Raw genomic sequence first — 56,686 nt, 5'->3', positions numbered from 1 at the left:
AACTCGTGCGGGTCCGTCGCGGCCGGCGGATGGCTCCGCAGCAGGTCGTCGACGAGGGTGGTCAGCCCCGCGGCGGTGACGGTTCGGGACATCTCACGCTCCTCTCGCCAGCCGGAACGTAACCGACACCGCCCGGTGCGGCAATGGGATGTCATCCGGCCGCTGAGCGGCACATCAGGCACAGCGGTGCGCGCGGCGACACGCGGCGGTCGTCCTCTCCATTTCTGTGACTACTCTGTGTAATCGTTGGTCTCGTCCGGGTTTCTAACACTCGCAATAATCGCCTTGGCGGCTCTGGCGCCGGCGATACCCGCGAGCGCGCAGGTGACGGCGGTCAATCCAGTCCTTACGGTGTCTCCCGGCAATCTGAACGCCGACCCCGGCCACGGCTGTCTCGTGCTCGCCGAAGGTGACAGCGGGCTGTTTTCGAACGAGACCGAGGGCCCGGTGGCCATCGGTGGAAACGTCCAGTTCCAGAACTGTCGCGTCGGGCTGAACAATCCCGGCACCTACACGCTGCCGGGTGACGGCGCACCTGCACGCGCTGGGGCTGCCCGTCCTCGGTGTCGACCTGTCGCCGCGCATGGTCGACGTGGCGCGGCGCAACCACCCCCACACCTGCGCTTCTCCGTGGGCACGATGACCGCGCTCGACCTGGCGGACGCCGCGGTCGCCGGCGTCGTGGCCTACTACTCGACGATCCACATCCCGACGACCAGTTGCCCGGGGTGTTCGCGGAGTTCCGGCGGGTCCTCGCACCGGGCGGCCACCTGCTGCTGGCCTTCCAGGTCGGTGACGAGCCCATGCGCCTGACCGAGGCGTTCGGTCAGGCGATCTCGCTGGACTTCCACCGCCGGCGGCCCGAGCGGGTCGCCGGCCTGCTGGCGGTGGCGGATCTGCCGGTCCGCGCGGTTCCTGCGCGAGCCGGTGGATGACGGGTCGGAACGGACGCCGCAGGCCTTCCTCATCGCGCGCCGGCCCGCGCCGGGTCAGCCGGCGTAGTCTGCGCGGTTCTGCCGGGCTGCCGGGGGAAGCTGGTCATCCGGCGCCGAAGGCCAGTGCCGGGGCGACGGCCCGAGCTTGCGCAGCTGCTCCACCTGGAGCCGGCACCAGGGTGAGATCGCGAGGGCACCGCTCATCACGTCGTCGACGAACTTCGACCACGGGAGCCAGAACGCCTCGGCCACCTCGTCCGGATTGATTCGGAACGGCCCCGACGCCCGGGTGAAAAAGACCGGGCAGATCTCGTTCTCCACCATTCCGTCGTCCATGACGCAGCGGTAGCGGAACGCCGGCAGGGCCAGGTCTATTCGCTGGACCTGCAGACCCAGCTCCTCCTGGAGCCGCCTCGAGATGGCTTCCCGGAAATCCTCCCCGGGGGCCGGGTGGCCGCAGCAGGTGTTGGTCAGCACGCCGGGCCAGGTCGGCTTCTCCAACGCGCGGCGCGTAACGAGGATCCGGTCCATGTCATCGAAGACGTACGAGGAGAATGCCAGGTGCAGGGGGGTTTGCGGTCCGTGGACGGTAGCCTTCGGGGTGGTGCCTGTGATGTCACCGGACGGGCTGAGTAGTATGACGAGCTCCGGCGCCTTTACTGCCGCCCCGCCCGACCTGTGTGAATCACGTGGACGAGAAATCATGTCCTGGGGCCCAGGATGATTCGCGGTAGCCATGCACGCATTTTATCCAGGCCGTGCTGTGGAGCCGCGTGACATTCCGCACCGAGGCCGTCCGAGGGGTGGCGGCAAATAGGCTTCCTCCTTCGCCTCGGACGCCGAAGGTCGATGTTTCCACCCACGGGAACCGCGGATGTGTCCGATGTGTCCGGTCGCGCGGCGGACCGTGTCAGGTGCTGCGCGGAGAGTCAGCGAAGGTATCGCGCTGAGTGCAGGAAGGTGGCACTGCGTGGCCTGGGCTCGGTGGGGGAGGCGCGCGCCGTGTGAGCGTCAGATTCCCGACACGGGCCCGTGGCCAGCCGGTCGCCAGCCGATCGCTGGCACCTGCCGGTGACCTGGCACCTGCCGGCGGCCCGGCCCCGACCGGCTTTCCACCGCCGGTGCCCGCGTGTCCGGGAGGCGGGGCGAATTAGCGCGATGTTCCGGTTCCCGTCGTCGGCGGTCCTCCAACGTTCACCGATCTGTGGGTGGTCCGGTCGCATTCGGCTCGCTATCGTTCGCCAGTGCGCCCGGCGATGCGCCGGGAAAGCAGCACGAACTTCTGGAGGAGTAATGGTGGACAGGCGCCTGTTTCTGCGGTCCGCATTTGTCGGCGTGGGTGTCGCGACTCTTTCCGGCGTCGTTCTGGAGGCCGCCTCGGCGGTTCCGGCGCAGCCCGGGGCCAGCCCGTACGGATCCCTTCTGGCGGCCGATGCGAACGGAGTGGCGCTGCCGACCGGATTCACCAGCAGAATTGTCGCCCGTTCCGGGCAGACAGTGTCCGGAACGAGCTATGTCTGGCATGCCGCGCCGGACGGCGGCGCCTGCTACCCGAACGGCTCGGGCTGGATGTACGTCTCGAACTCGGAGGTGAGCGGCAGCGGCGGGGCGTCCGTGCTGCGCTTCGACTCGGCGGGCACCGTCACCTCCGCGCAGCGGCTGCTCTCCGGCACGAGCTCCAACTGCGCCGGCGGCGCCACCCCGTGGGGGAGCTGGCTGTCCTGCGAGGAGACGTCCACCGGCCGGGTCTGGGAGACCTACCCGGCCACCGGCGCCGCGGCCGTCGCCCGGCCCGCGATGGGCCGGTTCACCCACGAGGCCGCCGCCTGCGACCCGGTCCGCCAGGTGATCTACCTGACCGAGGACCGGACGGACGGCTGCTTCTACCGCTTCCGGCCAACGACCTGGGGCAACCTGGCGACGGGAACCCTCGAGGTCCTGTGCGCGTCGGCGTCGGCCACCTCGGGCACCGCCACCTGGCAGACCGTCCCCGACCCGGACGGCTCGCCGACCTCGACCCGCACCCAGGTCTCCGCGGCGAAGCACTTCAACGGCGGCGAGGGCGTCTACTACGCGAACGACACGGTCTGGTGGACCACCAAGGGCGACAACCGGGTCTGGAAGCTGAACTGCGCCACCAACGCCTTCGAGCTCGCCTACGACGACTCCCTGGTGAGCGGGACCGCGCCGCTGACCGGCGTCGACAACATCACCGGCTCCAGCTACGGCGACCTCTACGTCGCCGAGGACGGCGGCAACCTCGAGATCTGCGTCATCACGCCGGCCGCGGTCGTGGCGCCGATCCTGCGCCTGACCGGGCACAACTCGTCGGAGATCACCGGGCCGGCGTTCTCCCCGGACGGCTCCCGGCTGTACTTCTCCTCCCAGCGGGGCACCACCGGATCGTCCTCCGGCGGCATCACCTTCGAGGTCCGCGGCCCCTTCCGCACCTGACCCGGCTGCGTCGCGATCCCCCTATTATCCGGGCAATGCGGACGCTTGACCTTGATCACGTCGCGGCGGTCCTTCCCGGGTACGACATCGGCGCGGAGCTCGGCCGCGGCGGCTTCGGCACAGTCCTGGCCGCCCGGCACCGCCTGATCGGCCGGCATGTGGCGGTGAAGGTGTTCCTGGACCCGTCGCCTGAGGCCGACCCGTCCGGCGGTCCCGGGGCCTCGGCCGGCACCGGGGAGAGCCAGAACCTCCGTTCCCGCTTCCTCGCGGAGGCGCGGGTCCTGGCCGGTCTGGACCATCCGCACATCGTGCGCGTCTTCGACTACGTCGAGCGGGACGGGCTGTGCCTGCTGGTGATGGAACAGCTCACCGGCGGCACCCTGCGCGCCCGGGCCGCCGCCGGGCTCCCGCCGCGGGCGACCTGTGCCATCGCGCTCGCCGCCGCGGCGGCACTGGACGTGGCGCACGGCCGCGGGGTGCTGCACCGTGACGTCAAGCCGGACAATCTGCTCTTCACCGCGGACGGCGTACCGCGGGTCACCGACTTCGGCATCGCCAAGATCGTGGAGGCCACGGCGGCGTCCACGACCGGCATGGTCGGAACCCCGAGATACATGGCTCCGGAGCAGATCACCGGCGCGCCGCTCGGCCCGGCCGCGGACCTCTACTCCCTCGGCGTCGTCCTGTACGAGCTGGTGGCGGGCCGGCCGGTCTTCCCCCGGGGACTGCCCCTGCCTGCGTTGCTGCACCATCACCTGTCGGTGCCGCCGCGGCCGCTGCCGGAGGTGCCGCCACCGCTGGCGGCCGTGGTGCTGGCCGCGCTGGCGAAGGATCCGGCGCTGCGCCCGGCGACGGCGGGTGACTTCGCCCGCCAGCTCGCCGCGGCGGCCAACGCCGTGTTCGGCCACGGATGGCTCGCTGCCGCCGGGATCCCCGTGAAGCTGCCCGACGACGTGCTCGGCGCGGCCGGACACCGGCTCGGTGACCCCCTTCCCGGCGCGGCCGCGGGTCACGGTTCCGCCCCCGGCGCCGGCCCGGGGCCGGCCTTCGGCAGGAACCCCGGCAGCATTCCGAGCCCGAGCCCGAGCCCGAGTCCGAGTCCGAGTCCGAGTCCGAGTCCGAGCCCAGGCCCAGGCCTAGGCCCGCGTCCCGGCCCCGGCCCGTCTCCTGGTCGTGCTCCGGCGGGCGGTCGCGGACCGACGAGGGGGCGGGGCCGGCCGCGGGCCGGTTCCCTCACAGCCGCCGCGGTGGCGGCGACGGCGGTCTGTGTCGGCGTGCTGACCATCGGCCTGGTGATGGTGCTGCGCGGTACCGGGAGCGACGGCGCCGCGGTCGCCGGCACCGGCCGTGCGGATGCCGCCCGGCCGGCCTCGCCGGATCGGCCCGCGTACTCCGGGCCGGGCCTGACGATCCCCGACCAGGACTACCTCTCCCGGATCGCGCTCGGCCGGGACGGCTCCCTCTACGTCACCGCCCGGCGCAAGAACGTCGGTGAGATCCTCCGGCTGCACCCGGACGGCACCGTCTCCCAGCTCGTGGGCACGGCGGCGCGGAAACCCGCCGGCGGTGCGGAGGACGGTGGGCAGGCGCCGGCCGTCCCGCCCGAGGGCGTCCCGGCGGCCGACCTGGCCCTGCTCGGGCCGCACGGCGTCGCCGTCGGACCGGACGACACGGTCTACGTCGCGGACAACTTCGGCGGCCGGGTCTACCGCATCACCCCCGAGGGGCGCGCCTTCGTCGTCGCGGGCACCGGATCCGACGACGAGGGCTTCACCGGCGACGACGGGCTGGCGGCGGAGGCCGCGATCACCCCCCTGGGCCTGGCACTGGCGCCCGACGGGAGCGTCTACATCGGCGACGGCCCGCGGATCCGGCGGGTCACGCCCGACGGGAAGATCTCCACCGTGGCCGGCAGACGTGACCGGCCGGGCACCTCGGGCGACGACGGCCCGGCCCGGGACGCACTGCTCTCGGACACGAACGGCCTCACCGTGGCCCCCGACGGAACGCTCTACGTCGCCGACTTCCAGGCACACACCGTCCGGAAGATCGCCCCGGACGGGACGATCAGCCACGTCGCCGGGACCCCGGGGAAGGCCGGCCACGGCGGCGACGGCGGTCCGGCCGCGCAGGCGACGCTGCGCAGCCCACAGGCGACGGCCCTCGGCGCCGACGGGGCGCTCTACATCTCCGACGGCACCAACCACGTCCGCCGGGTGGGCCCCGACGGGATCATCACGACGGTCGCCGGTTCCGGCGGGACGGACGGTGATCCGGACGGCGCCCTGGCCACCGGCGCCGACCTGGAGGATCCCGCCGGTCTGGTCGCCGATCCCACCGGCGCGCTCTACGTGGTCCTTCTGCGCGGCTCGACTCTCGTCCGGGTCGACCCGGCGGACGGGATCGTCCGGACGATGTTGTCTCCGGCGGCCGGATGACGCTGCCTACGGTGCCAGACTGACCCGCGTGGACGTCCTCTTCGCGTCGTTGCCGGCATACGGGCACCTCTACCCGCTGATCCCCCTCGTGGTGGCCTGCCAGGACGCGGGGCACCGGGTCCGCCTGGCCACCGGCGAGCCCTTCCTCGGGGCGCTGCCCGTGCCGACCGTCCAGGGCATCCCGGCCGGGTGGACGTTGCAGTACGTGGAGCGGGAGACCGCCCGGCGGCACCCGGAGGCGACCGGGTTCGAGTTTCCCGTCGCCATGTTCGCCGACGTGACGGCGCAGGGCGTGCTGGACGCGTTCACCCCCCTGCTCACCGCGGACCCGCCGGACGTGGTCGTCGCCGAGAGCGCCAACGTCGGAGCCGTGCTGGCCGCGCACCTCGCCGGTATCCCCGCCGTGGCCTTCGGTATCGGGCAGTGGAGCCCCTTCGGTGAGGTGACCTTCCCCGCGGCGCTGGAGGCGCACCGCACCCGCTGGACCGCGGCGGGGCGCGCTGCTCCGGCCGGGCCGGGCGAGGTGATCGCCGCCTACCTCGAGCCGTTCCCGCCGGGCCTGCGCCAGGGGCCCGGCCCCGACGGTGTGCCGGTGCTGTCGATCCGCAGCACGGCCTGGGCCGACGAGCGGGCGCCGCTGCCCGGGTGGCTGACCGCTCCCGCCGAGCGGCCCCGGGTGTACGTCACGCTCGGCACCGTCTCGTTCGGCGCCGTCGAGGTGATCCGGGCGGTCGTCGACGACCTCGCCGCGCTGGACGTCGACGTGCTCGTCGCGGCCGGCCCGGAGGGCGACCCGGCGGCCCTGGGCGCGCTGCCCGAGCGGGTGCGGGTCGAGCGGTTCGTGGCCCAGAGCCGCGTGCTCGGCGTGGTGGACGTCGCCGTCCACCACGGAGGCTCGGGCACGGTGCTCGGCGCGCTGGCGAACGGTGTCCCCCAGGTGCTGCTGCCGCAGGGTGCGGACCACTTCCACAACGCGCAGCTGCTCGCCGAGCGCGGCGCCGCCCGGGTGTTCCACAACGAGGCACGGCGGCCGGGTGACGTCGCCGCGGCCGTCCGCGATCTGCTCGGTGACGCGCCCGAGCGCCGTGCCACCGCCACGCTCGCCGCGCAGATCGCCGCGAGCCCGACTCCCGCCGACGTCGTGGCGGCAATCGCCGCGATCGCCGAGGCCGCCGCGAAAACCCGGCGATGACGGCACCGGAGGACTGACCGGGCGCCGCGCCGCCGCGCCGCGAGGCCGCCGGGCTCCCGGGCCGGGCCGGCGGCGCAGGGGGCTATTCCGGTGCGCGGCCCCAGGCGATGGCTGTCGCGAAGGAGAGGTCGAAGAAGGCCGGGTCGGTGAGCAGGTCGAGGGCGCGGTCCACGGTGTCGGCGGTGGCCAGCCCGAGGCTGAGGATGCGCGGGCGGAGCCGGCTGAGGGTGAGCGCCCAGCAGTACGCGGACGCGTTCGCCCCGCCGGTGGTCGGCAGGTGGCTGGAGGTGCCCACGTCGACCAGGTGCCGGCTGCGCAGCGGGCCGGGGAACCCGCGCGCCCACGTCGAGTCCATGCCGATCGTCCGCGCGAGGACCTGTTCGACGGCGGTCATCGCCTGGCGGAACGTCGGGTTGGGGGAGGAGGCCACCGGGAAGCTCGCGATCGACTCGACGACGATCGTGCCGCCCGGCCGCAGCCAGGACACCAGCCGGTCGAGGACCTGTTCGCGCTCGGGAAGGTGTTCGAGCACGAAGCGGGCGTGCACGAGGTCGAACGGCGCGCCGGGCGGCGCCGGGTCGCGGGTCACGTAGTGGCGCAGGACGGACAGGCCGGGCGCACTGAGGCCGGCCAGGTGGCTGAGGTCGATGTCGGTCGCGGTGACCTGGCCGGCGGCGGTGACGCGGTCGGCCAGCCAGGCCGCCACCGACCCCGCGCCGGCGCCCACCTCGAGGCATCGCCACCCGGCGGCGACGCCGAGCTCGTCGAGGAGACGGGTCGTCACCGGGTCGCATACCGCGGCCATGGCGGCGAGCCGGCGCCGTTCGCCGTCCGCCGCGCCGCCGAGAACCTCGTCCGCGTACCGACGGGGCCAGGCGTCGTTCATCGTGTCCAGCTCCCCGTCCCGGCACCGGCGGAGCCCCGTCGCGTGAGATCGACAGGTATGGCGCGTGGCAGGAACATGTCGCATTTCTGACAGGAAATGATGCGCTATGCGACAGATCTTATTCTTTCGGTGTCGAAGGTCATCCGAGGCGCGGGGGTCTGGCATGGCGCCGAAGCGTCGCTTGATGTTGTCCCTGGCTGTACCCGTCGTCCTTGTCACCAGCCTTGCGGCCTGCGGCGGTGGCGGAGATTTCTTCCCGCAGGTCCCGGCCGGCAGCGAGACGGGGAGCTTCGTCACGCGGTCGGCCGCCCCGCCCCGCGCCCCGGTCGCGTCACCGACCCCGGCCAGGGCCACGCCCGAGGCCTACCAGCGGGTTCTGACGGATCTGGACACCGCGCTCGGCCCCGGGTTCGGCGCCATCGGTTCGGCCCAGACCCCCGAGGATCTCGCGGCCGCGCTGTCGGCCGTCGCGCTGAACCTGACCATCCAGGCGGACGGCCTCGACGACGTCCGGCCCCCGGCGGCGGTCGCGGCCGCGCACACCGGCCTGTCGAACGCGCTCGGCACGCTGGCCAGCGAACTCACCTCCCTGGCGGGCGACGCCCGCGACCGGGATTTGTGCACCGGTGGCTCCGGGCTGCCCCGGGCGGCCAGCGGTGGCGGCGGTCATCTGCTCCGGCTGGCCGTGCTGGGGCTGGCCACCGCGGATCCGGCGCACCACTACACGGCCGGGTCGTTCCTGCCGCCGGGCGCGCCGGACCAGACCCGCCGCCCGGCCAACGGCAGTCTCCCCGGCGGGCGGCGCGGCGGCTACGGCGAACTGACCGTCACCGCGTCCGGCGGCACGGACGCGGTCGTCAAGGTCCTCCAGGGCGCCGACGTCATCCGCAACGTGTACGTCCAGGCGGGCGCCTCGGCGAAGGTGGACGGGATTCCCAACGGCACGTTCGACGTGTTCTACACCGAGGGCACGGACTGGGACGACGCCAACCACCGCTTCACCCGCGACTGCGCCTTCAGCCGGTTCGACCAGCCGGTCACCTTCAGCACGACGAACCGGCCCGGCTCGATCGAGTACACGACCTACACGCTCACGCTGTACGGCGTCATCGGCGGCACCGCCTCGACCACCGACGTGCCCCCGAGAGCCTTCCCCGCCGGGTGACGCCGACCGCGGGCAGCCGGCCGGCGTAACCCGCGTCGGATCAGTTCAGTCCGGCATCGCAGCCTCACTCAGCACAGCGTCCGGCGCGGCCACGACGGCTTCCGTGGCCTCGCCGAGGTAGGCCTCCCGGACAGCGGGATCGGCCCGGACCTCCTCCGGCGTCCCGTCGGCGAGGACCTGCCCCTGGTGCAGGACGACGATGCGGTCGCAGGCGGACATCACCAGCGCCATGTCGTGGTCCACCACCAGGACGGCGAGGCCCTCCTCGTGCGCGAGATCGCGCAGGTTCGCGGAGAGCTCGCCGATCTCCGTCATCGACAGGCCGGCGCCGGGCTCGTCCAGCAGCAGGACGGCGGGGTTGGCGGCCAGCGCGCGGACGATGCCCACCAGCCGCCGCCTGGCCATCGGCAGCTCGGTGGGCAGCCGGGGGAGGTCCTCGGCCAGCCGGAAGCGCTCGACCGCCGTGTGAGCCGGGGCGGGCAGCCGTCCGTCGGTGTGGCCGGCGTTCTCCGCCGCGACGCGCAGGTTCTGCGCGACCGTCAGGTCCTCGAACAGCTCACCCGCCTGGAAGACCCGGCCCAGCCCGGAGCGGGCGCGGACGTCCGGCCCGTCGCCGTTGAGTGATCTCTCGCCGAGGTGCACGCTCCCGCTGGTCGTCGGTGCGAAGCCGCCGATCGCGTCGAGCAGGGTGGTCTTGCCTGCCCCGTTGGGGCCGACCAGCCCGGTGACGATCCCGGGCAGCGCGCGCAGCGTGGCGGCGGACACCGCGGTCACTCCGCCGAACCGCACGGTCACGTCGTCCGCGACCAGCGCGCCGCCCTCCCGCGCGGGCTGGGTCCCCTGCGGGAGCGGGGCCGGGTCGTTCTGGAACCGCTTGTGCCACGCGACGCCGTTCTCGTGCACGAGAACGGTCAGGACCAGCGCGGCGCCGAAGATGGTGGCGTAGTTCTCCGCGACGAAGCCGATGTGGAGCTGGGAGATCAGCAGGTAGACGAGGCCACCGAAGGCCAACACCCCGCCGAGCAGACCGCCTGTGATCGACGTGACCCCGGCGATCACGGCGAGGCTGACCAGGTTGATCGACTCCATGAAGGAGAACTGGGTGAAGGTGACCGAGGAGCTGCGGAAGCCCAGCAGCACGCCCGCCGCGCCCGCCAGGGACGACGAGATCACGAACGCGGACAGCTTCGCCCGCGCGATGTTGATGCCGACCGACGCGGCGGCCCGCTCGTTCGTCCGCACCACGAGCAGCCGGCGCCCCAGCCTGGACCGCCGCACGACGGCCACCACCACACCGGCGACCACCAGCCAGAACAGGGCGACGAACCCGTACCTGTCGGGATACCGGGCGGCATCGACGTCCAGGCCGAACACCGTCGGCAGATGCGGCTGGGAGCCGGTGATGCCGCCGGTGTAGTGGGTGCTCTCGAAGAGGACCCCGGAGACGGCGACGGCCATTCCCATGGTGAGGATGCCGAGGTTGATGCCCCGCACCCGTAGCGCGGGCAGGCCGACGAGCAGCCCGGCGATCGCGCCGACGGCCGCACCGGCCACCGGCGCCAGCACGAACGGCAGCGAGTAGTCGAGATCGAGCCGCACGGCGGCGTAGGCGCCGAGCCCGGCCACGGTCATCTGCGCCAGGCTGATCTGGTTGGCGTACCCGATGAGGACCACCAGCGACAGCACCAGGATGCCGAAGACGATCGACAGGATCGCGGCGTCGCGCCACTGGGCGTCACCGACGAGCAGGACGACGACTATCCCGACCAGCGCGAGGCCGACCGGGATGGGCCGGAACAGTCCCGCGGCGACGGGTGCGGCGGGGACGGCCGGCAGCCGGTTGCTCGCCCTGTCCCGGCGCAGGGTGAGGATGGCCATCACGGCCACGAAGGGAACCGTCTGCGGCCAGCCGAGCTGGAAGCGGCTCGGGACGTGCTCGGCCACCAGGTGGGTGACCACGCTCTCGCCGACACCGAGGGCGATGCCGCCGGCCAGCGCGAGCAGGTAGCTGTCGAACCGGCCGAGCAGGGCGGCGGCCAGCGCGAAGGCCATCACCGTCATCATCGCGGTGTCGAACTGCCCCACGATGGGGGCGACGAGGATGCCGGAGGCGGCGGCCAGCACGGATCCGAGAGCCCAGTTCAGGCTTCCGAGCATGTGCGGCGAGGCGCCGAGGGCCTGGGCGGCGGACTCGTGCTCCGCCATCGCCCTCGTCATCAGCGGCAGCCGCGCCCACGCCGACCAGGCTGACAGGGCCACCACGACCACGACCGCGAGCGCGAAGATGATGATTCGCTCGGAGGGGATCGTCTGGCCGAACACGTCCACGCCCGAGGACGGTAAGGATGTGTCGGGCACCCGCTGGGCGCTCCCGAACACCGAGTGCGCCAGACCGATCAGGGTGCCAAGGATTCCCAGGGTCGCCACCATTCGCGAGAGCTGGGTGCGGTGCCGGATGATCCTGATGACCAGCAGGTAGACGGCGGCACCGAAGACGGCGGCGCTCAGCAGCGTCAGCACCGCGGCCAGACCGGCCGCCATCCCCTGGTCGTCGCGCAGCCAGTAGAACACCAGCGCGCCCCACAGCGCGATGCCGCCGTGCGCGAAGTTGATTGTCCGTGACCCACGGTGGATCGCCACGATGCCGACCGCGCTTACGGCGTAGACACCGCCGACACCGAGCCCTAACAACGCGAACTGTAAGACGGCCCGCAGATCCATGGAACCCCCTTGGCTAATGCCTGAATTAGTAGCGACGCGATTCGTGTCGCGTAATCGCCCCGCCCGTCCCGACGAGGGCTATTGCGGACCCTTGCGCAAGAGCGTAAGCTCGTGAGCGCTCACTCGCAAGGGTGTGCGGCGGAATCGTCTGATGGTGAAGTTGCGTTCCGCAGTCTTTCGGTAGCGGCAGGCGACGCTCACCCTCAGGGTACGGAGGATTACGGATGGCCGAAGCGGATCAGATTGCCTCGTCGGCGATCCCGGGCGGCGGCCCGGTGAAGTCGACGGCCGCCGCCTCGACGGGTGCCGGCCCGCCGGCCGCGATCGAGGCGCGCGGGCTGGCCGCCGGCTATGGGCGGGTTCCGGTGTTGCGGGACATCGACATCAAGGTGCGGCCGGGTGAGGTCGTCGCCCTGCTCGGGCCGAACGGTGCCGGGAAAACCACGCTGCTGCGGACGCTCGCCGGGTACCGGCGCCCTACGGGCGGCGACGTTTTCCTGTTCGGTGCTCCTTGTAACCGGGTTCCGGTGTACAAGCGCTGTCGCCAGGGCGTGTCCTTTATGGGCGAAGAGCGGCATATCTTCCCCGGTTTGACCGTTCGGCAGTCGCTTCGTCTCGTCCGCGGCAAAAGCGGCCACCAGGAGCTGTTCCCGTCCCTCGACCGGCGCATCGGTCACCGCGCGGCCCTGCTGTCGGGCGGTGAGCAGCAGATGCTGGCCCTGACCCTCGCGCTCGCCCGGGACCCGCGACTGCTGCTCATCGACGAGCTGTCGCTCGGCCTCGCCCCGCTGGTACGTGAACGCCTGCTCGACACCGTGCGGGCGACCGCCGACCGCGGCGTCGGCGTGCTCGTCGTGGAACAGAACGCGAGATCGGTGCTGAGCCGCGCCGACCGGGCCTACGTCATGCGGCGCGGCGAAATCGTGGACGAGGGTCCAGCGCAGAGGTGGCTTGACGATCTCGACGGCCTCGCGGCGCTCTACCTCTCCTGACAACGGCGACCTCTCCTGAAAACAGCGCTGCGCGTCCGGCGTCGGGGCTCCTGGGAACGCCCGGCCCGTGAGGTGGCCCGATCACGCGCTGATATCTGATCGCTGGTCGTCAGACTGTTCATCCCGTCCTGCTGTCGTTCTGGTTTATCAATTGAAAGCTGGGGGCTGGTAATGCTGAAAAAAATTGCAAGAATGCTAGCGGTGATGCTGTCGCTCGCGATGGCACTTGCCGCGTGCGGCAGTGGGGGTAGTGATGACGGCGGGTCCGCTGATTTAGCGAGTGGACTGACCGGTGAGCCGATCAGAATCGCCTCGATCGCGGGTATGAGCGGTGGGGTGAGCAGTAACCCCGAGTACGCGGCGGGGGCCAGGGCGGCGGTACGGGGAGTCAACGAGGCCGGTGGGATCGACGGTCGGCCGCTTGAATTGAAGCTCTGTGACAACCACCAGAACGGGACCGACTCGGCCAACTGCTTCCGTGAGATTCTCGGCGATGACAGCATCGTCGCGATCGCGGGCGCGTCGGACAACTACCACGACGCATCGAAGGCGCAGATCGAGGCGGCCAAGATGCCGCTCATCGGCCAGTACCCGGTGTCGAAATTCGACCTCACCAACCCGCTCGCGTTCAATGTCAACGGCGCTGTCGTCGTCGGGTTCCACGGCTTGGCACGGGATGTGGTCTCCAGCGGTGCCAAGCGTATCGGGCTCGTCACCCTCGACATCCCGACCGCGGACGTCATCCGCAAGACCGTCGGTGACGTCTTCACCGAGGCCGGTATCGAGGTCGTGAACAATGTCCAGCTCGCGCCCTCCACGGCTGACCTCAGCGCGCCGGCCCAGCAGGTCACGCAGGGCGACCCCGACGCGGTAGTGTGGTTGACCTTCGCGGCGCAGACCAGCGTTGCTGTCAAGGCACTGCGGTCGACGGGCTATGAGGGGACGGTCGCCTTCGCCGGCAGCGCGTTCGAGAAGAGCCAGATCGAGGAGATGGGCGCCGGTGGCCCGCTCACGGTCGGTCTCGTTCTCCCGCCGGCCTGGGACACTTCCACTCCGTATGGGAAGCAGTTCAACGAGGACATGAAGGCGTACGAGCCCGATGGCAAGATCGACGAGCTGAGCATGAACAGCTGGCTCGGCATCAAGATCTTCGCTCAGTTGGCGGCTACGCTGCCGACGGTGGACAGAGCGTCGGTCCTCGCCGGGATCCAGAAGATGTCCGATGTGGAAACCGGCGGCCTGACCCCGGCCATCGATTTCTCGAAGCCCAGCTCGCTGCCCTACGCCGCCATCTACAACCCGGCGTACACCACGGTGCACGTGAAGGACGGCAAGGTGGACTGGACGGGCAAGTTCTACGAGTTCGGGACGGGCAAGGAGCTCACCACCGCCTCGTAGTCCGACCAGCCAGGACGATCGACGGCGTCACACCCGTCGTGGACATAGGAGAAACGCGCCATGACATTCCCGGGCCGCCTCGACGGCAAGGCCGCGATCGTCACGGGCGCCGGGTCCACTCCCGGGCCCGGTGTCGGGACCGGGAAGGCGACGGCGATCGTCCTGGCCCAGGCCGGCGCGAGCGTCCTGCTTGTCGACATCCACCCCGAGCGGGCCGCCGAGACCCTCGAGGTCATCGAGAAGGACGGCGGCACCGCGGCTGTCTTCGCCGGTGACATGACCAGCTCCACCGACGCCGAAGGGGCGGTGCGCGCGGCGGCCGACCGCTTCGGCTCGGTGGACATCCTCGTCAACAACATCGGCGTGGCGATCGCCGGGACGGTCGCCGACACGTCCGAGGCGGACTGGGACAGGTCGCTGGCCCTCAGCCTCCGCACGGCCTTCCTCGTCTCGAAGCACGCCGTCCCGGTGATGGCGGCGCAGGGCGGGGGGTCGATCGTGAACATCGGGTCGATCGCGGGGTTCCGCGGAACCGGCAACGCCGGCTACTCGGCGGCCAAGAGCGGGATGCACGGGCTCACCGTCGACATGGCGTACTCGCACGGCCGCCAGGGCATCCGGGTCAACGCGGTCGCCCCGGGCCACATCACCACCCCGCTGATGTACTCCGTCCTCGGGGAGACCCCCGAGACCGAGTACCGGCAGCGGCTTGCCGCCGAGTCCACGATGCTCGGGACGGAGGGCACCGGCTGGGACGTCGCCCACGCCGCCGCCTTCCTGGCCAGCGACGCCGCCCGCTGGATCACCGGGGTGGTCCTCCCCGTCGACGGCGGCGTCACGGGCGTCACCCCGCTGATCATGGCCGACCGCCTGCGGGCCGTCCCGGCCCCGTCGGCCTGACCCACGCCGCCGGCCAGCCCATCCTGCCGGCCAGCTCGACAGCCCGTCCCCCGTGCACCGCCGGCCGCCGGTCCAGCGGCCGGCGGTGTGACGTCCGCCTTCAGGAGCCGGTCAAGGCGGTCGGTTGCCCCGATTTTCTCGATATCGTCCGTCGGATGTCGGCCGCCGACGTGCCGAGACCGACCGGCCCCCCGAAGGGCCGCACCCCGGCCGCCGGGTGGTGGCGCAGCTCCGCCTCGTCGTAACGCCGCGTCCCCTGGTGCCAGCGGAGCACCCCGGCCAGCCAGCTCTTCAGCTCGCCCACGTACCCCCGCAGGACGTCCCGTGCCTCCTCCGTCAGCTCGTAGGTGTCGAAGAGGGCGGGCAGCTCGACGTCGACGACGTGCTCGAACTCGCGCAGCCGCGCGGTCATCAGATCGTTGACCACGCCGATCGCGCGTTCGGCGCCGCAGCCGAGGAAGTTCTGGACCACGAGGACACCGTTGTGGATCTCGCCCTCGAACTGGATCTCCTTCTGGTACGAGAAGATGTCGTTGAGCAGGCAGGAGTAGTCGGCGGCCGAGTTCTCGAGCGCCCTGACCGGCCGTGCGCGGTAGATCTCGGCCGGGACGACCCGCCCGTGCCCGAGCCGGGAGAGGCTCATCGTCAGTTCGGAACCGAAGGTCCGGCGCCGCATCTCGATGTAGTCGACCGGGTCGGGGATCCGGTTCTGCGCCTGGTTCGCCAGCTCCCACAGCCAGCTGTCGAGCATGATGCAGACCGTCCGGCGGAACGTGCGCCGGGAGTCGGGCGTCATGTCCCGGGTGGTGCGCGGCCACAGGTCGGCGAGGCCGCGCTCCAGCCCGCCGACCGGGACGGGCAGCGGGCCGGGCTCCACCGGCATGAGCTCCTTCAGCCGCTCGGTGCAGGCCCGCGCGCCGGCCAGGTCGCGGGTCCGTCCGTACAGGACCGGGTAGAGGTCGTCGGCGTAGGTCCCCCAGGTGAGCCATCCCGTCGTCAGGTCCAGCTCCGCGGCTGTCGCGTCCGGATGGATGGCCGCGGAGCACAGCGCGAAGTCGGCCGCCCGGAGCTTGTGCTCGTCCCAGATGCCGGGTACCGGGTCGAGAAGCCCGACCGCCGCCGACCATTCGACGATGTTGTGACGGGCTGCCGCCAGATGCCGGCTCTCACCGGTCGTGAACGGCATGTAGAAGGCAGGGAGCTTCACCGGCCCCACGACCTGGTGCGGGACGTGGGTGAAAGCGCGCATCCGGGCGGGCGCGGTGGCCAGCAGCGACGCCGCGATACGCACCGCCGACGTGCCGAGCCCGGTGGCATCCCCGGGAAGGTTGCCGGGAACGGGCCCGGTCGCCCCGGACTCCGCGTTCATGTAGCGGCTGGACCGCATGTGCCATTCATGGCCGCCGGCCTGCCAGTCCTGCAGCCCCTTGACGTACGCCAGGACGTCCCGCCGGGCGGTCGGGGTGACGCCGTGCTCGTCGAGCACCGGCGGCAGCTCGGTCACCGCGGTGTGCTCGAACTGGTGCAGCCGCGAGGTCAGCAGGTCGTTCACGGCGTCGGCCGCCTGCTGGGTCGGACACCCGAGGAACCGCTCGAGCACCAGGACGCCGTTGCTGAGCTCGCCCTCCTCCTGCACCTCCCGCTGGTAGGAGAACAGGTCGTTACGCAGGTGGACGGCGTCGGAGAAGGTGTCCCGCAGCACCTGCGCCGGCCGGGTCGCGGCGATCGCGTCGGGCACCTCGGCGTCCGCGGCGTGCTCGACCAGGTTCGCCGACCAGGGCGCGCCGCCGACCTTGCGCCGCATCTCGATGTACTCGACCGGGTTGGCCAGCCGGTTCTCGTCGATGTTGGCCAGCTCCCACAGGGACTCGTCCAACAGATGACGGGTGCTCGTCGCGAACCGCCGCCGCCAGGCCGGCGTGCGGTCCGGGACGGTGCGGGACCACAGGTCGGCGAGGCCACGCTCGACCGGGTTGGCCGGCTCCGCGGTGACTGCGCCCTCGACCGGCATGAACAGGCGCAGCCGGTCGAGATACCGGCGGGCCCCGGCGACGTCCCGGCCGCGCTTGTAGACCTCGAGGAAGTGGTCGTCGAAGTAGAAAACCCAGACGTACCAGTCCGTGATGAGATCCAGCCGCGCCTCGTCCGCGTCCGGATGGGTGTACGCGCACAGCAGCGCGTAGTCGTGGGAGTCGAAGTCCTGCCCGCTCCAGATCGCCACACCGTCCTGCGGTACGTCGATCATCTCCATCTCCCCGGCCCACGCCCGGCTGTGCACGCGGGCGTGCTCCAGGTTCGGATTCAGCCGGGGTGGATAGGGCAGGTAGAACTCCGGGAGCGTGAAAGGCTGCATGCGCCGGTCAGAACCTTCCTCTGCCAGAGATTTCCGGTGTCCCGAGGGAGTGACGCCGCTTTCTAATGCCCGATCTCGACGTTCTCGAGGACACCGAGCGCATCCGGCACGAGGACGGCCGCGGAGAAGTAGGTGGTCACCAGGTAGGAGATGATGGCCTGCTCGCTGATGCCCATGAACCGCACGGACAGGCCGGGCTCCAGCTCGTCGGGCAGCCCGACGTGGTGCAGGCCGATCACGCCCTGGTTCTCCTCGCCGGTCCGCATGGCGATGATCGACGTCGTCCCGGCGGCACTGACCGGGATCTTGTTCACGGGCAGCAGCGGAACCCCGCGCCAGGCCGGCACGTGCTGGTCGTGGAACAGCGCGGTGGCCGGGTAGATCCCGCGGCGGGTGCACTCCCGCCCGAACGCGGCGATCGCCCGCGGGTGGGCGAGCAGGACGTGCGTGCTGCGCCGGCGGCTCAGCAGCTCGTCCAGGTCGTCCGGGGTGGGGGCCCCGTCACGGGTGTGGATGCGCTGGCGGAAGTCGGCGTTGTTCAGCAGGCCGAAGTCCCGGTTGTTGACCAGCTCGTTCTCCTGCCGCTCGCGCAGCGCCTCGACGGTGAGCCGCAACTGCTGCTCGATCTGGTTCATCGGCTCGTTGTAGAGGTCGGCGACCCGGGTGTGGACCCGCAGCACCGTCTGGGCGACGCTGAGCTCGTACTCCCGCGGCGCCAGCTCGTAGTCGACGAACGTCCCGGGCAGGGCGGGCTCGCCGGAGTGCCCGGACGAGATCGCGATCTCCGCCTCGCCGGCCCGGTTGCGCGGCGGGCGCGGGCGGGCAAGGTAGTCGTCCACGTGCTGGCGCAGCTCCGGCGACTGGTCGAGAAGCTCGGCGAACCGCTGGCGCGGCAGCACCAGGGCCGTCGTGCTGGTCACTGCGCGCACCGAGAACTCCCAGGTGACGGAGTCCTCGACGAGCACGTCGTCGCCGAAGTACGCGCCGTCGGCGAGAATCCCGAGCGATCGCGGGTCGTCGTAGTGCCCCGGCGCGACCTTGTCCACCTTGCCGTGGGCGATGACGAACAGCTCGTCGGCGGCGTCACCGGCGGTCACCAGCGTGTCGCCGGCGGCGAACTCGCGCTGGGTGAACCGCTCGGCGAGCGCGTCGAGCACGTCACCCTCGAAGCCGCGCAGCACCGGCAGCTCACGGAGCTCCGCCGGGACGACCCGCACGTCCGAACCGGTGTTGACGACGGTGATGAGGCCGTCCCCGACGACGTAGCTCAGCCGCCGGTTGACCCGGTACACGCCGCCGGCGGCCTGCACCCAGGGGAGGACACGCAGCAGCCAACGGGACGAGATCCCCTGCATCTGGGGGACGGACTTCGTCGTCGTCGCGAGGTTGCGCGCCGCGGCCGTACCAAGGCTCGACAGCGGCTGGCCGGCGGCACCGTCCTGGACGTCGGAGCTGGCCTGCGCGGGCGTGGTCATACTAGCCACCTATCTCTGGTCATTCAGGGGACTCTGGTCATTCAGGGGACGAGGGCGGGACTCCGACACCGGCGCGCGCGGGGGAGCTCCTCAGCACGGTGAATCCCCCCGGGAACCGCGACGTGCGCGGTCGGCGTCCTTTACTGAGATCCCGGCGCTCGGTCGAGGCCGGATCGATCCCGGCGCGGACCGGCGCCACGGACAGAATTGCAGGCAGAACTACATGACGAAGTGCAGGCGGAACATCGAAAGAACGCGAAGGCTTGTGGCGGCGCGCCCGGAGGCGCGATCGGTCTTTGTTGTGAAGCTGCGCGTACGATGAATACTTCGGTGATCATCCCCAGGTGTGAAACCCGGCGCGCCCGGGACCGTTTTCAGCCCGCGATGCAGTTTCCGCCGCGGTGCGGCGCGCAGTGGAAGCCTTTCGTATCGATCGTCCCGATGGCAAGCACTCCACGGAACCAATCGAATCTGGTCCCTGGTGATTGTCCTCCCTGGTCCCTCGAAATTGTCCTACCGATCACGCGGTGTCACGGAGGTGATCCGGCGGACGTCCCCTGCCCGGCCCGTTTTTGCCAGTAGCCGTCGGCATATATCCAGAAATTTCCGGGTGTCTACGATTCGTACCCGTCAAATCCTCAGTGCAGTTTTCGGTGCACGCTGGGTAATGGTCCCCGGCGGTGTACTAGCCGTATCTGCTTATTGATGTCGGCCGATGCTGAGCTGTAATCACTAGCAATCGCGCTGACAGATGGTCACAACGGCGGGCCACATCCGGCGCTTCCAGCCCCCGCGGGCCAGCGACGGACCATGCGCCGGCCACCAGCCGACCGACGCCCGCCTGCCCGCCGAGCTGTTCGCCTGTCCGTCCGCCGGCCTGCCGTGGCGCGGCGGCCCCCCGCCCGCCGCGCCACGGTTCCGGCGGCGGTTGGTCAGCGCCGGGCGAACTGGCTGCCCGTCGTCTGCACCGAGGCGGGTGCCAGGTTCACGGTCTCGACAAGCTGCTCGCCGTAAACGTCGGTGATCCGCACGGTGAACGGCCCCGGGCCGAGACCCTGCGGTGCCACGAAGTAGTTCCACATCTCCCGCGGCAGCGCCGTCCAGGCGCCGTTCACCCGAACCTCGAGCGAGACGACCGGATTGCGGTGGTTACGGACCTGAATGGCCAGCCAGTAGGCCGACGACCCCTCCTTGACCCGGAACTGGACGGATCCGATGTCAGCCGGGCTCACCAGCCGCCAGGTGACGTCGACCAGCCCGGGTACGCCGCCGGCGATCCGGGCGAAGGCCTGCTGGCTCAGGTCGAGATGACCAGGACCGCACTCCGGGCACCGGTCGGTGACCTTCACGACCGTGGTGCCACCGGGTCCGGTGACCTCGATGTACGCGCCGCAGGCGCGGGCCGTCTCGTAGTCGAGCTCGTTCATCGCCACTACCGGCATGGCCGGGTCGGTCAGCCGGTCGAACATGCAGTTGCCGCCGCCGTCCGCGCCGTAGTGCGTCGCCGGACCGGTGCGGACCACACCCGGCTGGATCCGGCCGGGTGTGACCGGCACGGTTGTCGGCCCTGCCGGTGCGCCCGGCGCCGGCGCGCCTGTCACCGAAGGCCGGCCGGGCGGCGCCGACGGACCGGTGGGCGCGGTCGAGGCACCGGTACCCGGCCCGGCGGTGCCGCCGATCGTCGGCCCGGCAGAAGGAGCGGGGCTGATCGAGGGCACTGGGGTGACCGAGGGCGCTGAGCTGGCCGTGGGCACCGAGGTGGGCGTGGACGACGGACCGGGCGCAGACGCCGCGGTCGCGGTGCTGACCGGGTCGGGCTCCGGCGGACCACCGCCGACCGCCGGTTGGCAGCCGGTGGCGAGGACGACGACGGCCGCCGCCGCCACGCCGAGCAGGGCACGCCGAGCCGGCGAGACGAAACCTGGGGCGGGGGACATCGGAACTACCTCCGTGGCCGGAGCGCCGACGACAGCCGGCGCCGCTCTACCCCTCCCCGGACCTCGCACGCTAGCGGGTGTCGCGATCAGCCGTCGAGCGCCCAGGGTAGCTACGAGAACACTGTGGCGATCTCGAGGTCGCATGTTGTGTCGCGTTGGTTCTGGTATGTCCAATTGTTCGGAGGTCCGTGTACTGTGCAACCGCCGTCGGGCGGTGTCCGGGTCGGCCACACAGGATCGACTCGCGCCCCCTGTCGCCTGTCGCCGCAGGGGCTCCGGCCCAGGTGGCCTGGAGGACGCCGTGGTCAGGCCGGCCCGTTTCTGTCGTCGCCGGGTATTGCCGAAACACAGATATTGGTGGCATCCTACCGACACTTAGCCGGCGCCCTGGGGAGGACGAGGTGGATTCTGGTATAGCCGGGGGCGCCGCGACGGGGCGAGTTGGTTCCCGATATGCGGGTGCGGTTACCGGCGAGTACCTCACCCTCGGCGGTGTTCCAAAGTCACCATGGCCGAGGCCCGGCATGAGCCACGGCCCACCCGGTTCACGGAAGTAAGCCCCGCTAAATAACTCGTACAGACCGGTCGATGGCTCTCCGTGCGCACGGAGAGCCTGACTTTCCGGCTCGACGGAACTTGACGGAATGCGTCGTGATGGCGGGTCGCCCGCCTGCGAAGCACTGCCTTCTCCGTGGCCGCCCGGACCCTCTCCGGTCGACTGATCCGTCGTCCCGGCGCGCCCTGAAGGGCGTTGACCGATCGATTCCCAGATTCCGCCACGTACATAACGAGAGGTCACTGATGGCGCGTAAGAAGCGATTACTCGGCGCGGCCGTGGTCTGCGTCGCTACCCTTGTCCTGGGAGCCTGCGGGGGCGGTGATTCCGACACGGCCAGCCCGGCCAGCGATGCCTCCAGCAAACCCGTTTCGGGTGGCATCGCGCGAATCATCATGACGAGTGACCCGACCAGCCTGGACCCGGCGTCGCTGGCCAACCAGGCGGCGATCACGGCGGTGCTGGGCAACGCCCTGTACGGCACGTTGCTGACCACGGACGAGACCAGCAAGGTCGGCTACTCGATGGCCGAGTCCTTCACCACGACCGACGGCGGCGCCACCTTCGAGCTGAAGCTGCGCCCTGACCTGGTCTTCTCCGACGGTACGCCCCTCAACGCCGCGGCTGTGAAGTTCAACTGGGACCGCATCAAGGACCCGGCCACCGCGTCGTCGAGCCTGCCGGAAGCGGCAATGGTCGCCTCGACCGAAGTGATCGACGACCGCACGATGAAGGTCACGATGACCACGCCCATCGCGGCGTTCGCGCAGGCGGTTGTCGGCACGGTTCTGAACTGGGTGGCCTCGCCGGCAGCCCTGCAGAAGGGCAAGCAGTCCTTCGACGAGAAGCCGATCGGCGCGGGACCCTTCACCCTGCAGAGCTGGACCCGTCAGGCCGAGATCAAGCTCACGAAGAACCCACGCTACTGGGACGCGCCCAAGCCCTATCTCGACGGGATCACGCTGCGCACGGTGCTCGACTCCAACCAGCGTTACAACACTCTGACCAGCGGCGGCGCTGATGTTTCCATCGAAACAAACTGGATCAACCTCGGGAAAGCCGAGGCCGCTGGCCTCCCGTCCGACCTGCTGCCGCTCAGCGGTGGCAACTTCCTGGCGCTCAACACGCGCCGAGCCCCGTTCGACGACATTCGGGCGCGGCAGGCCGTGTCCGCGGCGCTGGACATCGACGCGCTGAACCTGGCCGCCTACAACGGGAAGGGCAGTGTCGCGGAGACGCTGTTCACCGATGCCTCACCCTTCTACTCGAAGACGCAGCTGAGGTCCACCGACCGGGCGAAGGCACAGCAGCTCTTCGACGAGCTGGCGGCCGAGGGAAAGCCGGTGTCGTTCACCTTCTCCAGCTATCCGACCAGTGAGAACAAGGCGATCGCGGAGAACGTCCAGGCCCAGCTCAGCAGCTTCAAGAACGTCAAGGCCGAGGTCGCGATCATCGATTTCGCGAAGGGCGCCGCGCTGCGCTCGACCCACGACTTCGACATGGTCATCTCGTCGGCGGCCTTCCAGGACCCCGAGCCGCGGCTGCTGGCGAACTTCACCGGGAACTCACCGGCCAACATGTCCGGTCTCGCGGACCCGGAACTGGATGCGGCCCTGCTGGCCGGCCGGACCGCGACCTCGGTGGCCGATCGTAAGGCGGCCTACGACAAGGTACAGGCGCGACTGACAGCGATGACGCCGGTCATCTTCCTCATGCGATCGGCCCCCGGCGCGATCGCGGCCAAGAACGTCAACGGCCTCAGGCAGTACGGCGCCGGCTCCCTGCTGCCCGAGGAGCTGTGGATCGAGAAGTAGCCCCCGCGGTGGCGCCCCGGGAACGCCGTGCATCTCACGGTCCCGGGGCGTCAGCGTGTCCGCGGACGCCGGCCACGGTGGTGGCCGTCCTGCACCGTGACACCAGGTCCGCACGACGGGCATCCGGGAGCGTCTGACGCCGCGTGCCGACACCCCGGGCAGTGGAAGACCACGGGGCCGCGCCAGGGAACCGTCGGCGGAACCGGCAACACGGGGCGAGGCGCCTTCGCCCGCCGCCGCACCCATTGGCGAAGCGGAGATCTCATCGGTTCAGCGTGCCACGGACGCGGCTGGCGGTGGCGGCGGCGTCCCGTCGCCGTCTCGTCCCTGATGCGCTGGCCATGTCGGGTACGCCCACATGGGCGGTCCCCTCATTCCCGGGTCATCCGCCGATACTTTCCCGGATCCTCGCGGTGGTCTGCCGGCCGGCCCATCTCATCACCGCGGCGGGCAGCATCAGCACGCTACCGGCCTCCTTCCGGACGACGTCGAAGGCCAGTTCCAGTGTCTGCAGCATCGGGGTGTAGGCCGGCGGGACCGGGGCGAACAGGCTCGCGGCAAACCGTGTGGCGACGGCAGCCGATCTCCAGAGGAGCCCCGCCGAGACCGCCTCGGCGAAGGACTCCGTGGCGATCTCGGCGTCGGCGAACATGGCGAAGAGCTCGTCCAGACCGGGGTCGGGCGTGGCCGTCCACAGCCGCAGGAAACGTGCCCCCGCGGTGGGAAGGCCGCCTTCCTTCCGATCCTCCTCGATCGCGACGGCGAGGCGGGGCAGCTCCTCGGTGAGGATGTCGGCGTGCAGCCGCCGGGCGACCGCGAGCGCAGTGGCCACGAGGGGCTCTGCTCCTGCCTCCGGATCGTCGAGGAAGGACAGCTCCGCGAGGATCGCCTCGCTCTGCGCGTCGAAGTGCTCGCCCAACCGGGTCTGATAGCTGCCCCCGACGGCGAGCCGGCGCAGCTGGTCGTGAGTGTCCTTGGCCGACAGGCCGAGCTGGCGCAGCCGGCCCGGGTCGAGGACGGCCTGGACCATGCGCGTGGCGCCGTCCAGCCGGCCCCAGATCCAGTCGTTGACCCGCCAGGATCTGCTGGCGAACCCGCCGAACCAGAACAGTTCCGTTCCGGCGATCTTGGCCGGGGTGGTGGGCCCGCCGAACGAGTTGGGGGTGAACCCGCTGATCTGCTGGAGCAGCACCTCCTGCTCCACCTCGGGCGGCGCGCCGGAGATCGCGATCTGGCACACCTCTACCGCCAGCAGCCTGCGCAGCAACGACGCCGGGGACGGCTGCGCGCCGTCGGGAAACAACGCCTCGACCAGGTTGTGCAGCAACTCGGCCTCGTCCGCCGCATCGGAGTCGCCAGCCGCGTCGGGAGGACCGGCCGCGTGCCGAACGCCGGGCGGGCCGGCCGGCGGACCGCCTGGCCGGGCGCGCGCGGAGACATGCCGCAGGTCGCCGCCCGCCTCGGCCAGGACGCGCGCGATCCGCTCCGCGACGGCGCCCAGCCGGTCAGGCAGGGAGGCGGCCGGGGCCTCCTTGGCCCCCGGCGGCAGCGGCCAGCGTGACAGCGCGGCCTGAACCCAGGAGCGAAGGCACTCCTGACGCTCCGTCGCGTCCGAGCCCCGCGCCGGGGAAGCCGGCGGCCGGGTGGCCCAGCTCCGCCAGAACACCTCGTCGTCGCGGCGGCATTCACGAAGCTCGGCCAGCGCCTCGTGGAGGCGCCGGCGGTGCCCGCGCAGCCGCCGGCGGGTAGTCACCTCGGCGGGGTCGGTCGGATCGGCGAGCCACATGGCGCGCTTGAAGACGTCGACCGCGAGGGCGCCGACGCGCTCAACCGGCTCGACCCCCCAGGCCCAGAGCGCGGGGTCGGCGTCAGCGGCTGGCAGATGGTCGTCCGGCGGTATGTAGGAGACGCCGCCGGCGCGCGTGCCGACGTCCCGTAGCACCGCTGCGAGCTCGGGACGGCTCCACCAGATCCGGGGCCGCGGGGCGGCCGCCGCCAGCAGCGCACCGATGCGATCGGCCTCCTGGTACGAGCGCGTGCTCCGGTAGCCGTCCATCAGCTTCTCGGCGAGCTTCTCGTTGAGGTGGTGGACGATCCTCGCGCGGTCAGGGCGGTAACGGCGGACCCGGCCGTTCGTCGCCTGGATCTCGGTGAGCTCGGCGTCGACCGACTGCGCGTAGGGCAACGTGGCCAGCGTCCGCAGCACCGCGGCCGGCGTCGGCGGCCGGTCGTCGGTGTCGCTGCCGAGGCTGTAGACGTCGCCGAGACCGGCGACCTCGGCCGGGGCGGGACTGCTCGGGTCGGGGTTCACATGCACCAGGAGCCGCCGTACCTGTTGCTCCGCCGGCTGGGCGTAGATCGCGGCGAGCGCCGGTTTCACCGGCTGGTTCAGCAGCACTCCGCCGTCCATGACGTACCGGCTCCGGTCGAACTGCGCCACCGCCGGCAGGCCCGCGCCGGCGCCCATGTCCGGATGGTAGGAATCCCTCCCCGCTTCCCCCACCGGGATGAAACTCGGTTCGAAGGCGACCGGAAACGACGCGGTGCTCCGGCTCGCCAGCGCCAGCCGGTGGGTAATCCTCGCGTCCCAGAAGGGGTCAAGTCCGGGTGACACGTCCGCAGCGCGGGTGAATCGCAGCGCTCCGGTATGGGCCGATTCGATGATCTCCGTCCCGAAGTCGTCGACGCGCTGTTTCGGCTGGCCGCGCATCAGCGTCGTGTTGATGATCAGGTCGATCGGCCGCTCGCTCGCCGGCACATACCGCTGGGATCGTTCGCCCGCGGGCACGATGCGTTCGAAGGCACTGACCAGCTGGGGCAGGAAACAGTCATCGCCGCGCAGCAGGGACGCCGGGTGCGGCTCACGCGGGTCGCGCAGCAGCGCGTCGAACGAGCCCAGCTCGGCCCACAACTCGCCGAGCGGGCGCAGATCGGCCCCGTAGGCCTGGGCATACGCCAGCAACGCCCCGTTGATGCCACCGGCCGACGTCCCCGCGATCACATCTGCCCGCGCCCTCCCGTGGACGAGATCAAGAAGTCCGCCGTAGACCGTCGCCGCTTCCGAAAAGCGCAGATCCGCCTTACCCGGGGCCGGATCACTCGGACGGCGCCGGGTAAGGCTGTTGATCTCGTTGACCACCCCGCTCATCCACACCGCGAGGCTTATCCCGCCATTGAGAACGACCGCGATTCGAATGTCCTCCAGGTCGTCATGGTCGACATTGAGCTGGTTGCCGCTGCGGCTCATCGCTCTCCTTGACGAGAATCCCGTGTGCCGGGAACGGGGCCGGGTGTTCGTGGGATTTACCGGCAATCCTCACCCACGTCCGCCTCGTCGCGGGTGGGCCGCCACCATGCCGCGCATCCAATCATTGCGCCGGGCCGCTGGGAGTCGTGCCGCGCCGGCGTCGGCGGGCCCGCCGGTCAGCCGCACGGCGGCCCGTAACCAGCAGACGAGGGCCGGTGGTGTCCCACAGCCGAATCCTGCTTTCGGTGACCGTGATGTACATCTGGCCGTCGGCTCTGAGCGGTCAGGTGACCCGGCCGGAAGCCGGCGCCGGAGCGGATTGCCGGTCCGGGATCTGGCGGGTGAGGAACATCGCGGCCAGGGCGATGGCGGCGAGCAGCGACAGAGCCGCACGCAGACCGTCGAGGCGGGCGTCCGCGTTGGTGGCGGTGATCGCCTTGGCGGTGTCCGGCGGGACGCCGGCCTCGTCGAGCCGGATCTTCAGGTCCCGGTCGGACAGGAAGGGGACGCCCTCGGCCAGGCGCACCTCGGCCTGCGTGCTCAGCTCCGCCGGTACGGCGGGGTCGTGCCGTACGCCGGTGAGGAACGACGAGGTCAGCGCGGAGATGAGAACCGCCCCAGCTGCCGCGGTACCGATCGACGCGCCCAGGTTCGTCACCGTGTTCTGCACCCCACCGACCTCGCCGGTGTGCTCGTCGGCGACCGCGGACACGGTGACGCTGCCGAGCTGGGACGCGAGCGCGCCCACCCCGAGGCCGGCGAGCAGCATCGGCCAGGTCACGATCTCCGGTCCGGCGCCGGCGTCGAGCGCGGCGATCAGGATCGTTGTCCCGGCGAACAGGGAGAGGAAACCACCACGGACGATGCGTCGCGGTGAGACGTGCGGGAGGGCTTTGGGAATGCCGACGGCAGCCACCAGAAGGGCGATGGACAACGGCAGCAGACGCACGCCGGTCGCGACCGCCGAGAGCCCGAGCGCCACCGACAGATACAGCGGTACCACGAAGAAGAGCCCCGCCTGGAGCAGATACTGGAAGAAGAACGACGTGAGCCCGGCCCGGAACGTCCGGTTCCGCAGCAGCACCGGATCGAGCAGCGCGGCGGCGCCGCGGGCCAGCCGGTGATCCTGCCACCGGACGAAGAGCAACAGGATGGTTCCGCCCGCGAGGGCCAGCCAGATCACGGGTGAGAGCCCCAACCAGACGGGCGCGCCGGGCGCCGGCCGGACCAGGCCCCAGCTCCCCGAGCGGAGGACGCCGTACACGATCAGCGCCAGGCCGGCCGCGGACAGCACGGTGCCCACGATGTCGAGACGTCCCTGCGCGGTCGGAGGCGTGTCCGCCATCCCCCGGGTCAGCCACAGGATGACGCCCACCACGAGGACCTCGCCCGCGAAGACCCAGCGCCAGGACAGGTAGGTGGTGAACAGGCCGCCGACGAGCGGACCCGCCGCGACCGCGATCGCGCCGGCGGCGGCGACCAGCCCGTAGGCACGCGGTCGCTGCGCCGAGGCGAAGTTCGACGCGACCAGAGCGACGACCGCGGGCATGATCAGCGCGGCGCCGACTCCTTCGAGGAACGACCAGCCGAACATGAGCACGGCGAGATTCCCGGCGACGGACGTCGTCAGCGACCCACAGCCGTAGACGACGCAGCCGATGGTGAACACACGCCGATGCCCGAAGAGCTGCCCCAGCCTGCCGCCGGTAATCATGAACGCGGCCATCACCAGGGTGTAGAAGGTGATGGCGGTCTGAATTCCGGTCACCGTGGTACCGATGTCCGCGGCCACGGTGGCGATCGACACGTTCATGACCGAGCTGTCCAGGGTCATGAGGAACTGCGCCGCCGCCAGCGTGGGAAGAACGACCAGGCCGGCCGAAGCGGCCTCCGGCCCGGCCCCGGGGCCCTGAATCCCCGCTGCCCGGGGTGTCATCGTTCGCGCTCGGGCCGACGCCTGGTGACGTCGGGATCTCCGCAGCCGGCCGCATCGCCGGTTCCCTTTTCGGCCCGCATTCCCGTCTTGGCGCGAGCGGCTGCTTTGCGCGTCTCGTTGTACCACATTCCGACGATCGCCCCTCCGGTGAGAACAACGCCAAAACCGATCAGCCAGGAAAGGATCGTGAAAACGACGCCGATGCTCCCGTAGCTCCGCTCGTTCGTGACGATGGACGCGGAGAAAGTAAACCTGCTCACCACGCCAAGACCGGTCAGCCCGACCGTCGTGAACGCGGCGGCCGGCCATGCCTCGCGCCACCCGAGCCGTCCGAGGGTGAGGACCCTGATGCCGATCCAGAGAAGGAACAACATACCCGTGGTACTGAGCAGGCCGTAGCAGATCTGGCCGGTAGTGGTGCTGGTGAGCAGCGCCCCGGCACCGGTGGCGCCGGCGAGAAAGACGATGAGCTCGCAGAGCCAGACGACCTGGGCCGGGATGCCCCGAAGCCCGAGCGGCTGGACCCTGAAAACCTGGACATACACGGACTGCACGGTCGCGGCCAGGGTGAGGCCGCCGAGAATCAGCCAGAGCGCGCCCACCACCGTCCAGCCGCTGTGGACCGTTCCGTCCTGCGGCGTGAACAGCCGTTCGACGGCCTCCGCGGCATCCTGGTTCAGGCCCATCCGCCTGATGATTATTTCTGCCGCGCCTCCGGGGCGCAGCGGCGACAACGCGGCCAACGCGATAATAAAGGGGAAGAACATCATCAGAATGAGCGCGGCGAGACTCATCGAACTGTTGATCAGATCGCCCTGCCGCAATCTGGATGTCAGATCCTCCACCGCGGCGTTCCGGAGCCGTGCCCGGATCGGCCGGGCCTTTTCCGCCAGATGTCCGAACCGTCGCCGCAGCCGGTCCGCGACGGAGCCGATGGATCCGCCGGATGGTCGAGATGTGCGCCGGTCACCGGGCGCGCGTCGGCTCCCGGGCATAACTCCCCTCCGACCACGGTATTCTCGCCCATCCGGCTGACCGCCGACCGGGCCGTGCACCTCAGCATCGCGGCGCGCGAGTGTCCTCGCATCTCCGGGGTCCGAAACGGGGGAACATACGCCTCACGGCGAAGACACGAAAAGGGTCCGGATCACCGTAGGCAGCGAAAAAACGATCAGAGCAGAATTGACCTCGTCCGGTCGTTTCTGCTGGGTCCAGTGCCCGCCCAAGTAGCGGCCAGAGCGGCAGTAGTCGCACAAAGATCACTGTCGCCGCGGTACCAACGGCATGAATTTGTTCATCTCGTGTTCGAATTGCGGCTGATTGTAGCGTGTTGGGAGTGTCTCTGTTTGGGTGTCCCGTGCGGGATATGGTCACCTGTATGTGCGCTGCGACAGCTGCGGCCATGCGCAAGGGGGGAAATGTAACCCTCAGTGCCCTGGCTGACGAACTCGGTTCTGTTTCCGTGATTCTTGAGTGGGCTACTGAGGAGGGTCAGTCGCTCGACGCGGATGTAAGTGTGCTCCTGCTTGGGGATGACGGAAAGGTACGATCGAACGACGACTTGGTCTTTTACAACCAGCCATCTGGCGCTGGCGGTGCTGTCAGGCTCCGAGGTAAGACTTCGAACAACGAAGAAGACCACACGGCCTTCACGGACGTCGTTGACATTGACATGGACAACGTTCCTGACAGTGTCGAACGGGTAGTTCTTTCTGCCAGTCTGGACGCCGGCGCCGGGGACGGATTTGGTTGTCTGAACTATCTGCGGCTTCGGCTGCTCCGAGGATCCGACGCGGCGGAGCTACTTAGATTCGATGTCACGGACGCTTCGACCGAGACCGCTTTTGTGCTCGGAGAAGTCTACCGTCGCAGTGGGCAGTGGAAATTCCGTGCGATTGGCCAGGGGTATGACACGGGCTTGTCAACCCTGGTTACCGAATATGGAGTCGAAGTCGGTCCTGACGACGCCGATGGCACGGCGACCGAGCAGGCTGAGACCGCAACGGAGTCTCCAGACACAGACAGCGCCACGGCTCCTGAAAGCGCAGCCGCCACGGCTCCGACGGAGGCAGCCAGTCCGCCAGTTCGCAGCCGGGAGCGGCGCACTCAGACGGTCACAACGACGAAGCGCAGGACTGCGCGGAAGCTGTCAGCTTCCAAGGCCCGACGGCCGGCTGCTGGAGAAGGAGAAACGAGCTGGCATCCGGCGAGGCTGTTCCCGGTTGCCGGTATCGGTGGGGCAGCCGAACAGGAACGACGCGCCACGTCAGCATTGCTCGCGGTTGTGGGGTCTGTGCGAGAGTTCGGTCGTGCGATTACGACCCGATTCGGCGCGCCTGCTGGCCAGATCGAGACATATATCGAAGTCCCGTTCAACCGTGGGGACGATCCATATGTACCTGACGGGCTGATTCGTGTCAGGCGTGGGCAGCGTACCTGGACAGCACTCGTCGAGGTGAAGACAGGTGTAGGGGAACTTCGTGCGGACCAGATCGAAGCGTATCTCGACATAGCCCGCGAGCAGCGATTCGACGCCGTCATCACGATTTCAAACCTGATCACCGCGCCAGATGAGCGCCATCCCGTCGCGATCGACGGACGGAAGACGAAGAAGGTCGGTGTCTACCATATCTCCTGGGCGGAGGTACGCTTCCGTTGTCAACTTCTCATCGAAAACAGTTCCGTGGCGGACGCTACTCAGGAGTACATCCTCGGTGAGTTTCTCCGCTACCTCGACCATGCGAGATCCGGCGCCGCGTCATTCGACGACATGGGTTCCAGCTGGGTGGCGGTGAGGGATAGTGTGTCAGCGGGCACTCTACGACCCACCGACAAGGGCCTGCCTTCTACCGTCGAACGTTTCGACCAGCTGGCCCACTATCTGTGCCTACATCTGGGCGGACTGCTGGGGACCGAGGTCTTCCTTCAGATAAATCGGCGAATCGACGCGGCGCAAAGACGGCAGGCGTTGGCTGATGAGCTGTGCCAGAAGGGCTCGATATCCGCGACGCTGCGGATCCCTGGCGCTGTCGGCCCCGTAGGAATTTCCGCCGACCTGCGATCGGGGCGGGTGGTCTGTTCAATCAGCGTCGATGCTCCTCGTCAGGGACGTCAACTCACTCGCGTGAAGTGGGTTACGCGGCAGTTGGCGGATGCGAACGGGAACCTGCGTGTCGAATCTTTCGAGCAGGGGTCGCGGGAGTCCGCCCGAGCGGAGCTTCTCGCGTTGGTGCGCCAGAAGCCGGAAATTCTGGTTCCTGAGGCCGGGCGTGAAGTCCGAGCGTTCCGTATTTCGCTCAGCGCTCCTCTTGGCTCGAAGCGTGGCGTCGGAAAGGGAACATTTGTGACCTCTGTAGTCGACGCGCTGGAAAAATTCTACGAAGAGGTGGTGCAGAACCTGAGGGAATGGCGAGTATCCGGCGAGGCCTCATCGGAAGCGGATGGTGCGTTGGCTGAGATTTCCTAGGTCTCATCGAGATTAACTCTGGGTGTTTTCGGCTGAATATTTGAAACGTTCGGCCGAACTTCTCCCGGTGGATTCGACCGCTTCCGGCGATTGGGAGATGACGCTGGAGGCCGTGGCCGATGAACGGGAACGGCCGATGAACGTGGGGGGCTCAGCGTAGCCGGCGTGCGCGTAGTACCAGGTCGTCGACGTGGTGTGCGCCGGCTCCGCTGTCGGGTGCGACGCGTGGCCGCTGCTCGTTGAGCTCCACCTCCCAGCCGTCGTCGAGCAGTGCGGCGACCATCGCGGGCCAGACGTAGTCGGCCGGGTCGAATCCGCTGTCGTGCACCGGATGGGTGTCCATTCCCGCGTGGTGCACGAGCAGGAGCAGGCCGCCGGGGGCGACGGCGGCGAGCAGTGCTCGTTCGGCCGCGGCGTCAGGGGTGCGTAGCAGGGCCGGGTACTGCGCGGAGACCAGGTCGAAGGACGCCGGCGGGAGAGCGGCCTCGGTCAGTTCGGCGTGGACCCATCGGACGGCGACGCCGGCGTCCCGCGCGTGCCCGGCCGCCCGCTCCAGTGCCAGGCCGGAGACCTCGAGCGCGGTCACGTCCCAGCCGCCGCGCGCGAGCCAGACTGCGTCCGCGCCCTCGCCGCAGCCGACGTCGAGCACCCGCCCGGGCGTGAGCGCGGCGACCTCGGCCACGAGCGCGCCGTTGGGCTGGCCGCTCCACAGCTGCTCTCGTTCGGAGTACCGCTTGTCCCACTCCGCCTGCACTGCCGGGTCTCCGACGTATCCGTCGAGAGCAGAGCGGGTGTCGGACGCGGGTGAGCCTGTCGCGAGGTCGTCGATCATTGGGCCACTCTTGCCCAGGATGTGCCCAGCCACCAAATTTGTTTGCTGATTTGGCAAACAGATACTCGGGTCTGGCGCTGGCTGTCAGGTCCTCGACCCCACGGACGTCCAGGTGACGCCGCTGTGCTCGACCCCTCCGGTCGGGTCGGCGAGGACGGCATCGACCTCGCCGCTGAACAGGCCCGAGGCCGACCAACCGCTGTCCCCGAGCACCGTGAGGATCTTACCGGGTGCGGAGAAGCGGCGGAAGGCCCCCGTCGACACCGGTCCGCGGGTGAGCGCCGGCGCCCCTCTCCGCAGGGCCGCCGGCGCTATCCGCCGGCCGCGGGGCCGGTGCCGAGGGTACGCCAGAGGAACTCGTAGATCAGGGCTGATTTGTGGGCAAGCTGCTCGTTGTCGGCGGCGCCGCTGTGACCGCCTTCGATGTTCTCGTAGTAGCGGACGTCGTAGCCGAGTTCGCGCAGCCGCGCGACCATCTTGCGGGCGTGCCCGGGGTGGACGCGGTCGTCGCGGGTTGACGTGGTGATGAACGTCGGCGGGTAGCGACGGCCGGGCCGGACATTCTGGTACGGCGAGTATTCCTTGATGAACGCCCAGTCGGCTGGATCGTCAGGGTCGCCGTACTCGGCCATCCACGAGGCTCCGGCCAGCAGCAGGTGGTAGCGGCGCATGTCAAGCAGCGGCACCGAGCAGACGACGGCTCCGAACAGCTCCGGGTAGCGGGTGAGCATGACGCCCATGAGCAGCCCGCCGTTGGAACCGCCCTCGATGCCGAGCTGGGCCGGCGTCGTGATCCCCCGGCCGACGAGGTCGCCGGCCACGGCGGCGAAATCCTCGTAGGCACGCAGCCGGTTCTCGCGGATGGCTGACTGATGCCAGTCCGGGCCGTATTCGCCGCCACCGCGGATGTTGGCGACGACATAGGTGCCGCCGCGCGCCAGCCAGGCCCGGCCGACAGTACCGCTGTAGCTGGGGGTGAGCGAGACCTCGAAGCCGCCGTACCCGTAGAGCAGCGTCGGCCCGGGTTTTCCGGTACCGACGACGAAATAGGGGACGCGGGTACCGTCGTCGGACACGGCGAAATACTGGCTGACGGTGCGACCGTCGGTCGGGAAGAACGCCGGGGCCTGCTTGAGGATCTCGGGTTCCACGCCGATCTCGCCGCGGTACAAGGTCGCTGGCTGGGTGTAGCCGCTGGCACCGAGGTAGTACTCGTCGTCGACGTCGGGGTTGGTGTCGCTGATGTAGGCGGAGCCGGTGTCCGGGAGGTCGGCCAGCGGCGCCCTCGTCCAGCCCGAGGCCGTCGGCGTGAGCACGGTGAACTGGCTTTTCACGTCCCGCAAAGTGGCGACGATGAGATGATTGCGAGTCCACGCGTGGTACGCGAGCGAGGTGTTCTTGTCCGGCTCGAAGAGGAGCTCGAGCTCTCGTCGTCCGGCGAGAAATGCTTCGAAGTTGGCGGCGAGCAGGGCGCCCGCCGGATAGACCTTCTCGTCGACAACCCACTCCGACCGGGTGGTGATGAGCAGCCACTCCCGGTGAACCGAGGTGTGCGCGTCGTCCGGGACGTCGATGCGGACCAGCCCCGTCGGGATACGCAGGAACGTCTCGGTGTGGTAGAAGTCGATGCTTCGGTCGACGAAGTCGCGCACGAAACCCTCGGTCGGGTCGTGGTAGGCGTCGACCGAGACGTCATCCACCTCGCCCTCGAAGACTGTGACGGCATCGTCGAGCGGAGTGCCGCGCCGCCATTCCCGGATCACGCGGGGGTAGCCGGAAGTGGTCAACGATCCTTCGCCGAAATCGGTACCGACATAGATCCGGTCCTCATCGATCCAACCGACCGAGCTTTTGGCTTCGGGCAGGAAGAAGCCATCCTCCACGAAGGACTTGGTGACCAGGTCGAACTCACGGATGACGGAGGCGTCCGCGCCGCCACGGGACAGCTCGACCAGAGCCAGCCGGTATTCGGGTCGCAGCACCCGCGCGCCGTGCCACACCCAGTTCTCGCCCTCGCGGGCGGCGAGCGCGTCGACGTCGAGCACGACCTCCCAGTCCGGGGCGGCATCGCGATACGACGCCAGCGAGGTGCGTCGCCACAGGCCACGCGGATGACCCGCGTCGCGCCAGAAGTTGTAGAGGTACTCGCCCCTGGTGACCGGGTAGGGAATCTGGTCATCCGAGTCGAGCACCTCGCGGATCTCCGCGCGCAGCCCGGCGAACTCGGCGGACTGGGTGAGCTCTGCGAACGTCTCGGCGTTGTGTTCCCTCACCCAGGCGAGGGCGGCCTCCCCGGCGACGTCCTCGAGCCAGCAGTGCGGATCATCGTCGGCCATCCCTCAAGTCTGCCTGATCACGGGGCACAGTTCGGTGGGCCCGACGGCACTCCACACCGCGGGGCGCCAGGTGCCGCAACCGCAGCGCGGTCGGCGCAGGTCTGATCGTCACGGTGCGTGTACCACGACGGAGCGGCCCGATCTGGTTGAACGGGTCTTGAGCGGCCCCACTCATCGCCGCACGGAATCGGGAGGCGGCGCCGCCTCGAAGTCCGGCTCGCGGGGGCTCCCCCGCTCCATGACGGTGCGCTCGGGAATCCGGAAGCCGAACCGCTCGTACAGCGTGTGGGCGTCCTTGGTGTGCAGCAGCCATTCGAACTCGACCCCGGGACCGTCCTCGATCATGGTCGTGACCAGGGCCTTCCCTAGCCCGTGGCCACGGGCGCTACCGGTCACCACCACGTCGGCGAGGTAGGCGAACGAGACGCCGTCGGAGATCGCCCTGGCGAAGCCGACCTGCCGACCGGTTGCCACCTCGTAAGCACCGACAACCCGCCAGGCACTGTCCAGCTGCGCCTCGACATGCGAGCGCTCGCGCCACAGATCCCAGTAGACCTCGGTCGACAGGGCGGCCCACACCGCGTCGCGGTCGATCCGCTCGGGGTCGTCGTCGATCTCGAATCCGGCCGGCACATCCATGACCGCGAGACTGCCAGTTCCCGGGCCGAGAGCGCACCTCATTTCCGGCGAGACCGTATTCCGCGAGGCCGTCGTCCCGCTGCCAGCCGAGCTCGACTGGCGTGGTCGGCGTCTCCGACCCGACCGACGCTCGGGCGCTGAACAGCCAGCAGGCCGCGGTGAAGCGGACCTCGGCGCCGTGCACGTACCCGCCGAACGCGGTGCGTACGGTGTCGACGAAATGAAAACAGCGGCTCCATCCAAATAGATGAAACCGCTGGTAGCTACGGGTGCGCCGCGACTTGAACCCCGAACCCGCGGATTAAGAGAAGCGGGCGCTTCGTCCACGGACGTCCACCGACGTCTACCTGGTCGGTACAACCTGGGCTTCAGCGCCGGTCCGTGCCCGCCGGTGTCCACTGACGTCCGTCTGCTCGGGTACAGCGGTGGGTACACCGGTGCCCGGCCGACGTGAGCCGAGACCTGATGCCAGGCTCCTTGGCTGCGGGGTCGTTCGAGATCTCCTGCGGCGTCCGCGTCCATCCGCCAAGTCCACAAAGAGTTCCACCAGTGGATCTAGTGGGTCGACTGCCGCCCACGGCCGTATCCTGTGCTCTGTGGGCGCCTTGCGAGACGAGTTGCACCGGCTGATCGACCGGCTGCCCGAGTCCCAGGTGGCACCGGTCCTGGCTCTCCTCCGAGAGCGCACCCCAACCGTGGACGGAAGCGACGAGTGGCCGTTGCCGGAGTTCGTCGGCACCCTGTCCAGCGGCAAAGGCGACCTCGCAGCCCGTTCCAGTCAGCTGTCGTCCGCCTCGAGGAGGTTGCCGTGACGCCAGACGTAGATCGTCACCGGAGGGTGACGATGAGCGAACTGCGTCGTCGTCGCGCGGACGTCTACGCGATCGCGCGACGCTACGGTGTGAGCAACATCCGTGTCTTCGGCTCCGTCGCCCGCGCCGAAGCAGACGACGCGAGCGACGTCGACCTCCTTGTCGATCTCGCTCCAGGACGAGGTCTGTTCGATCTGGGTGGCTTCATCAGCGACACCGAGGCGACGCTCAATGTCCACGTCGACGTCACGACAGTCGCTGGGCTACGACCCCGGCTCCGTCCGCGGGTCCTGGCCGAGGCCGTCGCACTGTGAGGTCCGACGATGAGCGCCTCCGCGATATCGTCGAACATGCGGAACTGATCAGCGCGCACCTCCCCGCCTCACGCGAGGAACTCGACAAGGACGTTGTTCTGTCCGCTGCTCTGATCAGATGGGTAGGAATAATCGGGGAAGCCGCAGCGCGGCTGTCGGACTCCTTCCGCACACACCACCCCGAGGTGCCCTGGGCTGCGATCGCCGGCATGCGCAACCATCTCGTACACGGCTACTTCTCGGTGGACACGGACCTGTTGTGGACCGCGGTCACCGTCGAGATCCCCGGGCTTGCTGTCACCGTAGAATCCTGGCTGGGCGACTGACTCGAGCAGCTCTTCCGGCGGCGCTTCCCTCGCAGCCTTCCTCGGATCTGGCCCGCCGGCCCAGCACTGACCCCGCGCAAGGGACAACCGTGATGGGGTACGAAAAATACGCTCACGGCTGTTCGCAAAGTGCGGGACGATCTCGAAAGAATCGAGATAATTGATCTTGTGAAAGGCGCCCTGACCAGGGCTTACGGGTGCGCCGCCAGGGACTTGAACCCCGAACCCGCGGCTTAAGAGATCATCGGATGCTTGTTCGTGGACGTCCGCCGACGTCCACTTGTGCAGGTCACACACGGTCCGGATTCCGTGGACGTCCACGCTCGTCCGTCGTCGTCCGCCGACTTGGCTGCCAGCCTGGCTGCCGCACCCTCCCACGCGTTGACCCTCAGCAGAACGACTCGAAGCCCAGAAGCTGCTCATCGCCACGGCGCCACACCACGGCCGCGTAGGTGAGGTCCTGGTCGTCGCCCCGCGCGCCGTACTGACCCGGAGTCTCGAAATGGTGCCGCATCTGCTCCCAACGACGCACCGCGTCGTCCCGAGTGAGCCACTGCAAGGGGCGCCCGAAACCGTGGAGCAGGACAACCCGCGCATCGGCAAGGCACCGCTCCACCTCGTCGACATCGGCCCACTGACCGGTGGCATGGCGCCACTCCCGCCCCTCGTCATCCCACAGCCGGTCGCCAAGCACCCGATTCCGCGACGGTCGGTTCCCCACCGCCCCACAGTGGCAGCCCGACCAGCCAAGCAACAGCCAACTGGCTCAGTTGACTTGACACCTTCCGGTCGACGGCCGGGAGGAGGGGCGCTGCCCTCCGCATCGTCGGACACTCCCGCGGGCGTCAGTGGTTAACACTTGTCCAATTTTTGACAACTGTATACCATCGCGACGTGCTGTCCGAGCCCTCGCGGGAACCCCGCCCCCGAGACCGGAGGGTGCTGCGCTCACGTTCAGCCCTGTTCGCGGCAGCGGTGCGCCTGGTGACCGAGCGCGGCACGACGGCCGTCTCGGCCACCGAGCTTGCCGAGGCCGCGAACGTCAGCCGGCAGCTGGTCTACCTGCAGTTCGGTGATCGCGAGTCGCTTCTTGTAGAAGCTGCGGTCGATTTGGTCAGACGGGAACTTTTTCCGCAGCTCGAGGACCACACCGAGGCCGGCCGGACGCGGGCGGTGGCGGCGGCACGACATTTCGCGCGGCACCGGTCGTTCTACCGTGCGATGTTGACCGGATCGTGCGCGTTCGCCATGACCAGTGCGCTGAACAGCTTGTTCAACCCATTCCAAAGACCGGCCGTGCGGACGCTGTTCGGCGAGCTGGGCGAGGACATGGTTGTGGACCTGGCGGCGTTTTTCACGGGTGGGACGGGCGCGGTCATCAACGACTGGTTGATCGACGGCGAGGACCCCCTCGATCCCGAGGAGCTGACGGACCGACTGCTCCGTCTCATGTCGGTCTTCGCACGGCTCCATCAGGTCGAAGCGGACGGAGATCGCGTTCGATGAACCGGCCGGCCGCTCGTCCAGCGCGACCAGAAGGTATTCCAAGACCCCGCACACCCCGCCGCGGGGATCCTGCCTGTCCGGCAATCGAATTGGCTCCAGGCCCGTTTAGTTGGCCCGGCAGTGGGGTCAACCGGTCCGATGGCAGGAGTCGATGAACATCGATGGAAACCGACGGAGGCTTCACGGATGCCAAGTGAGAATGTCGCCAGAAGGCGCAAGTTTTCACCGGGTCGACACGTCTCGGCTTTCGCCTTCGTACTCGGCATCGCCATATTCGGATCGGCATGTTCCGACGGGTCGGAGCCGATCTCGGAAACGTCGCCGACGGCACAGCCACGGCCCGCGGGACCGGTCGCCGACTTACACGAACTAAGCGGCGGTAACGGTGTCAGCATGGGTTCCCCGACGAAGGTCGACCTGACGGGCACCGGCTACGTCGAGAACGAGTACGCCGCATCAGGGACAGCGACCTCGTACGACCCGCAAGGTGCGCTAGCTCCCGATGGCCGCTGGACATTCCAACCCGGCAGTACCGCCGCGTACAGCACCCGGGTACTCGTGCGGCGGCCAGCCGCTACCACGGCGTTCAGCGGCACCGTCGTCGTCGAGTGGTTGAACGTCAGCGGCGGGAGCGACTCGGACGTCGTGTGGTCAAGCACCCACGAAGAGATCGTCCGACGGGGCGACGCGTGGGTCGGCGTCTCGGCGCAACGCATCGGTGTCATGGGCGGACCCGTGCTCACCCCGACCGGTCGCGGCAACACCTCAACCGGATTGGTTGGCGCCGACCCCGCGCGATACGGCTCGCTCAACCAGCCCGGCGACGGATACTCCTTCGACATCTTCACCCAAGCCGCGCGCGCGGTCCGTGCCAGCGGCGTGGCGATGGGCGACCTGAAGCCGCGGCGCGTGCTCGCTGCCGGCCAATCCCAGTCGGCGTACGCGCTCGTCACCTACCTCAACGGAGTGCAGCCCCTCACCCGCGAGTTCGACGGCTTCCTCGTCCACAGCCGTGGCATCGGCGGCCTTCCGCTCGCCGCACCAGGCCAGCCCGCCAACATCGCCGACGACACCGCGACCTCACCGACGATCATCCGGACCGACACCGAAGTACCAGTACTCGACATCCAGACCGAGGGCGACCTCGGCGCTCCGCTGAACTCCCTCGGCGCGCGCCAGCCCGACAGCGACCGGTTCCGCCTCTGGGAGGTCGCCGGGGCCGCGCACGCGGACATGCACACGGTCGGCCCTTTCGCCGACGCGCTCGGCTGCTCGACGAAGATCAATAATGCTCCCATGCACGTCGTCGTGAAGGCGGCACTGGACGCTCTCGAGGATTGGGTGAGTGCTGGGACACTGCCTGCCACCGCACCACGGATCGAGGTCACACAGGACAGCCCGCCGCAGATCGCGCGCGACGCCGACGGCATCGCACTGGGCGGCGTACGCACCCCGCCCGTGGACGTGCCGGTCGACGTCCTGTCAGGCACCCCCGGCCCGAACCCTTCGGTGATATGCAGTCTGTTCGGCTCGACGACACCCTTGCCCACCGAACGTCTCGCGGCCCTTTACCCGTCGCGTGACACCTACCTGCAGAAATACACCACGGCGGTCGACAGCACGATCAAAGCCGGATTCACCCTGGCGGCAGACCGTGACGCGCTGCTCGCCTACGCACAACCGTCACGCGTTCAATAAGCGTGTTCGGGGAGTGTCCGATCGCCGGCTCTGGCTCACTTTCGGTGGTGACGGGGTGTTAGTCGAGCAGGATGCGGTGGCGGAGCAGGGTGAATCCTGCTCGGCCGTGCATCTGACGCATGATCCGTGGCGCCGGAGCCGTCCCGGCAGACGATCTGGACGCCGGGGTGGGCGCGCAGCCATGCCTCCAACGCGTCAGCGCCGCGGTCGGGCAGGACGTCGACGCGCGCCGGGTCTGCGCGTCGATCAGGATCGTGGCGTAGCGGGGCCGGCGGCGCAGCGCGAAGTCGTACGTGTTGGAGCGCTACCAGCGGCGCACGGCGAGGCTGGCCGCTCAGATCGGCGCGGTCGTCCGCGAGTTAGCCGGCCGGGCCGGTGTTCGGGTCCTGTCCGCGCTGGCGATCCGGCTGTCCCGGTACAGCGCGCTGCGCTGCCTGCTGCGTCTGCCGCTCCCGCCGTTCGAGGCGCCGCGGGTGCTCGGCGTCGCCCTGGGGGCTGTATCCCAGGCGGTCAGGAGCCGTGGCCGGTCTAATTATTGTGGCGGCATGGGATTGCTGGGGGATCTGATCAAGACCGTGTCCGACCTGGTGACGAGCGGCCGCCGCAGGAGTGAGGCACCCTCGCGGGAGGCAGGACGGGAAGGTCGGCGGCGGTCGGAATCAACACCGACGGCCCGTTCTTCTTCGTCCTCGGTGGCAGCCGCGCGCAGTCATCCGGCCCGGGAGCGGGCGCGGTCGTCCCGCGCGAATGCAGAGGTCTCGCCGGGCGAGTCCGGGCCGGACGCCACCATGGAGGTCGATCCGCGTCGCATCGGGCCGGTGCGGATGAGCTACTCGCCGCAACCGGACGGGGCCCCGGATCCCGGCGAGATCGTCTGGACGTGGGTGCCGTTCCAGGAGAACGACGGACGGGGCAAGGACCGGCCGGTACTCGTGGTGGCCGTCGAATCCGCGGGCACCTACCTGGCCGTGCAGCTAACCAGCAAGGACCACGGCGGCGAGGGCGACTTTGTGCCCGTCGGCGCAGGCGGGTGGGACAGCGAGCACCGACCGTCCTGGGTCAACCTGGACCGGGTGATCCGGGTGCACGAGGGCGGGATGCGCCGAGAGTCGACGGCCCTGCCGCGCGAGCCGTTCGAGCGGGTCACGGACCGGCTGCATCAGCGCTACGGCTGGCACTAGCCTCGAATCGCAAACGGCTACCTCGACCCGGATACGTCCCGGCTGCTCCCGACCTGGGATGAGGCGGTGGACGCGATCGGCGGCGACGACGAACCGGCCCACGTCGTCCGCTTCGGGCCCCAACTCCGCGCGGACGGTGTCACGGCGAACTCGACGAACACCGGTCGGATGATTGGCTACCTGACCAAGTACCTGGTGAAGAGCCTCGACGCCTGCCACGGGGCCTGGTGATTGTGCGGCCGAAGAGTCGTGCCGGTCGGCGGACGATCGTGATTCCGCTGAACCTGGCGGTGAGCCTGCGGGCTCATCGTGCCGCTCAGCGCGCCGAGTGCGGTGCGGCCGGCGGGGAGTGGGTCAACGAACAGGATCTCGTGTTCGTCCAGCCGAACGGGCGTCCGCTCGATCCCCGTGCGGACCATCGGGCCTGGCAGGATCTGCTGTCGCAGGCCGGTGTGCGGGCGGCCCGGCTGCATGACGCGCGGCACACGATGGCGAGCCTGCTGCTGGCGCAGGGAGTTCATCCGCGGGTGGTCATGGAGATCAATGGGTCACTCGCAGATCAGCCTGACCCTGTGCACCTACAGCCATGTGGCGCCGGAGCTGTCGACCGACGCGGCCGACCGGATGGGCGCGGCCCTGTGGGGCACCGGGGCGCCGGCCACCGACAGCGACGATGACCGGAAGAAGGAAGTAGAAGGGGATTGATGCGTTGCGCACCCGTGGCTGCCAGCATGGCTGCCACAGTGAAAACAGCGGCCCCATCCAAATGGATGAAACCGCTGGTAGCTACGGATGCGCCGCCAGGGACTTGAACCCCGAACCCGCGGATTAAGAGAAGCAGGCGCTCCGTCCACGCACGTCCACCGATGTCCACCGGGTCGGCGCGACCTGGGCTGCGGCGCCGCTCCGTGTCCGCCGATGTCCACCGATGTCCGCCGGCTCGGGTACAGCAGCGGGTACAGCAGTGGGTACACGGTCGCCTGGCTGCATCGACCGAAGAGCAAGGTATGTGTCGGACCCCAACTGGCCCGACTCGAACGGGCTGGTTCCCTCTACCGCGTGCCGGCGAGTGGGGAGGCATTCGCCGACTGGTGCAGGCCGAAGGTCATCCCGAACGTGGCCGATCAACGCCGGCGACTGTTAATTCGGATATGGGCATCCGGAACCCCGGTCCGGTTCGGTCTCCCGTCGAGAGGTCGCTCCAAGCCCTACGCTCCGCAGCCCTCGGCGCGCCGTCCACGAACTTCCACCGACGTCCATCAGTTCAGGGTGCGGGCCCGGCGACGTCTACCGGCGTCCATGAGCGTCCACTGCAGTTGCGGTCCAACTGCCTTCTGGTAGCCCTGCTGGTGGTAGTAAACGAGCGCTCATCCGACGCTTCGGCCCTTGGACTACATTAAGAGAGAGCGGGCGCTTCGTCCGCCGATGTCCGCAACCGTCCGCTGCGTCGCCTCGATCTGAGTAATTACCTCCGCCCGTGTCCAAGGCGGTCTGCCGGCACCTGCGGGCTCGGGTGCAACGATGGGTGCACCGACGTGAGGTCAAGGGGCGAAGTGTCAAACCCTCTGATTACGTAATTTACTCGCTTCATCCACGGGGTCCGCTGCCGGCAGCCGGCCTGACTGTCGCCAGCGGGCAGGTCTGCGCCACCGTTGGGGACTCTGGATCACATCGCCCACGACGATCCGCCCCCTATCCACCAATCTCATACAATCGAAAGAACCATGGAAATCGTGTGTTGATCGGTATTGTGCGGGAATACAAGCTGACGCAATACAAGCAAGATTGTTCCACGAAGGTGCAAGTCTCGACCTAAAGCGGACATGGGAGTTAAGGGATGCGCATTGGAAGAACCTCGCGATACGGATTTTTAATATCGGCGGTCATCGGCATCGTGCTAGCAACACCTCTGGTCGCTAGGGCCGAGAGGAACGATACACTAATTCCCAACCCATATCGCCCTGTTGCAACAGAGTGCTCTCGCGTGGAAAGTGGGTCGCTAGTCGGTAATTCCGGGTCTCGTGCAGCCAGTGCATCCTGTTATTATCCCGAGGGTGAAGCGACGCCTTCGGGACAGAAAGAACCTAGTGGAGAAACATACGGTACGACAGGAGATAGACCGTTTGTTGGTGAGTCGCAGGCCGCCATCTCCGGGGGCGGCGGCGTACCAGCCGGAGGCCCCAGCGCCAACCCGATTTCGTATAGAGGGAGTACACCCCACAGGGGTCGGGTTCCTCTTTAGAGTACGCCACGGTAGCAGATCAGAATGAACTGATAGCGAAACATACTGCAACCTCGGTAGTGGACAGACCCCAGCAGCAGCGGAATATTAACTAGAGGTCCAAGGATGCGTCCACAGCGGGTCGCCGTCGAGAAATGGTAGGGTGGACCGCAAAGAAGTTCTGTCGCATCTTAATGGCTACTCGGACCTTCCTGTAATTCCGTATGTCGCCGGAGAATTACATGCAAGAGAAAACTACTCCATCGCGAGGGCCGGTCCTCCTAATCACATTTCTTCTGACCTGCGTAATTCTTGTATGCCTCGTCGGGGGAGTATATATCTGGCGATCGTACATTGAGCTTACGGCCAATGCCGAGGATCCCCTGCGAATTTCTCAGTTTCCACAACTACTACTCCCGATCCTATTGATTTCCGGCATCGTTGTCCTCTTGACCACGCTTGCCCTTGCTGCGCTCGTATATAGATTCGTCGGTGCTCAAGTTAGCCGCGAGTCACCACTCGGTCTTCCGGAAGGCTCGGTCGGAGCTGTTCTAGCATTGATGCTCGTCGTAATTTTCGCGATCATGTCGACATTCCTTTATAGCTCCATATTCTCTGCCGAGTCTCAGTCGGCACATCTAGAGCGCATTCAACGTGAACAGCTTGTAGACTTTCCGGCGGAAAGAATCGTTGGCCAGATCTATGACCAAAAATCGAACTCTTACTCGATTGATATTCTCTACCCTAGCGATGAGAGTAACACTTTCGCGAAGGATGTGATGCAGGTGGTTGGGACGCTCCTGGTGGCCGTAGTTGGATTTTACTTCGGACAAAGGAATAAGGAAAGTAGGTAGTTTCTGTGCTGCCATCTTTTCTTGTCGAAATTTGAGGGATCAGTGCTGGTTGCGACGCGCCCGGCAAGCACGGCCGTCCACGGCCGCGCGCAGGCGGCCGCGTGGCGCAGCCTGCACCGGATCTTGATCTCAAGAACGAGGGTTTCGGCAACGTGCGGACTACCTGCCTTGCTCGTGGCGGCGACGCCATGCGGTGCAACGCTTCACGTAGCTGGGTAGGTGGTCGCGGGCGAACTCGTCCGGGCTCCACGGCTGGGCGGGGAGGAACTCGGCGGGCTCGGTGCAGGCGTAGGCCCATGCATGGCGGCCGTGGTCCAGGTCGACGCGACTGACGGTATAGAAGTCGGCTTCGAACGCGTCGAGGGTGCTCCACTCGGCTTCGGTGAGGTCGTCGAAGAGGTGTCCCGTGGCGGTGGCGACCTGGTCGCGGATGAGTCCGGGGTAGATCCGCTCGGGGAGGGCGATGACCTGCCATCCGGTGACGGTGACGGGGACGCGGTGGGGGTCGCGGTCGATGAGGACTCGGAGGACGTCAGGGAAGAGGAGGCTTCCGTAGACGAAGAGGGGTGCCGGGTCCGCTGATGCGGGGTCCAGTCGGCCAGAGCTGGGTGAGTTGGTGCGGGGTGCTGGGCTGGGTGTAGACGGCACGGAAGACCTTCCCCACGGTTTCGGTGTCGGCGGTGTCGGCAAGGTTGACGAACCAGTCGATGCCGGCGGGGTAGGCCCACAGGTAGGTGCGTAGCTGGGGGTCGTTTCCGCGGTCGGTGAGGATGTCTGTGATGGCGTCCGCGGTCCAGAACGGGACGCATGCGCGGGCGTGGTCCGCGCAGTCTGCGACCGGTACACCGGCGTTGATGGCGCGGTGCAGGTCGGCGCGGATGAGTTGTAGGTAGTGGTCCAGGCGGACGCGGGTGGTCACGGCGGTGTCGTCGGGGGTGACGAACAGCGGCATGGCCTGCGCGATGCCTTCCAACAGCACCTGATAGGGCACGTGGACTGACAGCAGGCGCGGCCACGGAACGTCGGTCCGGCTGGCGGTGGCGGTGTAGCTGGCGCTCTGGAGAGCGTGCCCAAGGATCTCGTGTAGGGCGAACTGGCGTAGGCGGACCTTGGTGAAGGCCGCGTTGCGCAAGTTGAACCGGAGACGTACGTCCTGGCCGGTGCCGTCGAGCCAGTAGGCCCAGTAGGCGTCGACGTCGGCGGTCGTGATCTCCAGGGTGTACGGGGCGTCCGTTTCGGCAAGGGCCCGGACGGCAGGCTCTGCCTCGCTGGCGGCGGCCCGGATCATCTCGGGTGCGTCGGTGGCCTCGACCGGCCCTTCGGCGTCGCGTAGCTGGCGGTCGGTGGTGGCATCCCAGGAAACCCCGACCTCGGCCAGAGCCGTGCGGGCGCGCTCACCGACAGCCGTCACGTACTCCTCGGGCCATCCGGCCGCGGAACATCCCTGGGTGGCGGTCAGGTAGTCGTCGAGTGGGGGTCGCTCGCCGAGCAACGCGCCGAGATAGGCCAGGTGGGCGCGGAGCTGCTCGGCGCAGACCTGGTCGCCGTCACGCTCGGCGCGCTCGTAGAGCTGGGTGAGCGTGCTGTGAACGTCCAGGCGGCTCGGGGCCGCTGTCACCTTGGCCGGGGTCGGCGCGCAGTCGAAGTCGATGACCGGCGACGCTTTCCGAGTCTTCTCGTAGGCGTCCCATGCCCGTAGCGTCTGCTCAATCTCGTCACGTAGACGCATGCGCGGTGTCCCATCGCAGCGTCACGAACTGGTTCGGTCGAAGGTTCCGGCGGGTCAGCTCGATGACGACTCCGGCCTCGTCGCGGGCGAAGGACAGACCTTCGGTCGCCGAGATCTCCGACCCGTCCGGCCTATCCTCGGTCGCCGAGCATCGGGTCAGCGACGTGACGCCCTGGTGGCGAAGCCGGATGGTGAGGGTGCCGGTAGGGCGGACGATCGACTGACGCCAGTAGTGGTCGTAGACGAACCGTCCGCCGGTGCTGCGGTAGCCGACGGTCACGGATTCCCCGGGCTGGACGGCGGGGAAGACCTGGCAGGCGAAGCGGGCGCTGAGTTTGGTGTCGTGGACGCGCTGAATGATGATATTGCGGTCGGGGGAGGGCAGGGACTCGATCTGCAACGGGCCGTTGGTGGTCTCGAACCACAGCTCCCTGTTGAGCCTGGTGAACGGCGTCGCCGTGCCGTTGTACAGCTCATGGCGGTAGGTCAGCGTGGCCCATCCGTCTTCGGCAACTTCGATGTCGATGGTCAGGCTGCGGTCCTCGACGTCTCCGGCCGGCTCGCGGGGCGCTGGCATGCTCACGCCCGCGGTCGTGGTCGCGTAGGCGCTGGCGCGGTGATGGTCGCCGATGCCTGCAAGGGCAGGGGAGGGCGGCGCGTCGGCTCTGGTCGTCTCGGCTTCCCAGGGACGGGGCGCGAGTCGGAAGAAGGCGCCCGGGATGCGTAGCGCGTCGGCGATGCGCTCGACCAGGTCGAGTGAGGTGATGTTGCTTTCGCCGCTCATGACCCGGCTGACCCGGCTTTGGGTGAGGCCGCGGACGGGGGAGGACACGCGGTCCTGGCTGGCGCCGTCGTACTTGCGCATCAGGCGGAAGATCGCCTGGAAGTCCAGGGTCTCGCAGGCGGCGCGGAACTCCTCGCGGGCCAGGAGATCGGGCGAGACGGTGTAGGGAGGGGCGGGCTGGGCCATCCGCCATCTCCTCGGGTGCGGGCCGACAGCCAGGGTCAGCGGGTGGTCAGGTCGCTACGCAGAGCCTAATGCCACCATGCCACCTTGGTATGGGTGGTTCGCCGCTGATCTGACGCTTTGGCGCTCGGATGGCGCCTGACAGCCACTCGGCAGGCGGTGAACCGCCCGGATTCCATGCACACCGTGCCTTGCCAACTTGACGTTTCGTGACGCATCGGATGCGGACGAGTCTTGTTCGCAGGCCACCCCGCTCCGCGTCGAGTCGGGATCTCCGCGGGGCGGGGTGGCGTCCAGGCCGTGAGGCGACGTGAGCGGATGAGGGGCGCTGCGGGTGCGATGGGACATGACGGAGCAGACATGGACGGATCTTCGCGGCGGGTCCGGGGGTTCGCGATGACGTGGGCCAGCGGCTCCTGCGAGACGGACGGGGAACCGGGCGTGGGCCTGCTGCCGTGGGGCGCGGACGCCTGGGCGCTCGTCGTACCGGCCGGCTCATCGGCGCAGGCGCTGTACGCGGCGATGGCGGACATGCCCTCTGGCCTGCGCTTCGTCGAGTCCTTCGGGGACGTGGACACGGTCCTGGTCTACGAAGCGTCCGGGATTCGGCTGTCCCGGCGGCAGCTGCCGGGCTCGTTCCTGCGCTCCATGCTCGAACTCGACCCGGCGTCGGTCGGGGAGGACAACGGCCGGCGCTGGATGACTGAGGGGGAACGCGGGGCGTACGACGCGGGGAAGGCGGACATGGCTGATGCGCTGCGCCGGCAGGTGATCCGGCGGCGTCGGCGTCCACGGGCGTGGAGTCCCTCGGCACTGGAGGACTGACAGCACGAAGAGTCGCGATGGGCCGGACCTCGTCGGGGGGGTCCGGCCCATCGTCGTCTCAGGACGGCGTCCGGCTGTCCGCTCTGGTGACGGCCTGCTCGACGGCGGCGAGCCTCGATGTGATCTCGGTAAGCCGCTCCTCGACCCGGGCCAGAGCGGCGAGGATCTCCCGGCCCGTGGGCTCTCCGGGCGTGCCGGCGACCGGTGGCTCTGACACGAGCACCTGGATCAGGTGATCGTCGGGCCACTCCAGCGCCTGGGCGATCGCGACGAGGGTCTTGTTCTGCACCCGACGGCCGGCGCCGTGCTGAAGCTCGCGCAGCGTCGACACGGACACCCCCGAGATGCGGGCGAGCTCCTGCTGACCGATGCGACGGCGCGCCATCCGCTCGTTGAGCGCTGACGCGACGGCGGCCCAGTCCTCGCCGTTGACGGGCCCGCGGGCCCGGTACACCGGGGTTCTCCGGTCAGCCATGCGCGCATATTAGCGGCCCGCAAAACGACGCCAGGACCCATACCGGCATGCCATATCACCTTGGCATGAACCTATGAGCGCCTGCATGGCGCCCATGTCACGGCTACATACAAAGCTGGGTTAACGGTTGATACGCGCTTGCCGAGCGGTGGATCGTGTATCTCGTCAGCCGGAACGCACGGTTGGTTCCGGGTAAAGGCGAGTGGAGGTGGCACGGTGGCGGTTCCGCAACGCATTCCGGTGCGGTTTGAGGACGTGTTCCCGCACGGTGCGTTCGTGCTGGGCGTGGAGGCGGCGAGTGACTTCGACAAGGTGAGGGAGAAGGCGGCGGACGTCCAGGCTCGGGACAAGGACACCGGCGAGCGGGTGTGGTCGGTGCGGGTCCTGGACGCGGACCCGGCGGCCCGGAAAGCCGAACTGAAGGTGAAGATCTTCGGGGAGGTGGCGCCGGTCCTGCCGGACAACCTGCCGGGTCTCCCGTTCCGGCCGGTGATGTTCGAACACCTGGTGGTGGTCCCGTACGTGGACACCAACGGGTCGCAGCCGCGGGTGGCGTTCTCGCTGCGGGCGGGCGTGATGCGGCCGGTCGGTCCGGCTCGGCGGACCAACCCGGGGGTGGCGGCGTGAGCGGGCGCGAGATGGACGGGCTGCGCTCGTCGACGCACCTGGGGCTACACGTGGGCTCGGACTGGTCGACCCGGTGCCACACCTACCCCGACAAGCCTCCGATCCTCTCCGTCCACACGGGCCGGATGACGCTGTCCGTCTCGGCGGCCGGTAGCGCGGTGACCTCGGATCAGGTCGACTTCGCGTACGCCCTGCTCGCCGCGGTGAACGACTACCTAATTGAATGCGAGCGTTTCCGGTTCGCCGCTCAGGATGCGGCCGAACTGCCGGGGCATCTCGCCGCGTAGCCGCTCCGCATAGCTGCTCCGCGGTTCTCCTTCACGTCAGGCGGCCCGGAACCCTTCGTTCGGGCGGACGGTTCCGGGCCCGCCCCGCCTTCCTTCACCTCCCCTTTCTTTCGACTCCTGGTTTCGTGCGCTCTGAAACAGGTGGTATCTGTCATGTCCAGAATCAACGGCGACCGGGGAATGCCCCGAATTCCGTCCCGGCCCGACAAGATGCGGGTCCCGATGTGGATGCTGCTGTTCGCGGTGGCGGGCAAGGGGCTGGTACTCGGGGTCCGCTGGTGCTGGCGGCACCGGGTGGCGGTGCCGGTCGCGCTTGGCCTGGCGCTGTTCACGCGCCGCTTCGGGTCGCTGGGCCTGGTGGCGCTGCTCGTCGCCCTGGTCCTGGCCGCAGTGGTCTGGCGGCGTCTGCACGCCCGGTCGTTCGGCTGGCTGGCCCGGTGGGTGTGGGGCCGGGTGCGGCTCGGGTTCGTGTACCGGCGGCGGTGGCGGCCGGCAATGGTGCACTCGGGCCTGGCGATCCGCATGCCGGCGTCGAACGGCGATCAGGTGACGTTCGACGAGTACTTCCCGCGTATCCGTTCGATCCGCTCGACCCGGGCCGTGGACGTGCTGCGGGTGGAACTGCTCCCGGGGCAGACACCGGAACAGTGGGCGGACGCGGCCGAAGGATTGCGGCACGTATTCCGGGCTCGGCGCTGCCAGGTGCAGGCGGAGGCGCACCGGTTCGTCCGGTTGCACTTCCACCACCGGGACACCCTGACCAGCCCCGTCGAACCGGCCGGGCTCGACCCGTCGGGCCCGGTCATCGACCACGACCCGGACGGCGACGCCACGGCGACCGGCGAACCTGACCGTCTCGTCGGGGACCTCTCGGCCGTTCCGGTCGGCCGGCGGGAGGACGGCAAGCCCTGGACCCTGCCCGTGCGGGGAACCCATCTGCTCATCGCGGGGGCCACCGGTGCCGGTAAGGGCTCGGTGCTGTGGTCGGTCATCCGCGGTCTCGGCCCGGCTGTGCGTGCCGGCCTCGTCGAGCTGTGGGTCTGCGATCCCAAGGGCGGGATGGAACTCGCGTTCGGTGAGCCGCTGTTCACCCAGTTTGCCACCACCACTGAGGCGATCGCGGATCTCCTCGACGACGCGGTGTCGGTGATGCAGGACCGGACGGCCCGGCTGCGCGGGGTGACTCGGCTCCACACCCCGACTCCGGGCGAGCCGCTGATCGTGCTGGTGGTCGATGAGATCGCCTCGTTGACGGCCTACGTCACCGACCGGGAGGTCAAGAAGCGGATCGGTGCTGCGCTGCCGCTGCTGCTCTCGCAGGGACGGGCTCCTGGGGTCGTGGTCCTGGCGGCGGTGCAGGACCCGCGCAAGGAGGTGCTTCCGTTCCGGGATCTGTTCCCGGTCCGTGTCGCGCTGCGGATGACCGAAACTGAACAGGCCGATCTTGTGCTCGGCTCCGGGGCCCGTGACCGGGGCGCGCGGGCGGACGAGATCCCGGTGTCCCTGCCTGGGGTGGGCTACGTGCTCCACGAAGGACAACCCGAACCGGTCCGGGTCCGGGCGTCGTTCATCGACGACACCGAGATCAGTCGGACGGTGTGGTCCTACCGGCCCACTCCCGCGGCCGGCGGCGGCTGGACACCGGACCTCGACCCCTACCGTGACGACGATTCGGCGGACCACGATCACGACCAGGACCACTCCGGCGACGGCTCCTGGTGGGGTGAGGTGGCGTGAACGGCCCGGCCGGCGGGATGCCTGACGATCTGCTCGACTCGGCCGCGCCGGTGCCCGTTCTGCCGGTCTGCGCGACCTGCGGGCACCTGCGTATCACCCACCGGCGTGGCCGGTGCCGTGCAGACCTCGGCCCCGGGACCACCTGCGGCTGCGCCTTCTTCATGACCGCATCGGCTCGTCCGTCGGCCGGCGTGCGCCTGGACCTCGACGACTCGGAGGACCTCACCTCTTGATGACTGGCCTCACCTCGGCTGACCCTGACGTTTCCGCCGGCCGTGACGATCGTCCGGGTTCGCGGGCGGCGCGGATGCGGATGCCGCTTGCTCGCCAGGTCGTGGAAGCGGTCGCCATGGAGAACGGCGTGTGTGTGCGGCCGATGGCGATGCGCCGGACGAATCTCGACACCGGCGAAACCGAGATCATCCCGGTGCCCTGCGGCGCCACCCTTGCGAGCAAGTGCCCGACCTGCGCGGAGAAAGCGCGGCGGCTGCGGATGGCGCAGTGCAAGGCGGGCTGGCACCTGGACGACGAACCGCTTCCCGACCCGGACCCGCCCACGGAGGAGGCGAAGACCCTCGCGGGCTTCCGGGCAGATCTCGAAACCGTCCGGCTCGACGCTGAGCGCGCCGGGGACGCGGCCGGCGTCGCTGAGATCGACGAACTCATCGGCCAGGTGGACGAGGAACTCAACGCGCTGGGAGTGCGGGGGAAGTCGGCGCCGGACAACCGGGATCGGCCGCGCCGTGTCCGCTCGACCCGCCGGCGACAGGACGCACCCGACCTGCCCCGGCTCCCGGTGGGCAAGCGGACAGTCGGGCGGACCTTCGAAGCGACGGACGGCACCACCTGGCGGCCGTCGATGTTCCTGACCCTGACCTGCGACTCGTACGGGCGGGTCACGAGTGAGGGAACCCCGGTCGATCCGGCCTCGTACGACTACCGGCGGGCGGCCCGCGACGCGATCCACTTCCCGAGGCTGATCGACCGGTTCTGGCAGAACCTCCGACGCGCGGTCGGCTGGGATGTGCAGTACTTCGCCACCCTCGAACCGCAGCGACGCTTGGCGCCCCACCTGCACGCGGCCATCCGCGGCACCGTGCCCCGGGTCCTGTTGCGCCAGGTGGCGGCGGCGACATACAGCCAGGTGTGGTGGCCGTCGTGCGACCGGCCGGTCTATGACGACACGTGCCTTCCGGTCTGGGACGACACCGCGGCCGGCTACCTCGACCCGGACACGTCCCGGCCGCTCCCGACCTGGGATGAGGCGGTGGACGCGATCGGCGACGATGCCGAACCAGCCCACGTCGTCCGCTTCGGGCCACAGCTCCGCGCGGACGGCGTCACCGCGAACAACGCGAACACCGGCCGGATGATCGGCTACCTGACCAAGTACCTGACGAAGAGTCTCGACGCCTGCCACGCCGTCACCACCGGCGCGCAGCGTCGGCACGTCGATCGGCTCGCGGACGCGCTGCGCCACGAACCGTGCTCGCCTACCTGCGCGAACTGGCTGCGCTACGGCGTCCAGCCGCGCAACCCGAAGCCGGGCCTCGTCCCGGGGCGGTGCCGGGGCAAGGCCCACCGGCGGGAGACCCTCGGGTTCGGCGGCCGGCGGGTGCTCGTCTCGCGCCGCTGGTCCGGCAAGACCCTGACCGACCACAAGCACGACCGGGTCGCGTTCATCCGGGAGCAGCTCGAAGCCCTCGGCCAGGTGGCGACCGGCCCGGCGGCCACCGGCACCGACCCGGCGCGGACGGTGTGGACGCTGCTCCGGCCCGGTGACCCGGCTGCCCCTCGGCGCGAACACCTGTTGTTGCAGGCGGTCGCGCAACGCCATGCCTGGCGTGCACAGCTCGACGCGGCCCGCTCTGCCACGGCCGGCGGACTTTCGGGAACCGGCCCACCGGCGGTGGCCGAGGCTGCCTGAGCTGCTGTCTCGATCGTCTGGAAGGCAAGGATGACCAAGCTTCTCGTGACACCGGCCGAAGCCGCCGAGATCCTCGCGCTCAGTCGGAGCACCGTGTACGAACTGCTCGCCGCGGGCGTCATCGAATCCGTGCACGTCGGCCGGTCCCGGCGCATCCCGCGCGCCGCGCTCGACGCCTACGTGACCCGGCTGCGGGGCCTCGACGTCGGCCACGGTGCGGCGGCATGAGGCGTGCTACCGCTCGGCGGCCGGCGGAAGCTCGGGCCGATGTTCGGCAATCCAGGCTTCGACGTCGTCGGTCTGCCAGATGTGGCCTGCGGCGAGCGTGGCATGCGGCTTCGGGAAGGTCGGGTCCTCCTTCAGGAGCTGGTTCACCCTTGTCCGGCCCACCCCTAGCCGCTGCGCGATCTCCGCCGCACCCATGAGCGGTTGTCCCATGACCGCAGACTACTGGACGACCGTCCAGGCGCCATGTACCGTTGGCGTCGCTGGACGGTCGTCCAGTCGATATAGGCGGTCCCGGCGGGTGCGCCAACACCCAAACCGGGACCTGAGATCCCACCCTGCTCATGACAGGAGCGAGACCCTATGCCCATTTTCCCGTCTGGCAGCTTCGGCGCCTGGCGCACCCCCGGCGACGGCGGATCTGCCCTCGTCTCCGTGCGCTCCACCGACACCGGCTATGAGCTGCTCGTCCGTCCCGGTGCGGACGTTGGTGACCTGATGGCGATCCTCGCGGGGCTGCCCGTGGACGCCTTCTTCACCGAGCACTTCGGCGACGTTGACGCGGTCCTCGCGTTCCGTCGGGTGCCTGGTCTTTCGGCAACGGTCCTGGACGGTTGGAACCCCTTGACGGGTCCGGCGGCGGCGGGCGTTCCCCGCCCGTAGCGGCTGTTCTGCCTGCTCTACCCCCATTTTTCTTCCGTTCTCTGGTGGCGCTTGAAGCTGTCGGGGTGTCGGACGGGTCCAGGGTCGGCCGAAGGCCGATCGCGTAGCGACGCGCAGCGCCCTGGACGCGGCCGGCGCCCCGACAGACCATCCCAGCGCCAGAGAACGGAAACCCAACCGCACCGGGCGACGCCACCCGCGGCCCGCGTGCACCTGACCCGTTCTTCGGCAAGGAGCCGTGTTTGTCATGCCCACGGATAACGACAAGCCTCCGACCATGAGCTTGCAGCAGGCGCTGCGCGAGCATCTCGGCCGTGCCCGCGCGGACCAGGGCCGCATCTACCCGCAGCCTGAGGGAGAGTCCAAGTTCGCCTGCGACATGGGCGACAGCCGGTACGGCTGCGCCTGGTGCGACAACATCGAATGGCCCGACGGCAACCCCCTGGACGGCGAGTGATGGCCGCGGGGGACGGGGCCGGGAACGACCGGCGGAAGCGGCGGCGCTCCCAGGGCGAAGGCGCCCTGTTCCAGCGTGCGAGTGACGGCCTGTGGGTCGGCCGGGCCGATCTCGGCTGGGTGGACGGAAAGCGTTCCCGCAAGACGGTCTACGGCAAGACCGAGAAGGAATGCCGCGAGAAGCTCACCAAGGTCCAGCGCGCGGCCGAACTCGGCGTCAACGTGACGGCTGAGCGCCGGACGGTCGCGGTCTGGCTGGGGGAGTGGCTCGACATCAAGGAGGGCGACGGCACCCGCGCGTCGACGCTCCGGGCGTACCGCTGGTTGATCAACACGCACATCGTTCCGGTGATCGGCCGTGTCCAGCTCGACAAGCTGACTCCGCTGGACGTCCGGCGGCTCGTCGCCTCGGCGAAGAAGTCGGGCCTGTCGGCCGGCAGCGTCCGCCACGTGCACAGCCTGATCCGCAACGCCCTGGCGGAGGCCGAGCGGCTGGACCTGGTGGCGCGCAACGTGGCGAAGGCGGTCAAGGCGCCACCCACCCCGCATCGTGAGGTCCGGGCGCTGCGGCCGGAAGAGGCGCGCCGGCTCGTCGAGGTGCTCCGTGGTGAGCGGCTCGAAGCCGTGTTCGCGTGCGGCCTGATGCTCGGGCTACGCCGTGGAGAGATTCTCGGCCTGCGCTGGGCCGATGTCGACCTGGACGGCGCGACCCTCCACGTCCGCCAGACCCTGCAGCGGGTCGACGGCTCGCTGATGTTCGTCCCGGCGAAGACGGAGCGGTCCCACCGGCGGCTGCCCATCCCTCCGAAGCTGGTGGCGATCCTGCGGCGGCACCGGGCCACCCAGACCACGGAGCGCACCGGGCTCGGTGAGGCATGGACGGAGACCGGGCTCGTCTTCACCTCGTCGATCGGCACGCCGTTGGAGCCGCGCAACGTCAACCGGCGGTTCGACGTGCTGCGCCGTCAGGCGGGACTGCCGTGGCTGCGGCTGCATGACCTGCGCCACGCCTTCGCCTCGATGCTCTTCGCTGAGGGCGTCCCGGCCCGGACGGTGATGGAGCTGCTCGGGCACTCCACGATCCAGCTCACCATGAACACCTACACGCACGTGATGCCGGAGACCCAGCGCGACGCGGTCGGCCGGCTCGACCGGATCTTCAGCGACGATGCCGGCGATGACGCCGACGCCGACGAAGCGGACGGGGAGGACCTCGCGGGCTGACCGTGTACCCAAGTGAACGGGCGACGCCCCGGGATGGCTGTGTACCTTGCGGCGCCCGGGGCGTTTGCCGTCAGGGCACGGAATGTCTGGGGTACAAAAGTGGGTACAGAACCCTTTTAAGAACGACTACCAAGAGTCATAAGACCTGGTAGATACGGGTGCGCCGCCAGGGACTTGAACCCCGAACCCGCGGATTAAGAGTCCGCTGCTCTGCCAATTGAGCTAGCGGCGCGTGCCTCCGCGTTCCCGCGGCGACGTGGACAACCTTACCAGCTCCACGGAGGTACTGACGCGGGGGGTCGCGGTCCGGTTCATGTCGATCTGTCCGGTGCTGCCTGGCTCAGGTCGTTGGAGGCCAGGGAGACCGGCAGGACCTGGAGCGGGCAGGGCATCCGAGATGCCCGTGACGTCCATCGTCGTCCGGGATCCGAGCTGCCGGGGTCGGGTCGGGTCGGCGCCTGCGCCGGCGGTTGCGTGCCGGCGCAGGCCCGACCCCGTAGGAGGGCGCCCTGCCTGCTACATGCCGTTCGCCGGCTGGCGGTAGGCCTTGCCGTCGATGGTGGTCGTCAGCGTGCCCGTCGCGCCGAAGATGTTGGTGAGTACGTCGATGGTGAGGTGGAAGCCGTCGGGGCTGGTCTTCTTGGTGGCCTTCGTGGCGCCGGTCTGGGTGAGGTCGGAGAACCAGTCGACCTTGCTCGTGGTGAGGGCCGGGATGGTCACGGTCACCTTCTCCGCGCCGTTGAGGGTGGTGGCGCCGTCGTCGGAGTAGTCGGTGTAGGTGACCGAGACCGTGTCGATCGCGATCTTGTCGGGCGTTTCGGTGATTTCGATCTTCGCGGTGCCGTGGTTCGCGCCGCGCAGCGTGTAGGTGCCGGCCGGGGGGCGCGGACAGCCCGGAGAAACTGTGGGAGCTGGTCGTGGACGGCCGCGACGCCATCGGCCCCTTCCCGACGAACCGTG

General features: G+C 69.1%; 45 protein-coding genes, 1 tRNA gene and 7 pseudogenes (1 of these 53 cut by a window edge). 29 read left to right on the top strand and 24 right to left on the bottom strand.

Annotated features, from left to right (window positions below; translation table 11 throughout):
- Nucleotides 1-92, bottom strand: the 5' end (the start) of a protein-coding gene (locus FMEAI12_RS11250; RefSeq protein ID WP_112105966.1) for an acyl-CoA dehydrogenase family protein. The gene continues 1,105 nt to the left of window position 1, outside the view; the window shows 92 of its 1,197 coding nt (coding positions 1-92); the start codon lies at nt 90-92; its stop codon lies off the left edge, out of view.
- Between the two features lie 428 nt (nt 93-520).
- On the opposite strand from FMEAI12_RS11250, the pseudogene FMEAI12_RS39840 reads away from it, so the two are divergent.
- A pseudogene (locus FMEAI12_RS39840) lies at nt 521-1,002 on the top strand (class I SAM-dependent methyltransferase); the annotation flags it as partial.
- Here FMEAI12_RS39840 and idi read toward each other — a convergent pair.
- Nucleotides 990-1,673 (bottom strand): isopentenyl-diphosphate Delta-isomerase, encoded by a 684-nt coding sequence (gene idi, locus FMEAI12_RS11240; RefSeq protein WP_198541219.1) that lies wholly within the window; start codon nt 1,671-1,673, stop codon nt 990-992. The pseudogene FMEAI12_RS39840 and the gene idi sit on opposite strands and share 13 nt — an antisense overlap.
- A gap of 555 nt (nt 1,674-2,228) precedes the next feature.
- Here idi and FMEAI12_RS11235 point away from each other — a divergent pair.
- From FMEAI12_RS11235 to FMEAI12_RS11225, 3 genes are read left to right on the top strand one after another with little or no spacing between them, the layout of a single operon-like run.
- Complete coding sequence (locus FMEAI12_RS11235) at nt 2,229-3,389, top strand: alkaline phosphatase PhoX (protein WP_200835251.1); 1,161 nt, start codon at nt 2,229-2,231, stop codon at nt 3,387-3,389.
- A gap of 35 nt (nt 3,390-3,424) precedes the next feature.
- Nucleotides 3,425-5,827: a serine/threonine-protein kinase gene (locus FMEAI12_RS11230; RefSeq protein ID WP_112105965.1), complete on the top strand. Its 2,403-nt coding sequence runs from the start codon at nt 3,425-3,427 to the stop codon at nt 5,825-5,827.
- 28 nt (nt 5,828-5,855) lie between these two features.
- Complete coding sequence (locus FMEAI12_RS11225) at nt 5,856-7,019, top strand: glycosyltransferase (protein ID WP_112105964.1); 1,164 nt, start codon at nt 5,856-5,858, stop codon at nt 7,017-7,019.
- Nucleotides 7,020-7,101: 82 nt separating this feature from the next.
- Here FMEAI12_RS11225 and FMEAI12_RS11220 read toward each other — a convergent pair whose 3' ends face one another.
- Nucleotides 7,102-7,905, bottom strand: coding sequence for a class I SAM-dependent methyltransferase (locus FMEAI12_RS11220; RefSeq protein WP_112105963.1), 804 nt, complete (start codon nt 7,903-7,905; stop codon nt 7,102-7,104).
- 184 nt (nt 7,906-8,089) lie between these two features.
- On the opposite strand from FMEAI12_RS11220, the gene FMEAI12_RS11215 reads away from it, so the two are divergent.
- The gene (locus tag FMEAI12_RS11215; RefSeq protein ID WP_235013893.1) at nt 8,090-9,070 is read left to right on the top strand and encodes a hypothetical protein; all 981 of its coding nucleotides are present in this window, start codon (nt 8,090-8,092) and stop codon (nt 9,068-9,070) included.
- A 45-nt stretch (nt 9,071-9,115) separates the two neighbouring features.
- Here FMEAI12_RS11215 and FMEAI12_RS11210 read toward each other — a convergent pair whose 3' ends face one another.
- Nucleotides 9,116-11,791: an ATP-binding cassette domain-containing protein gene (locus tag FMEAI12_RS11210; protein ID WP_112105961.1), complete on the bottom strand. Its 2,676-nt coding sequence runs from the start codon at nt 11,789-11,791 to the stop codon at nt 9,116-9,118.
- A 224-nt stretch (nt 11,792-12,015) separates the two neighbouring features.
- On the opposite strand from FMEAI12_RS11210, the gene FMEAI12_RS11205 reads away from it, so the two are divergent.
- From FMEAI12_RS11205 to FMEAI12_RS11195, 3 genes are all read left to right on the top strand, one after another.
- The gene (locus tag FMEAI12_RS11205) at nt 12,016-12,783 is read left to right on the top strand and encodes an ABC transporter ATP-binding protein (protein ID WP_112105960.1); all 768 of its coding nucleotides are present in this window, start codon (nt 12,016-12,018) and stop codon (nt 12,781-12,783) included.
- A gap of 204 nt (nt 12,784-12,987) precedes the next feature.
- Nucleotides 12,988-14,181 (top strand): ABC transporter substrate-binding protein, encoded by a 1,194-nt coding sequence (locus FMEAI12_RS11200; RefSeq protein ID WP_235013892.1) that lies wholly within the window; start codon nt 12,988-12,990, stop codon nt 14,179-14,181.
- Nucleotides 14,182-14,241: 60 nt separating this feature from the next.
- Nucleotides 14,242-15,081: an SDR family NAD(P)-dependent oxidoreductase gene (locus FMEAI12_RS11195; protein WP_112105959.1), complete on the top strand. Its 840-nt coding sequence runs from the start codon at nt 14,242-14,244 to the stop codon at nt 15,079-15,081.
- A 100-nt stretch (nt 15,082-15,181) separates the two neighbouring features.
- On the opposite strand, the gene FMEAI12_RS11190 is transcribed toward FMEAI12_RS11195, so the two are convergent.
- From FMEAI12_RS11190 to FMEAI12_RS11180, 3 genes are all read right to left on the bottom strand, one after another.
- Nucleotides 15,182-17,434: a family 2 encapsulin nanocompartment cargo protein terpene cyclase gene (locus FMEAI12_RS11190; protein ID WP_112105958.1), complete on the bottom strand. Its 2,253-nt coding sequence runs from the start codon at nt 17,432-17,434 to the stop codon at nt 15,182-15,184.
- A gap of 62 nt (nt 17,435-17,496) precedes the next feature.
- The gene (locus FMEAI12_RS11185; RefSeq protein ID WP_020463016.1) at nt 17,497-18,909 is read right to left on the bottom strand and encodes a family 2B encapsulin nanocompartment shell protein; all 1,413 of its coding nucleotides are present in this window, start codon (nt 18,907-18,909) and stop codon (nt 17,497-17,499) included.
- A 932-nt stretch (nt 18,910-19,841) separates the two neighbouring features.
- Nucleotides 19,842-20,846, bottom strand: a complete 1,005-nt coding sequence (locus FMEAI12_RS11180; protein WP_112105957.1) for an expansin EXLX1 family cellulose-binding protein — start codon at nt 20,844-20,846, stop codon at nt 19,842-19,844.
- Nucleotides 20,847-21,647: 801 nt separating this feature from the next.
- Between FMEAI12_RS11180 and FMEAI12_RS11175 the strand changes: the two genes are divergently transcribed.
- Nucleotides 21,648-23,216, top strand: a complete 1,569-nt coding sequence (locus tag FMEAI12_RS11175) for an ABC transporter substrate-binding protein (RefSeq protein WP_112105956.1) — start codon at nt 21,648-21,650, stop codon at nt 23,214-23,216.
- Between the two features lie 382 nt (nt 23,217-23,598).
- Here the strand turns inward: FMEAI12_RS11175 and FMEAI12_RS11170 are convergent, their stop codons facing one another.
- From FMEAI12_RS11170 to FMEAI12_RS11160, 3 genes are all read right to left on the bottom strand, one after another.
- Entirely contained in the window at nt 23,599-26,463 is a 2,865-nt protein-coding gene (locus tag FMEAI12_RS11170) for a patatin-like protein (protein WP_112105955.1), read from the bottom strand.
- 283 nt (nt 26,464-26,746) lie between these two features.
- Nucleotides 26,747-28,399: an MFS transporter gene (locus tag FMEAI12_RS11165; RefSeq protein WP_112105954.1), complete on the bottom strand. Its 1,653-nt coding sequence runs from the start codon at nt 28,397-28,399 to the stop codon at nt 26,747-26,749.
- Nucleotides 28,396-29,244: a YihY/virulence factor BrkB family protein gene (locus FMEAI12_RS11160; protein WP_235013891.1), complete on the bottom strand. Its 849-nt coding sequence runs from the start codon at nt 29,242-29,244 to the stop codon at nt 28,396-28,398. The genes FMEAI12_RS11165 and FMEAI12_RS11160 overlap by 4 nt, the downstream gene beginning before the upstream one ends.
- Nucleotides 29,245-29,765: 521 nt before the next feature.
- Here FMEAI12_RS11160 and FMEAI12_RS11155 point away from each other — a divergent pair.
- Nucleotides 29,766-31,865, top strand: coding sequence for a TerD family protein (locus tag FMEAI12_RS11155; protein ID WP_112105952.1), 2,100 nt, complete (start codon nt 29,766-29,768; stop codon nt 31,863-31,865).
- 151 nt (nt 31,866-32,016) lie between these two features.
- Here FMEAI12_RS11155 and FMEAI12_RS11150 read toward each other — a convergent pair whose 3' ends face one another.
- The 5 genes and pseudogenes from FMEAI12_RS11150 to FMEAI12_RS39835 all read right to left on the bottom strand — a co-directional run.
- Nucleotides 32,017-32,697, bottom strand: coding sequence for a bifunctional 2-polyprenyl-6-hydroxyphenol methylase/3-demethylubiquinol 3-O-methyltransferase UbiG (locus FMEAI12_RS11150; protein WP_112105951.1), 681 nt, complete (start codon nt 32,695-32,697; stop codon nt 32,017-32,019).
- A gap of 84 nt (nt 32,698-32,781) precedes the next feature.
- A complete protein-coding gene (locus tag FMEAI12_RS11145) occupies nt 32,782-32,961 on the bottom strand; it encodes a hypothetical protein (RefSeq protein ID WP_112105950.1) in 180 nt (59 codons plus the stop codon).
- 47 nt (nt 32,962-33,008) lie between these two features.
- Nucleotides 33,009-35,033 (bottom strand): prolyl oligopeptidase family protein, encoded by a 2,025-nt coding sequence (locus FMEAI12_RS11140; RefSeq protein ID WP_112105949.1) that lies wholly within the window; start codon nt 35,031-35,033, stop codon nt 33,009-33,011.
- A gap of 171 nt (nt 35,034-35,204) precedes the next feature.
- Nucleotides 35,205-35,672 (bottom strand): GNAT family N-acetyltransferase, encoded by a 468-nt coding sequence (locus FMEAI12_RS11135; protein WP_112105948.1) that lies wholly within the window; start codon nt 35,670-35,672, stop codon nt 35,205-35,207.
- Between the two features lie 127 nt (nt 35,673-35,799).
- Nucleotides 35,800-35,889 (bottom strand): annotated as a pseudogene (locus FMEAI12_RS39835) (SAM-dependent methyltransferase); the annotation flags it as partial.
- A 627-nt stretch (nt 35,890-36,516) separates the two neighbouring features.
- On the opposite strand from FMEAI12_RS39835, the gene FMEAI12_RS11120 reads away from it, so the two are divergent.
- Complete coding sequence (locus FMEAI12_RS11120; protein WP_112105947.1) at nt 36,517-36,798, top strand: nucleotidyltransferase family protein; 282 nt, start codon at nt 36,517-36,519, stop codon at nt 36,796-36,798.
- Nucleotides 36,795-37,124, top strand: coding sequence for a DUF86 domain-containing protein (locus tag FMEAI12_RS11115; RefSeq protein WP_112105946.1), 330 nt, complete (start codon nt 36,795-36,797; stop codon nt 37,122-37,124). The genes FMEAI12_RS11120 and FMEAI12_RS11115 overlap by 4 nt, the downstream gene beginning before the upstream one ends.
- A 388-nt stretch (nt 37,125-37,512) precedes the next feature.
- Here the strand turns inward: FMEAI12_RS11115 and FMEAI12_RS11110 are convergent, their stop codons facing one another.
- Nucleotides 37,513-37,818 carry a hypothetical protein gene (locus FMEAI12_RS11110; RefSeq protein ID WP_112105945.1) on the bottom strand — a complete coding sequence of 102 codons (306 nt, stop codon included), beginning with the start codon at nt 37,816-37,818 and terminating at the stop codon, nt 37,513-37,515.
- A gap of 245 nt (nt 37,819-38,063) precedes the next feature.
- Here FMEAI12_RS11110 and FMEAI12_RS11105 point away from each other — a divergent pair, with 245 nt between their 5' ends.
- Together FMEAI12_RS11105 and FMEAI12_RS11100 are read left to right on the top strand one after the other, a co-directional pair.
- Nucleotides 38,064-38,630, top strand: coding sequence for a TetR/AcrR family transcriptional regulator (locus FMEAI12_RS11105; protein WP_112105944.1), 567 nt, complete (start codon nt 38,064-38,066; stop codon nt 38,628-38,630).
- Nucleotides 38,631-38,816: 186 nt separating this feature from the next.
- Entirely contained in the window at nt 38,817-40,328 is a 1,512-nt protein-coding gene (locus FMEAI12_RS11100) for an alpha/beta hydrolase domain-containing protein (protein WP_112105943.1), read from the top strand.
- A 134-nt stretch (nt 40,329-40,462) separates the two neighbouring features.
- On the opposite strand, the pseudogene FMEAI12_RS11095 reads toward FMEAI12_RS11100, so the two are convergent.
- Nucleotides 40,463-40,617, bottom strand: a pseudogene (locus FMEAI12_RS11095) (ISL3 family transposase); the annotation flags it as partial.
- Nucleotides 40,618-40,621: 4 nt separating this feature from the next.
- Between FMEAI12_RS11095 and FMEAI12_RS11090 the strand changes: the two are divergent.
- From FMEAI12_RS11090 to FMEAI12_RS38020, 5 genes and pseudogenes are all read left to right on the top strand, one after another.
- A pseudogene (locus FMEAI12_RS11090) lies at nt 40,622-40,813 on the top strand (ISL3 family transposase); the annotation flags it as partial.
- Nucleotides 40,814-40,873: 60 nt separating this feature from the next.
- Complete coding sequence (locus tag FMEAI12_RS39830) at nt 40,874-41,509, top strand: type II toxin-antitoxin system PemK/MazF family toxin (RefSeq protein WP_200835252.1); 636 nt, start codon at nt 40,874-40,876, stop codon at nt 41,507-41,509.
- A gap of 15 nt (nt 41,510-41,524) precedes the next feature.
- Nucleotides 41,525-41,728 (top strand): annotated as a pseudogene (locus tag FMEAI12_RS11080) (replication initiator); the annotation flags it as partial.
- Between the two features lie 8 nt (nt 41,729-41,736).
- A pseudogene (locus FMEAI12_RS38025) lies at nt 41,737-41,997 on the top strand (site-specific integrase); the annotation flags it as partial.
- A 55-nt stretch (nt 41,998-42,052) separates the two neighbouring features.
- Complete coding sequence (locus tag FMEAI12_RS38020; protein WP_235013901.1) at nt 42,053-42,214, top strand: hypothetical protein; 162 nt, start codon at nt 42,053-42,055, stop codon at nt 42,212-42,214.
- A gap of 2,529 nt (nt 42,215-44,743) precedes the next feature.
- Here the strand turns inward: FMEAI12_RS38020 and FMEAI12_RS11070 are convergent.
- The 3 genes from FMEAI12_RS11070 to FMEAI12_RS11060 are packed head-to-tail and all read right to left on the bottom strand — an operon-like array spanning nt 44,744 to nt 47,283.
- The gene (locus tag FMEAI12_RS11070) at nt 44,744-45,232 is read right to left on the bottom strand and encodes a gamma-glutamylcyclotransferase family protein (protein ID WP_112105942.1); all 489 of its coding nucleotides are present in this window, start codon (nt 45,230-45,232) and stop codon (nt 44,744-44,746) included.
- Complete coding sequence (locus FMEAI12_RS11065; RefSeq protein ID WP_146776675.1) at nt 45,117-46,313, bottom strand: hypothetical protein; 1,197 nt, start codon at nt 46,311-46,313, stop codon at nt 45,117-45,119. Before FMEAI12_RS11065 ends, FMEAI12_RS11070 begins: the two co-directional genes overlap by 116 nt.
- On the bottom strand, nt 46,300-47,283 hold the full coding sequence (locus tag FMEAI12_RS11060; RefSeq protein WP_112105941.1) for a helix-turn-helix domain-containing protein: 984 nt from the start codon (nt 47,281-47,283) through the stop codon (nt 46,300-46,302). The genes FMEAI12_RS11065 and FMEAI12_RS11060 overlap by 14 nt, the downstream gene beginning before the upstream one ends.
- A 357-nt stretch (nt 47,284-47,640) precedes the next feature.
- Between FMEAI12_RS11060 and FMEAI12_RS11055 the strand changes: the two genes are divergently transcribed.
- Complete coding sequence (locus tag FMEAI12_RS11055) at nt 47,641-48,105, top strand: hypothetical protein (protein WP_112105940.1); 465 nt, start codon at nt 47,641-47,643, stop codon at nt 48,103-48,105.
- Nucleotides 48,106-48,163: 58 nt separating this feature from the next.
- Here the strand turns inward: FMEAI12_RS11055 and FMEAI12_RS11050 are convergent, their stop codons facing one another.
- On the bottom strand, nt 48,164-48,580 hold the full coding sequence (locus FMEAI12_RS11050) for a helix-turn-helix transcriptional regulator (protein ID WP_195905950.1): 417 nt from the start codon (nt 48,578-48,580) through the stop codon (nt 48,164-48,166).
- Between the two features lie 216 nt (nt 48,581-48,796).
- Here FMEAI12_RS11050 and FMEAI12_RS11045 point away from each other — a divergent pair, with 216 nt between their 5' ends.
- The 6 genes from FMEAI12_RS11045 (at nt 48,797) to FMEAI12_RS11020 (ending at nt 53,386) form a co-directional block, all read left to right on the top strand.
- Entirely contained in the window at nt 48,797-49,207 is a 411-nt protein-coding gene (locus FMEAI12_RS11045) for a plasmid replication, integration and excision activator (protein ID WP_112105939.1), read from the top strand.
- A complete protein-coding gene (locus tag FMEAI12_RS11040; protein ID WP_235013888.1) occupies nt 49,204-49,494 on the top strand; it encodes a hypothetical protein in 291 nt (96 codons plus the stop codon). Before FMEAI12_RS11045 ends, FMEAI12_RS11040 begins: the two co-directional genes overlap by 4 nt.
- Before the next feature lie 153 nt (nt 49,495-49,647).
- Nucleotides 49,648-51,231: an FtsK/SpoIIIE domain-containing protein gene (locus tag FMEAI12_RS11035; protein WP_112105938.1), complete on the top strand. Its 1,584-nt coding sequence runs from the start codon at nt 49,648-49,650 to the stop codon at nt 51,229-51,231.
- Nucleotides 51,228-51,464: a hypothetical protein gene (locus FMEAI12_RS11030; RefSeq protein ID WP_112105937.1), complete on the top strand. Its 237-nt coding sequence runs from the start codon at nt 51,228-51,230 to the stop codon at nt 51,462-51,464. Before FMEAI12_RS11035 ends, FMEAI12_RS11030 begins: the two co-directional genes overlap by 4 nt.
- Nucleotides 51,464-53,158, top strand: coding sequence for a replication initiator (locus FMEAI12_RS11025; RefSeq protein WP_112105936.1), 1,695 nt, complete (start codon nt 51,464-51,466; stop codon nt 53,156-53,158). Before FMEAI12_RS11030 ends, FMEAI12_RS11025 begins: the two co-directional genes overlap by 1 nt.
- A gap of 30 nt (nt 53,159-53,188) precedes the next feature.
- Nucleotides 53,189-53,386, top strand: a complete 198-nt coding sequence (locus FMEAI12_RS11020; protein ID WP_066071408.1) for a helix-turn-helix domain-containing protein — start codon at nt 53,189-53,191, stop codon at nt 53,384-53,386.
- A gap of 6 nt (nt 53,387-53,392) precedes the next feature.
- Here FMEAI12_RS11020 and FMEAI12_RS11015 read toward each other — a convergent pair whose 3' ends face one another.
- Complete coding sequence (locus tag FMEAI12_RS11015) at nt 53,393-53,581, bottom strand: AlpA family transcriptional regulator (protein ID WP_066071405.1); 189 nt, start codon at nt 53,579-53,581, stop codon at nt 53,393-53,395.
- 165 nt (nt 53,582-53,746) lie between these two features.
- On the opposite strand from FMEAI12_RS11015, the gene FMEAI12_RS11010 reads away from it, so the two are divergent.
- The 3 genes from FMEAI12_RS11010 (at nt 53,747) to FMEAI12_RS11000 (ending at nt 55,726) form a co-directional block, all read left to right on the top strand.
- Complete coding sequence (locus FMEAI12_RS11010) at nt 53,747-54,046, top strand: hypothetical protein (protein WP_112105935.1); 300 nt, start codon at nt 53,747-53,749, stop codon at nt 54,044-54,046.
- A 247-nt stretch (nt 54,047-54,293) separates the two neighbouring features.
- Nucleotides 54,294-54,503 (top strand): hypothetical protein, encoded by a 210-nt coding sequence (locus FMEAI12_RS11005; RefSeq protein WP_112105988.1) that lies wholly within the window; start codon nt 54,294-54,296, stop codon nt 54,501-54,503.
- Complete coding sequence (locus FMEAI12_RS11000; RefSeq protein ID WP_112105934.1) at nt 54,503-55,726, top strand: site-specific integrase; 1,224 nt, start codon at nt 54,503-54,505, stop codon at nt 55,724-55,726. Before FMEAI12_RS11005 ends, FMEAI12_RS11000 begins: the two co-directional genes overlap by 1 nt.
- Nucleotides 55,727-55,885: 159 nt before the next feature.
- Here the strand turns inward: FMEAI12_RS11000 and FMEAI12_RS10995 are convergent.
- Both FMEAI12_RS10995 and FMEAI12_RS10990 read right to left on the bottom strand, forming a co-directional pair.
- Nucleotides 55,886-55,958 (bottom strand) — tRNA-Lys (locus FMEAI12_RS10995).
- Between the two features lie 284 nt (nt 55,959-56,242).
- Nucleotides 56,243-56,686, bottom strand: a pseudogene (locus FMEAI12_RS10990) (hypothetical protein); the annotation flags it as partial.

This window comes from Parafrankia sp. Ea1.12 (assembly GCF_900465275.1).
Taxonomy (GTDB): Bacteria; Actinomycetota; Actinomycetes; order Frankiales; family Frankiaceae; genus Parafrankia; species Parafrankia soli.
The sequence above is the reverse complement of the archived record's forward strand: the minus strand, read 5'-3'. Positions and strand labels throughout refer to the sequence as shown.

Coding starts and splice junctions, on each gene's coding strand:
- FMEAI12_RS11205 (WP_112105960.1), top strand. CDS start 12,016: ATGGCCGAAGCGGATCAGATTGCCTCGTCGGCGATCCCGGGCGGCGGC.
- FMEAI12_RS11100 (WP_112105943.1), top strand. CDS start 38,817: ATGCCAAGTGAGAATGTCGCCAGAAGGCGCAAGTTTTCACCGGGTCGA.
- FMEAI12_RS11180 (WP_112105957.1), bottom strand. CDS start 20,846: ATGTCCCCCGCCCCAGGTTTCGTCTCGCCGGCTCGGCGTGCCCTGCTC.
- FMEAI12_RS11010 (WP_112105935.1), top strand. CDS start 53,747: ATGCCCATTTTCCCGTCTGGCAGCTTCGGCGCCTGGCGCACCCCCGGC.
- FMEAI12_RS11015 (WP_066071405.1), bottom strand. CDS start 53,581: ATGGGTGCGGCGGAGATCGCGCAGCGGCTAGGGGTGGGCCGGACAAGG.
- FMEAI12_RS11215 (WP_235013893.1), top strand. CDS start 8,090: ATGTTGTCCCTGGCTGTACCCGTCGTCCTTGTCACCAGCCTTGCGGCC.
- FMEAI12_RS11220 (WP_112105963.1), bottom strand. CDS start 7,905: ATGAACGACGCCTGGCCCCGTCGGTACGCGGACGAGGTTCTCGGCGGC.
- FMEAI12_RS11025 (WP_112105936.1), top strand. CDS start 51,464: ATGACTGGCCTCACCTCGGCTGACCCTGACGTTTCCGCCGGCCGTGAC.
- FMEAI12_RS11200 (WP_235013892.1), top strand. CDS start 12,988: ATGCTGTCGCTCGCGATGGCACTTGCCGCGTGCGGCAGTGGGGGTAGT.
- FMEAI12_RS11235 (WP_200835251.1), top strand. CDS start 2,229: ATGGTGGACAGGCGCCTGTTTCTGCGGTCCGCATTTGTCGGCGTGGGT.
- FMEAI12_RS11210 (WP_112105961.1), bottom strand. CDS start 11,791: ATGGATCTGCGGGCCGTCTTACAGTTCGCGTTGTTAGGGCTCGGTGTC.
- FMEAI12_RS11185 (WP_020463016.1), bottom strand. CDS start 18,909: ATGACCACGCCCGCGCAGGCCAGCTCCGACGTCCAGGACGGTGCCGCC.
- FMEAI12_RS11195 (WP_112105959.1), top strand. CDS start 14,242: ATGACATTCCCGGGCCGCCTCGACGGCAAGGCCGCGATCGTCACGGGC.
- FMEAI12_RS11060 (WP_112105941.1), bottom strand. CDS start 47,283: ATGGCCCAGCCCGCCCCTCCCTACACCGTCTCGCCCGATCTCCTGGCC.
- FMEAI12_RS11155 (WP_112105952.1), top strand. CDS start 29,766: ATGGTCACCTGTATGTGCGCTGCGACAGCTGCGGCCATGCGCAAGGGG.
- FMEAI12_RS11175 (WP_112105956.1), top strand. CDS start 21,648: ATGGCGCGTAAGAAGCGATTACTCGGCGCGGCCGTGGTCTGCGTCGCT.
- FMEAI12_RS11165 (WP_112105954.1), bottom strand. CDS start 28,399: ATGACACCCCGGGCAGCGGGGATTCAGGGCCCCGGGGCCGGGCCGGAG.
- FMEAI12_RS11065 (WP_146776675.1), bottom strand. CDS start 46,313: ATGCGTCTACGTGACGAGATTGAGCAGACGCTACGGGCATGGGACGCC.
- idi (WP_198541219.1), bottom strand. CDS start 1,673: ATGGCTACCGCGAATCATCCTGGGCCCCAGGACATGATTTCTCGTCCA.
- FMEAI12_RS11055 (WP_112105940.1), top strand. CDS start 47,641: ATGGACGGATCTTCGCGGCGGGTCCGGGGGTTCGCGATGACGTGGGCC.
- FMEAI12_RS11120 (WP_112105947.1), top strand. CDS start 36,517: ATGAGCGAACTGCGTCGTCGTCGCGCGGACGTCTACGCGATCGCGCGA.
- FMEAI12_RS39830 (WP_200835252.1), top strand. CDS start 40,874: ATGGGATTGCTGGGGGATCTGATCAAGACCGTGTCCGACCTGGTGACG.
- FMEAI12_RS38020 (WP_235013901.1), top strand. CDS start 42,053: ATGGGTCACTCGCAGATCAGCCTGACCCTGTGCACCTACAGCCATGTG.
- FMEAI12_RS11035 (WP_112105938.1), top strand. CDS start 49,648: ATGTCCAGAATCAACGGCGACCGGGGAATGCCCCGAATTCCGTCCCGG.
- FMEAI12_RS11150 (WP_112105951.1), bottom strand. CDS start 32,697: ATGATCGACGACCTCGCGACAGGCTCACCCGCGTCCGACACCCGCTCT.
- FMEAI12_RS11190 (WP_112105958.1), bottom strand. CDS start 17,434: ATGCAGCCTTTCACGCTCCCGGAGTTCTACCTGCCCTATCCACCCCGG.
- FMEAI12_RS11020 (WP_066071408.1), top strand. CDS start 53,189: ATGACCAAGCTTCTCGTGACACCGGCCGAAGCCGCCGAGATCCTCGCG.
- FMEAI12_RS11000 (WP_112105934.1), top strand. CDS start 54,503: ATGGCCGCGGGGGACGGGGCCGGGAACGACCGGCGGAAGCGGCGGCGC.
- FMEAI12_RS11135 (WP_112105948.1), bottom strand. CDS start 35,672: ATGGATGTGCCGGCCGGATTCGAGATCGACGACGACCCCGAGCGGATC.
- FMEAI12_RS11005 (WP_112105988.1), top strand. CDS start 54,294: ATGCCCACGGATAACGACAAGCCTCCGACCATGAGCTTGCAGCAGGCG.
- FMEAI12_RS11170 (WP_112105955.1), bottom strand. CDS start 26,463: ATGAGCCGCAGCGGCAACCAGCTCAATGTCGACCATGACGACCTGGAG.
- FMEAI12_RS11230 (WP_112105965.1), top strand. CDS start 3,425: ATGCGGACGCTTGACCTTGATCACGTCGCGGCGGTCCTTCCCGGGTAC.
- FMEAI12_RS11140 (WP_112105949.1), bottom strand. CDS start 35,033: ATGGCCGACGATGATCCGCACTGCTGGCTCGAGGACGTCGCCGGGGAG.
- FMEAI12_RS11050 (WP_195905950.1), bottom strand. CDS start 48,580: ATGGCTGACCGGAGAACCCCGGTGTACCGGGCCCGCGGGCCCGTCAAC.